Raw genomic sequence first — 57,671 nt, forward strand, 5'->3', positions numbered from 1 at the left:
ACGCCCATCCCTTCTTGGCCAAATGCTTGGTGATGGCCGCGGTCAAGGTCGTCTTGCCATGATCGATATGACCAATCGTTCCCACATTCACGTGCGGCTTCTTGCGCTCAAACTTCTTCTTGGCCATCTCAACTCTCCAGAATAGGATTACCCCCGCAACCGGACCGACCGGCGGCGGGGTTTTCTTTCGGTATATTCGGTATCTCTTGTAGGGGCGGACCTAATGTGCCCGCCTTCTTTTATCTTTAATAAATCTTTAAAAGACAGCCTGGACCTGCCAAAAAATTCCAGCCCCGTTAAGTATGGAGCCCACGACCGGGATCGAACCGGTGAACCTCATCCTTACCAAGGATGTGCTCTACCAACTGAGCTACGTGGGCCCGACGTTGGAGCGGGAAACGGGACTCGAACCCGCAACCCTCAGCTTGGAAGGCTGATGCTCTGGCCATTGAGCTATTCCCGCCTTTAATCAAGTGATCAGCCAGTGGCGTTCGAGAACATTAACCCTAAAACTCTTCAAACCTTCAACTTTGAACCTTGAACCTTGAACTATAACTGGTGGAGAGGGGAGGATTCGAACCTCCGTAGGCTACGCCAACGGGTTTACAGCCCGTCCCCTTTGGCCACTCGGGTACCTCTCCGAATAAAAAAAATTGCCTCACTGGAGCTGGCGATGGGACTCGAACCCGCAACCCCCTGATTACAAATCAGGCGCTCTACCGTTGAGCTACGCCAGCCTCGCGCCCAATTTATCTAGGCCAGAACTGCCCAAATTTTAACTTTAAAAGTATATGAGAGGATGGTTAGAATGTCAATATTTTTTCTAAACGTATCTCGTCTGAACACTCGCTCATCTCGCCCACTTACCCGGAAACTCTCCTACCCTGCCCTGCCCCTCATACCGCCGCCATAGGGGAACTATTAATTATACGACAATTCACCTATCGGTCAAGCCCCCGGTTAATCGTCTTCAAACTATTTTAGTTGCGAATAAATGCTGGCCAGAGCGATGGGAATCAGAATCCAACCCAGAATTTGTTGCAGATAAAAATAAAACCAGACAATAAAACGGCGGCCCTTGGAGTCCCAATGGGCTGCCAGTCCCAGTTCGATCGGTAAAAATCGGTCCAGGCTCAGGAATAATCTTAGCATCATGGCTTCAATGGATCTGGCCTTTGCAGGCATCTTGCTTGGCGTCAGATATTCGGGGTCGAAGGTGAACGCGCCCAGAATGATCAAAGCCAGACTGACGAAAAAAACTCGGAACGGCGCCCGTCCATAGCCCGCTATCTGGCCCCAAAAAAACCATTCCAGCCACCGGCGAGGATCCCACCATGACATCTTCTCCGCCAGTTCCCGATCATGCATCCGGATAAAAACTTCCTTCGCCCAGGAGTCTCGACCGATATTTTTAAAGAAAGTCTCCATTTGCATATAGCTTTGACTATTGAAGGGGCTGGCTTCCACAAAGCTTTTAATAGCTTCGAAATCCTTTGGTTGATAATCAATATTATTGGGCTTATCAATGCTGATGCCGGTATAAGTGAGATTACCTAAATATACTTGCCGGAAATTCTTTTTCTTATCAATTTCGGGCCACGTGACCCTCTCGAAATCTATAGTCTGGAAAACGCTATCACGAAAGTCAGCCAGTGTGGTTAGGTCGACACCACGGAAACTTGCCGGGCCCTTTACCTCCATGTGGCTGGCGTCCAGATCATCGATTTTGGCATTGCAGATTTTGAGATCACGCTGTACCAGCGTGCCTTTTAGGTTTAGTTTGGGAATATAAATATTTTTTTCCGAGCCTTCTTTGCCATCTATTGACCTGCCATTAATTTCCAAGTCATAGAAATTTCCATAAGACATATCGACATTGCAATGGATTCTGGCCTCGTCGAAAAAGGTTTGAAGTGCAACCTTCATTTTATGAAAACTTACTTTCTGCCCTTCATTGTGAAATTCAGCCTTGGTAGCCCGGAAGTTTCCGCCAATTTCTGCGAACTCAAAAAGCACCGGCCCATGAAATTTGGCTTCCCGCAAAAACAGGGTATTCCCCACTTTCATGCCTCTGAAATCCGCCGGTTCCTGCGGGTTAAGAAACTCCAGGCCATTGCCGCTAAATTGAAAGCCAATCTGCGCTACCACAAAATTTACCGGTCCATGAAATTTAGCTCCTTTAAAGATGGCATTCAGATTCACTTTTAAGCTGTTAAAGTAAGCTGTTTCCCGGTCATGAAAAAACTCCGTGTTATTGGCATAAAGTTCTCTGCCAATCTGGGCCAGTCCAAAATTTGCCGGCCCATGGAACTTCGCCGAGATAAAATAGGCGTTGGCGCCCACGGACATGGCATAAAAATCGGCAGGGCCTTTTTCATCCCGAAACTGTGCCCCTTCGCCATGGAAATGTTCATTAATTTTGGCGTCGCGCCACACGCTCTCCCGCTCAAATATGGTTTGTTCGCAAATAACATCGCCGTCAAATTTCGTCGCTTTAAAATTGGCGCTCCCTAAAAAATGCGAGCCTCTAAAAGAGAGGTCTTTTTTGAAATGACTTTTCTGGAAGCTTACCGGGTCCTTAAAAACGCAGTGTGACAGACAAATTTGCTGTTCTATTTCAGCATATTCCACCGTTATGGGGCCATCTATGCTGGCATTGGCAATCTGCACCCCATGCCAGGAAATCGATGAATTTTTAAACCCGCCGGTGACCAATTTCTTGAGGAAGCCGGCACTGAGCCGGCATTGCTGCGGGTCACCAAACCGCTTTCTGAGGTCGGCCTCTTCCCCGTGCTCAACCTGGCTCAGAACCCACTTTTCTTGCTGCGTAAGACGATCCGTTCCGGCGTTAGCCGCATAACTAATAATCTGAGTCTGGACCGACAAAAAGGGCCAGAGCAGGAACAAAATTCCCAATATCCTAAAAATCCGCATATTGTTATGGCCAGACAATCTTTTCATGGGGACCCAAACAGACACGATACGCCACCCGTCAGATAAATTTTCTTAAGATTATAATTTACTTGACATTATTATAAAAACATTTATTTTCAATCTATTCTCTAAGGATTGAGGAGTATTGACATGAAAAAATTGGCTCTGTTCATTATCCTGATCGTCTGTGCCATTAGTTTTTCGGTGCCAACCTGGAGTAAAAACGGCAAGGAGGATGGAGATCCCCCCGTGGTAAAGACCAATAAGGCCGACCAAGTGATCTCCAGGAAAGATGGAGACCCGCCCGTGGTGAAAACCAGCAAGGGTCTTAAAACTACTCAAGATATTTACGATGGCGACCCACCCGCCCCGCCCAAGTGATTGGATTATAAGCAACAATTAGTCCGCGGGCGAAGCTGGTGAACGACTGCAAGGGTGGAGTCTCTGACTTCGCCCTTTTCTCTTTTCGTGCCCGCATAACCAGCTGAACTGTATTTGACCCAGGAGTCCTTCCGGCCCACGGCCATCCGGCCGATGCGTTAATCTTGCCCCCTGTCCGCAACCCTTGAGTCTCAAGCGCGGATCCTTATGTCATTACGCTTCATCTTTCCCTCTTTATCCTTTTCGCCTTTTTACCTAAATTTCTTTAGCCTTTTTCTCGTATCTTTTTAGCGAATCTCCCCCTCCGCCCCCCTTCTGGTCACCCTTGTTGAGGCCTGGGCGGCTCGCCTCAGTTGTTCCAGGCCCAGGTTCAGTGAACTTCTGCTTCCTTGACCTCTCTCCGAAGATGGTTAACTTCCCATACAGGCGAACTTAATTCCCATTCAAAAAGTGTGCTCCCTCATATCATACCTTGTTTGGAGGAACCATGGCGAAAATGCGTGCTGTCCAGGTCCCACACCCCAACGGCCCCCTTGAACTCGTTGAACGGGACCTGCCCGAGCCCTCACCCGGGTCGGTGCGGATCAAGGTCCAGGCCTGCGGCATCTGCCACTCCGACGCGATGACCAAAGAGGGGACCTTTCCGGGGATCAGCTATCCCCGGGTCCCAGGCCATGAAGTCGCGGGTATCATCGATGCCGTGGGTCCCGGCGTCCTCGGCTGGGAAGCCGGGCAGCGAGTCGGGGTCGGCTGGCATGGCGGGCACTGCGGCTACTGCGATTCTTGCCGCCGGGGTGACTTCTGGGCCTGCCTAAATACCCCCCTGGTCCCCGGCGTCTCCTACGATGGCGGTTATGCCGACTACATGGTTGCCCCCGCGGGAGCCCTCGCCCTGATCCCCTCTGAGCTAACACCTGTGGAGGCCGGACCTCTCATGTGCGCCGGTATCACCACATTCAATGCCCTGCGCCACAGCGGCGCCCGGCCCGGCGATGTCGTGGCGGTCCTGGGGATTGGCGGGCTCGGCCACCTCGGCGTGCAATTCGCCGCCAAAATGGGTTTCAAGACCATTGCCATCGCCCGCGGCCAGGACAAGGAGCCTTTGGCCAGGCAACTTGGCGCCTGGCGGTATATTGATAGCCAGTCCCAGGATGTCGCGGCGGAATTGGGCAAATTGGGCGGAGCCAAAGTTATTCTGGCCACCGTCACTAGCAGCAAGGCCATGGCTGCCACCGTTGGCGGTTTAGGCGTCAACGGCAAGCTGCTGATCCTTGGTGCGTCCAGCGACCCGCTTGAGGTGTCTCCCCTGGCGCTTCTCATGCGGCGCCAGAGCATCGCGGGGTGGTTCTCCGGGACGTCCATCGATTCTCAGGACACCATGGCTTTCAGCGTGTTAACGGGAGTCCGCTCCATGAGTGAGGTGTACCCGTTAGAGCGCGCCGCCGAGGCTTATGAGCGCATGATGAGCGGCAAGGCCAGGTTTCGCGTGGTCCTGACCACCGAACCTCAGACCCCTTAACCCGACGGCGGCAAGGCGATAATCGGAGAGAAGTTTCTTTGCGTTTCTTACAGCGTCGCCCTCTGTTCGGGGGTAAAAGGCGGCTCCAGGAGGTCCGGCACTTCCTGATAGCAGCGAAACAGATCGATGATAAAGTGCAGCCGCTCAGGAAGATCGGCCCAATCGCTGGCGCCGGTGTCCCGCAGGCTGTCGGGGGTCGGGTCGAGTCGGGCCAACAGAGCCTGCAGCTCAGGGTTGGCGATCTTCTCCAACGATGGCGGGAATTGGGCACTGAGGTCTCGGCCCAACCGCAGGCGCACCCCATGGGGCAAAGTGAGGGTCATCAGATGCTCGCTAATAATCCGGCGTACCTGTTGACGGACCGCGGCTAAAAGGATCTCGCCGGATTGCATCAACGGCGTCAGTCGATCGAATAGCCGTCTGAGGAAGCTTCCAACTAATGCGGCCAGCCCGCCGCGATCGGAGAAGACTGTTTGCAGGAGGCGATCCAAAAATTCTCGGGGATCCACCAGGGACGCGTCAAGGGCGGCGGCAATTTCCGGCTGCAAACGCGTCTGCTCATGGAAGCCGATGTCGATGTTGGCCAGCAGCAAGAGTTCGGCCCGCCTTTTAGGATCGCTCTCAAAGAAAGACCGGTAGTAGCTTCGAAAAGCCTGTTTCAAGCAGCCCTGGCCGTCAGGGGGGTCGCCGGAGCGCAAAGGGGCGCAAAAGCCTTCGATCGTCTGGTCTTCGAATGTCTGGTCTGCCAGGCACATTTCCTCGAAGCGGGCGAATTCCCGGCCGATTTCCGCAAAAACCTTGAGATTGCCTCGGGCCACGGCCTCGCTGGCCCGGTTAAGGGCCGCGGCGGGATGCACCGCGTCCCAGACCAGGGCCTGGAGTTCCAGGGTTGGACGCCTTGCCCCGAGCTGCTTAAGGGCTCCGGCGACCTTATCCACCGCGGCGCTGACTTCTTGTACCTGAGGCAAACCGACCTTTACTGCCTGACTTAAGTCCTCCTGGAGGATGGTCTGCCCGGCCTGCTTCGAGGCCCAGGTGGCGAAAGTGCACCAGTTGGCGCTGGGGCCGGTGCGCGCTGCCAGGGTGGCCGATAACTCATGGTAGCACTGGGTGATGTGCAGGTTGCGCAGGACGGGATCGCTCTGAGCAGCGATACTCTCTACCTCGGGGACGGTGACGATGGCTGCCGGAGGCGTCATGGAATATCTCCCCAGGAAAATCAATTTTAATTTAAGGATAGTTTAATTAATTACAAGGTCCGACTACATTTCCCGCCATCTTTCTCATCTTCTCTGGCCTCCCCCTTCGCATCCCCTTCCTCTCAGTTCAGGTTTCCAGCTTGTGTGACCATATTTTGTGCAGCCCCACCAGCCCTGTTTTTACGGTTGCTTGGCCTTATGGCTGATACTTTGCATAGCTTAGAGGAATTCGGCGACTTTTCTTATAAACAACACCGGTTTTAAACGGCCCGCCGGCGACCTTAATTTTGCTTTCCACCGGCAGCACCGGCTCCCTTTCATTGACAGAGCCTCCCCAGGGTGGCATATTTCTTAACCAAGGAGCACCTTATGGACCCGAAATGCGCCGCTCTTTTACGCCAACTGCCCCAGGTGGACGACCTGCTGCGCCACCCTGAACTGGCCGCCGCGGTGGCCGCCCTGCCCCGGGCCCTGGCCGCCGCGGTGGTCCGCCGGGTCCTGGCGGACCAGCGGCACCTGATTAGTAGCACTCCCCCGGACGCCTTGCCGGCGGACCTCAATGGCACCCGCCTGCTCCAAGAACTTAAAGCCTCCCTGGCCGCCGCGGCCACACCCGCCCTGCGCCGGGTGATCAACGCCACCGGGGTGATTATCCATACCAACCTGGGCCGCTCGCCCCTGGGGGAGGCCTGTCTGGAGCAGTTGCTGGAAGTGGCCTGCCGCTACAACACCTTGGAATACGACCTGGCCCGGGGCGCCCGGGGGTCCCGCCAGGATCACCTGGAAGGCCTCCTCCAGGAACTGACCGGCGCCGAGGGCGTCCTGGTGGTCAACAATTGTGCCGCCGCGGTGCTCCTGGCCCTCAACACCCTGGCCACGGGCAAAGAGGTGATCATCTCCCGGGGCCAACTGGTGGAGATCGGCGGCTCCTTCCGCATGCCCGAGATCATGGCTGCCAGCGGCGCCATCCTTCGGGAGGTTGGCACCACCAATAAAACGCACCTCAGGGATTTCGAGAACGCCATTACCTCGGAAACCGCCATGCTCCTCAAAGTCCATCCCAGCAACTTCCGCATCATGGGCTTCACCCACGAAGTGCCCTTGGCCGAGATGGTGACCTTGGGCCGCCGCTATGACTTGCTGGTGGTTGAAGACCTGGGCAGCGGCTGTTTGGTGGATTTGAGCAAATACGGATTGGAGAAGGAACCCACGGTGCAGGAGACCCTAAAAACCGGGGCCGACCTGGTGCTGTTTTCCGGCGACAAGCTCTTGGGCGGCCCCCAGGCCGGCCTGGCTTTGGGCAACCGGGAAGTGGTGGAAACCTTGCGAACCAACCCCCTGACCCGGGCCCTGCGTCCCGACAAAATGACCCTGGCCGCGCTGGAAGCCACGCTGCGCCTCTACTTGGAGGAGCCCCAGGCCGTGGCGGGCATTCCCACATTGCGCATGTTGACCCGGCCGGTCGCGGAACTCCACCACCAGGCCCAGTCCTTGACCAGGAAGATGAAACGCCGTTTCGGGGAAAGCCTCCAGGTGCGCGTGGTCGAGAGCGTTGGGCGGGCCGGGGGCGGGACTCTGCCCCATACTCCCCTCCCCAGCCGAGCCTTGGCCCTTGCCGTTGCCTCCCTGTCCGCTCAAGACCTGGAACTCCGCCTGCGCCGGGCCAGCACGCCGGTCATCGCCCGGGTGGAACACGGGCTGGTGCTGCTGGACCTGCGCACCTTGCTGCCGGGGGATCAGGAGACCATCTTGGCCGTCCTTAAAGAGGTGCTGTCTGAATATACGTAATGACTTAAAAAATTACACATAAGTGCTCTCTGCGTTCTCTGCGCCTTTGCGGTGAAAAAAAATAATTAGCCGCAGAGACGCAGAGGGCGCAGAGATCAATATGTCAAAGTATTTATGACGCTATTGTATAATAAGAAGAGCAAGGGCGGGAACCGGTGTGGTCCCGCCCTTTTCATATTTTCTAATGCATAGTTAAACGGTGATGGGTTCTGGGGGATATTAATTTCTGGATGGGTCACCAGCCACGGGGCCGTAAGGTGGTTCACCTCGCTCTGAAACCTCTAATTACTGAACTTTGTCCGAGGCGGCCATTCCCTTGCCGGCTGACCCAGCCTTCCGGTAACATCTTCATTGCTTTTAAGGATACCTCGACTACCGGAATCGGCTCTGCCCGACGCACCCAAATCGCCTGAGCCTGTCGCGATACCCGAAACTTTGGACCCTGTGCTTTGTTGACGCCATTCCCACTTCCGGGCTCCTGCGGGGGGAGCCGACGGAGATCCGGTTTTCTTGTGCCCAGGCAGGCCTGGGACAAAGGTGGGCGCGGCTCTAACTTTGCCGGTCTACTTCACTGAATCTTTGAGTTGTTTTCCCGGCTTAAATTTTACCACTTTGGTGGCAGGAATCTTGATGGGGCTACCAGTCTGAGGATTCCGGCCTTCCCGGGCCTTGCGCTCCGTTACCATGAACGTGCCGAAACCTGCCAAAGCCAAGCGGCCCTGGGCTTTAAGAGCCTCTGAAACAATCCTGATCAGGCTGTTGATGGCTTTTTCCGCATCCACCTTCCTTACCTGAGCCTCTGCAGCCACTTGTGCGATCAATTCTGCCTTGGTCATAATTGCTCTCCCTTTCTCCTGAGTTGCGGTTGGCTAACTAATTCCTAACGACACGCCTGGAATTCGGAAAAATGGGTTACCCCGACGCCCATCCCCCCCTTTAAGTTGTTTATCTTCCCCTGATGGGGGGGTTGCGATTTATTACCAAAACCCCGCTCCATATGAGGTTGCAGATTCCCTTTGATAGCACAAAATCCCGGAGGTTGACAATAAAAAATGTGAAAAAATCCCTGGTTTATTATTACATTTCTCAAAAGTTTCCCTTTCCGACAAAAACTGTAATGTGCCCACTGTTCCTACGGATTAGCCCTATAATTATATAACTATCTTATATATATATACTTATTCATAATTACCAGTAATACTGGGGGGGCCTGGCCTCATGCTTTCAGCCCAAGTTGCGCCGGCAATAATAATCAGCCTTTCAATAACCGGGTGGAGAAAAAAGGGCGGGGCGCGTCGAGGTGCGAGCTATCTGGTTACCTGGCGCAACAAGATGAAGTCCAGGGCCCCGAAAGCAAGGTGGGGAGTGATGACGGCCAATAGAGGGGGCAGGGTGCCCGCCTGGCCGAATGAGGCGCAGAAGCCGAAAAATAGCCAGTATCCGAACATAAGCCCCAGACCCCCGGCCACCATGGAGGTAATGTGCGTCTGCTCATGGCGTAAGGCCAGCCCCAGACCCAAAATTACCAGGATCAGCGGCGTCACCGACAGGGAAAACCGGCTGTACAAGTCTACCAGGTAAGGAGTTGATTTATAGCCATCCCTCTCCAGGCGATTTACATAACGATAGAGCTCATACACATCCATTTCGGTGACTTTCTTTTCGAGTTCGGCAAAGTCCTTGGGCTGTTCCGTAAGCGCCAGGTCCCGTTCCTGAAACTTCTCTCCGGTGACCGTGCCGGTGGCGTCAAAATTTTGAACATAACCCTGGTAGAACCGCCAATGGTCGCCCTGCCATCTGGCCCGGGCCGCCGCCACGACCTGCACCAGGTGAAATTGGCGGTCGAAGAGATAAATTTTTACCCCTTCCATGGTCTCGGTATCTTTCCGGAACATGACAATGTTATAAATGGCCTGATCGCCCTTGTACCAGAAGTGTTCCATGGTGATCAGGTTGCGGGGCGGCTTCTTGTCCACTTGGGTCTGCCAAAAGAGGTTGAGTTGGCTCTGACTCCAAGGTATCAGATAGAGATTCAAGGCCAGCAGAAGGAGCGCCACGGCGCCGGAGTAGATCAGGGTCGGCCTGACCAAAGCGAGGATGTTCACGCCCGAGGTCCTGATTGCCATGGTTTCGTGGGACCGGGACATGAGACCGAAGGTAAGCATGACGCCCAGCAATACCGCGGCGGGGAGCACCTGGCCGATGGCAAAAGGCAGCTTGAGCACGAAGTAGGCCAGGAGTTCACTCGCTCCTAATTGGGCCCGGACCAGACGGTCGATCTTTTCGAAGAAGTCTACGATGATGAACAGTGACACGAAGGTCAACAAGCTCAAAGCCGTGAGCTTGAGGAATTCCCGGGCCACATAATTTTCCAGGATGGGAGAGCGGAACAACACGGGAGAATTCATCTATCCTATATACCAGAAATAGGGGAAAAAGGGGAAAGGGGTAAAAGGGAATGCAAAAAGCAGGGGACCGGTTCTGTTAATGGATTTTGGACAGGGGGCGCGTCTTTTCCAACCACAGGGCCTTGAAAACGGGAAGGCTTTTCCCTTTTCGCCTCTTCCCCTTTTCCCCTTTTCCCCCCAAGTTATTTATGCGCTTAGGCTTCCATCTTTCCATCGCCGGATCTATGCGGCGGGCAGTTTCCCAGGCCCAAGTCCTGGGCTGCCAGGCCCTCCAGATCTTTATCCAGAACCCCCGGGGGTGGAAATGGCGCGTGGTGGCTCCTCAGGAGATTATAGATTTTACGCGGGCCCGGCGGCTGGCCGGGTTGGGGCCGCTGGTAGTGCATCTCGGCTACCTGCCCAACCTGGCAACGCGCGACCCGGCGCTCTATGCCCTATCCACCGAGCGTCTTGTCCGGGAATTGGCCCTGGCCCGGGATTTGGCGGCCGATTATCTGGTGGTGCATCCCGGCCACGGCCCTTTGGGCGAGACCAGCTTCCACCGGGTGGCCCAAGCCCTGGCCCAGGCGGTGTCTCAGGTGCCGCCGCCGCCTCTGGTGCTCCTGGAAAATACTGCCGGTCAGGGCCCAGGAACTGGGCTGGCGCTTTCAGCACCTGGACCGGATCATCACCATAAGCGGCGTGCCATTGGGCCTGTGCCTGGACACGGCCCACGCCTGGGGCGCAGGTTATGACCTGGCCAATCCCCACGGCGTCGCCCGGCTGCTGGCGGATATCGCGGCGGGGCCGGGACTTAAGGCGCTGAAGATCATGCATCTCAATGACTCCCGAGCCCCCTGCAATGCCCATAGGGACCGCCACTGGCACCTGGGCCGGGGGGCCATCGGGCTCACGGGGCTGCGTCACTTTCTGGCCCACCCCTGGCTCAAACCCGAGGCCGCCATCATGGAGACGCCCAAGCAGCACCAGGGCCACGAATGGGTCAACCTTCTGGTGGCCCGGAGTTTGGTTCCCGGGATGCTGCTGCTTGAAGCTGGCTAAACCTGACATCGAGTTGCGTCACAGAGTTATTTGCCGTAATTCCTTATAGTTCCCCCCTTTGTCAAAGGGGGGTTAGGGGGGATTTGGATTTTTAGAGCATTCCCCCTTACGGAACCTACGGAAAAAAACTTTTGGCACTTGATAGAAGGAACGATATTTTGCTCCCGGCTCTTGACCACTCTTGCCAACGTCCCCTGAACCTCTTATTATTATTTAGGATATAGTTTTCCTGCGCGAAGGAGAATCGTCATGCCCACGTATGAATACGTCTGCGCTAAGTGCGGGGAACAGTTTATGCGCATCATGAGCCTCAAGGAATTCGAGGCCGGCAAGATCACCTGCCCCAAATGCAACTCCGGCGAAGTGAAGCAGCAGATGAGCTCGTTTACTTGCCAGACTTCCCGGAAAAGTTAAAAAACTAATCGGCCTATTCCGGCGAATCCCCGAACATCAGGCGCTGGGGCATATTCACCAGGCTAGCCTGGTCGCCCCGGTAAGTGATAATCAAGACCCGGTCGAACACCTCCTCCGGCCACCTGGGCGGCTCCGGCCGGACTCCCAGGGCCGCGGCCAACCGGGAAATATACTCAAAATCCCAACAGATGAGCACGGTTTTTTTCTGGTACCTGGGGTTGGTAAGGACCTCCTGGGCCAAAGGGCCATACTCCCATTTGGCAAAGTGGGCATCGGTGAGGACGCGCAAACGTTTGGACAGGGGATCGAGGGTCTCCAAGGAAAAATGACTGAGGTCTCCCGGGATAATTTTGGTGGCAAACAGGGCCGCGGGCAGGCCTTGGTAAACTAACTCCGGAGTTTGGGTAAAAAAGGGCACTAAGGCCATGGCCCGTTCCTGGCCCTTCAGGGACAGATTGACCGCACTCTTCTCCCGAGGCTTTTCGGCATGGCGGATGATGAGCACCTGGGCCGGTTGGGCCAGGGCCACCGCGGCTAACCCCAGGATAATCAGTCCCAACAGCCCCCACAGGACATATCGCTTCATAGCGCTTCTCCTGACTGGAATGCTTCGAGCCCCCTCAAACTTCTTCCGAATTCTCCGGTTAGGGGGAGGAAACCAGGCCGGCCGCTTAAGCCCCCTCCCCACTATCTTCCCTAGGCCAATTTCTTCAGCAGCCAGGCCATATTGTCCGCCAGGTCGGTGATGGTCTTGAGACCCTCCGCGTCTGCGGCCGCGTCCCCGGGGTTGAGGCCATAGGCAATAGGCCAGTAGCTAGACCCCGGCGTAAACATGCCCGTGATGCAGAACCAAAGCTGCAACTGGGCATAGGTGAAGTTGACCCCGGCCCGTCTGGCCACCACAATGGGGCTCCCAACTTTCCGGGCAAAGGGGTTGTCTCCCATGCGAGCTACAAAGCCGGCGCGGTCCAAGAGGGCCATGAGGTTGGGGGTGGCCGAGCCGAAATAGACCGGGGAGCCCACAATGAGCCCGTCTGCCGCGGCCATGGCCTCATAGATGGGCATAAACCCGTCTTCCTGGGCGCAACGGTTTTTGTCTTTGGCGCATTTCATACAGGCCCGGCACGGCGAGATCTGCTTGTCATGCAACGACAGATATTCGACTCCGATGCCATGCCCTTCCAACACCTTCAGCGCCTCTTGGAGCAATAGCCGAGTATTCCCCTGAGGGCGCGGCGAACCGGATATGGCCAGCACTTTCATGGCTTCTGCCTCCTAAGTGATTCTCACAGCATATCCCAGGCCTCTCATGATAAGCATGATAAGGAAAAAGTGTTCTCTATCCTGCCTCTCTTAATTTGGTTTCTGAGACGGATTGGCAACCGGATAAACCTTTTAATATCTTTACCCCCACCTTACCACGAGAAAATTAAGGCGAAGTGAAAAAAATACTTGCCCAAGGAGAAACGGCAGGATATCTTGTGAGTGAACAATCACTCGCTTAAGAGGAAATCAAAGAGGTTGCTTTGAATGAAGGCGATCCTAGTCAGAATGCATCTCATTTAATGACCCTTATTGAATAATGAATAAATGCGACCCAAAGAAAAGACCAGAGAACTGATCGCCCGCGCCGCCCTGCGCCTCTTTGTGGACAAGGGCATTGACGGCACCACCATCCGGGATATCGCCGGCGCCGCCGGGATTGCCGAGGGCACCCTTTACCGGCACTATTCCGGCAAAGACGCCCTGGCCTGGGACCTGTTCAGTCAAAACTATACCGCCTTTGCCCTGGAACTTGAACGCCTTCAGGCAAGTCAGCCCACCATGCGGGCCAAGGTGGACGCCATGGTCCGGCAATTTTGCACCTTTTTCGACCAGGACCCCGTCCTGTTCACCTACCTCCTTTTGGCGCAGCACGGGCACTTGCAGAAGGTGACCTCCGAGATGCCCAACCCGGTGGAGGTGTTGCGGGGAGTCCTGGCCGCCGGGATGGCCGGAGGGGAGATTCCCATGGGGGACTCCAATGTGGCTGCGGCCATGGTCCTGGGGATCGTTTTGCAGATCGCAGTCTTTAAAATTTACCAGCGCCTCACCCAGAGCCTTACCAGTCTGGCGGATGTCATGCTGGCGGCCTGCTGGCGGGTTTTGTCCGGGTAACCTTCTGAACAGGAAACCTTTACCCTTGAACCTTGCGGTTCCAAACAACCCACGGCGGCATCATCCCCTTGATTTTTCCTCATTCTTAAGGTACTTTTTATAAACTATATTTGTTATGAGGTATCCATGTCCGAAGACGTAAAAGCCAGGATCAAAGCGGCGGCCTCTGATGGCAAGATTGCCTGCGCCGCGGCCTTCCGTTTGGCCGATGAATTAGGCCTCTCCCGGAAGGACCTGGGGCAGTTGCTCAACGAGCTCAAGATTAAAATCATCCAGTGCCAATTGGGTTGTTTTTGATATGGCCCACCTGTTCGGTCCGGTTCCGTCTCGCCGTCTGGGACGGTCTTTAGGGGTCGATCTCATCCCCCCCAAGACCTGTCCTTATGACTGTATTTATTGCGAGGTGGGGGCTACCACCCATCAGACCGGCAAGCGTTTCTCTTATCAAGCTGAGACCATCATCAGTGAGTTGGAGGATTACCTTGAGGATTTGCCTCAACCGCCTGATATAATCACCCTGGCGGGCTCCGGCGAACCCACCCTGAACTTGGGATTGGGCCGCATCATTCGCGTCATCAAAGAGATGAGCCAAATTCCCGTGGCCGTACTGACCAACGGCGCCCTGCTCTATCTGCCCGAGGTGCGCCACGAGTTAGCCGCCGCGGATATCGTCCTCCCCTCCCTGGACTCAGCCTGCGAGGAGACCTACCGGCTTATTAACCGGCCGTTACCGGGGCTTTCCCTGGAGTCGCTCCTTGAAGGCCTGACGTCCTTCCGCCAGGGGTACCGGGGCCGGATCTGGCTGGAAGTCATGCTGCTAAAAGGCCTCAACGATACCGACGAGGAACTGTCCCTGCTGCGCCGGACCTTAACGGAAATCGCGCCGGATAAGATTCAACTCAACACCGCGGTGCGTCCGGTGGTAGAGTCAGCCGCGCGGCCTTTAAATAAGACCGAGATGGCAGCCGCCGCCGCTTTCCTAAAAGGGCCGGTGGAGGTCATCGCCTCCTTCAACCGGGCGGCTAGTGCGGAACTGCCCTGCCAGGATGAAGACTTGGTGGAAATGCTCTCCCGGCGTCCCATGACCGCGGCGGATATCGCCAAGGCCTTGGGTCAGCCTTTGGTACAGGTAGTGGCCCGCCTGAAATGCCTTAAGGACTCGGGCCGTATTTCCTATGACCGTTATCATGACCAGGAATTTTTTCGACATCTAACTTAAACGACTTTCTCTCATGCCGTCCAGGCATTGATGAATTTCTTGAACCGAGCTGTCCGCAATTCGGGGGATACGAATTATGCACGGCAAATTCGATGTGGGGCTGGATATCGGCTCTGTGAGCGTCAATCTGGTGATCATGAATCCGGAAGGCGCGGTGGTCAAGGATGAATACCGCCGCCATCTGGGAGCGCCATCTCGCACCGCTTTAAATCTTCTGGAAAATCTCGGCCCGGAGTTTCCCCTGGAGCAGTGCCGCTTGGCGGCCTGCACCGGCATGGGCGGCAAACGCCTGGCCGATCTCCTGGGCTGCCAGTTTGTCAATGAAGTCATCGCCCAAGGCCGGGGCACCCACCACTTTGCTCCGCAGGCCCGCACCATCATCGACATGGGGGGCGAAGACGCCAAGATAATCATGGTGAATGAGCAAGACGGCCATTTGTTTATCGAGGATTTCGCCATGAACACCATGTGCGCCGCAGGCACCGGCTCCTTTCTGGACCAGCAGGCGCACCGCTTGGGCTACACCATCGAGCAGTTCAGCGAGTTGGCCTTGAAGTCCACCACCCCGCCCCGCGTGGCCGGGCGCTGCAGCGTCTTTGCCAAGACCGACATGATCCACCTTCAGCAGGGGGCTACCCCGGATTTTGAGATCATCGCCGGGCTCTGCCAGGCCATGGCCCGCAACCTCAAGAGCAACATCGCCAAGGGCAAAAATTTTGCTCCACCGATTGCCTTTCAGGGTGGCGTAGCCCACAACCTGGGCGTGCGCCAGGCCTTCCGCCAGGTATTCGGCTTAGACGATGCCGGCCTCATCATCCCGCCGCACTTCTGTTCGCTGGGGGCCGTGGGCGCGGTGCTGGTGGCTCGGGAGAACCTGCCCGCGGCTTTCCACCTGGACCTGAACCCCCTACGTGAACATCTCCTCAAAGACGATGATCAATCCCGGCGCCTGCCGCCTCTGGAACCGCCTGAGCTTTTAGGCCCGGAGGCCTACCAGATAATCGACCTGCCTGCGGATGGCTCGGTGGTGGAAGCCTATCTGGGCATCGACGTGGGCTCCATCAGCACCAACGTGGTGGTCATCGACTCCGAGATGCGGGTCTTAGCCCGGGAGTACCTCATGACCGCGGGCCGGCCGCTTGAGGCCATCACCGAGGGGCTGCGCCGGGTAGGCGCTAACATCGGCGGCCGGATTAAGATCATGGGTGCGGCCACCACCGGTTCGGGCCGCTACCTCACCGGCGACTTCATCGGGGCCGACGTGGTGCGCAATGAAATCACCGCCCAGGCCACTGCCGCCGCGGCCATCGACCCCACCGTGGACACCATCTTCGAGATCGGCGGCCAGGACTCCAAGTTCATCAGTTTAAGCCACGGCGCCATCGTGGACTTCATGATGAACAAGGTCTGCGCCGCGGGCACCGGGTCTTACCTCGAAGAGCAGGCCGAAAAGCTGGGAATTTCCATCAAAGGCGAATTCGGCGACCTGGCCCTGGCCGGCAAAACCCCGGTGCGCATGGGCGAGCGCTGCACCGTGTTCATGGAATCCGACCTGGTGCATCACCAGCAGCGGGGCGCGGCCAAGGAAGACCTGGTGGCCGGGCTGTCCTACTCCATTGTCCAGAATTATCTCAATAAAGTGGCGGAAGACCGGCCCATCGGCAACAACATCTTTTACCAGGGGGCCACTGCCGCCAACCGGGGCATTGTCGCGGCCTTCCAGCAAGTCTGCGGCAAAAAGATCACTGTGCCGCCCCACCACGACGTCACCGGCGCCATCGGCGCGGCGCTTTTAGCCATGCGGGAACGCGACTGGACCGAGTCCAAATTCAAGGGCTTCGACCTGGCCGACCGCACCTATGAGATTACTTCCTTTGAATGTAACGGCTGCCCCAATAGCTGCGAAATTCGCCAGGTCAAGATCGAAGGCGAAAAGCCCCTGTTCTACGGCAGCCGCTGCGAAAAATACGAAGTGGGCAAAGCCGAAAAACAGGTTGATCTGGTCGACCTGCTCCTGGAGCGGGAAAACCTGCTGTACGGCGAAGAGCCCCCCAAAGAAGGCCCCCGGGGTCCCATCGGCATCCCCCGGACCATGTTCTTCCAGGAACTCATGCCCTTCTTCCGGGCCTTCTTCGAAGACCTGGGCTTCACCGTGGTCTACTCGCCCAAGACCAACAAGAAGGTGATCAACCAGGGAGTGGAAGCCCTGGCCGCGGAACCCTGCTACCCGGTTAAGGTGGCCCACGGCCATATCCTGGACCTGCTCAAGGCCGGGGTCAAGCGCATCTTCCTGCCCAGCATCATCGACCTGCCGCACCCTCACCCCGAAATCGGCAGCGGCGTGGTCTGTCCCATGGCCCAATCCCTGACCTATACCGTGCCCACCGCCATTGAGTTCGCCGAGTTTGGGGCCAAGCTGTTGTCCCCGGTGCTCTACTTCGGACGCGGCCCCCGCCGCCTGCGTCAGGGTTTGCGGGATTTGGGCAAGGAACTGGGAATCAGCGGCTTTAAGGTGAACCGGGCCATGCTCAAGGCCCAGGCGGCCCAGCAGACCTATTATGACCGCCTCAGCGCCCGGGGCCGGGAGATCCTGGCTTCCCTGCCGCCCGATGGCCTGCTCATGGTCCTCATCGGCCGGCCCTACAATGCCCTGGACCCCGGCATGAACCTCAACCTGCACCGCAAACTGCGGCAGTTGGGGGTGCTGGCCCTGCCCATGGACTTTTTGCCCGTGGATCAGGTGGACCACCTGGATGAAATCAAGCCCATGTACTGGCGCTTCGGCCAAAAGATCCTGGGCGTGGCCGAACTCATCCGCCAGGATCCCCGGCTCTACGGCATCTATATCACCAACTTCGGCTGCGGCCCGGACTCCTTTATTCAGCACTTTTTCCGGGACCAGATGCGGGGCAAACCCTACCTGGAGATCGAGATCGACGAGCACTCCTCCGACGTAGGGGCCATCACCCGCCTGGAAGCCTTCCTGGACAGCCTGAAGAACGTCACGGTTGAACCGGCGCCAACCCGGGTGTCGCCCTACCGTTACCGGGTCACGGGTAATCTCAAGCGCAAGATTTTTCTCCCCCCCATGACCGACCAGGCCTTGGCCCTGGTGGCGGCGTTCCAGGCCTGCGGCGGCGAGGCCGAGGCCCTGCCGCCCTCGGACGAAGAGACCCTGGAACTGGGCCGCCGTCTAACCAGCGGCAAGGAATGTTACCCCCTGATTCTCACGACCGGGGACCTGGCCAAACTGACACAGCGCCCGGACTTCGAACCGGACAAAAGCGCCTTTTTCATGCCCGCAGCCGACGGCCCCTGCCGTTTCGGCCAGTACCACCGCTTCCACCGCATGGTGCTGGATGATCTGGGCTATCCCCAGATGCCGGTCTACTCCCCGGATCAGAACGAAAACATGTATAAGGAAGTAGGCCTGGTGGGCAGCGATTTCTCCCGGGTGGCCTGGAACGGTATGGTGGCCATCGATCTCTTGGAGAAAAAGCTCCGGGAGACCCGGCCCTATGAATGCGTCCCCGGCGAGGCAGACCGGGTCTATGAGCACTATCTCGACCGGGTCTTTCAGGCCCTGCGGACCCGGGGCGACGTACCCGGAGCCCTTAAGGAGGCCCGGCGGGTTTTCGACGACGTCTCGGTGAGCATCAACGGCGGCAAGCCGGTGGTCGGGGTGGTTGGCGAAATCTACACCCGGGCCAACAAGTTTTCCAATGAAAACGCGGTGCGGGAGATCGAGTCCCTGGGAGGCGAGGTCTGGATGCCGCCCATCGGCGAGTGGCTCCTCTACGTCACCCACTCCTCCAAGCATGATGCCTGGGTCAACCGGCACTTCCGCGAACTCCTCACGGTCTGCATAGAAGAGCGGGTCCAGAAAAAGGACGAACATCGCCTGGAACAAATCTTTCACGGCAGCATCAAAAACCTGACGGAACCCACCATCCCCGAGACCCTGGAGATGGCCAAAGATTATCTCCATCCGTCGTTTGAAGGCGAAGCCATCTTGAGCATCGGCAAGTCCCACGACTTCGTGAACAAGGGCGCCTGCGGCCTGGTGAACATCATGCCCTTCACCTGCATGCCGGGCACCGTGGTCAACTCCCTGTTCAAACTCTTTAGGGAGCGCCACGACAACATCCCCTTCCTCAACCTGGCTTACGACGGCCAGGAGCAGACCCACACCCGAACCCGACTGGAGGCCTTCATGTACCAGGTGCGCCAGTTCAAGTCCCGGAAAGGGTAGGGAAAAATCCAGGGCGGGCACTGCCCGCCGTATAAAAAGGATACCTTTTGTAGGGGCGGACCTGCGTGTCCGCCCCTGGTTTGCATACTTAATTCCTCGTTCCCAAGCTCCAGCTTGGGAACGTTATTACGTCCTCGTTCCCAAGTTGTACTTGGGAACGTCATTTTCCGCCCAAGCTCCGCTTGGGCACCTTACTCTAAGGGCAACCCGGCCTCATAGCAGGTCTTTTCACCTGTCTTTTCTGATCACTGATCACTGATAACTGATAACTGTCTTTCACCCCGCCATCCTTCTGACTGAAATCACTTCTTTGAGACGCTTGAGCGCGCCGAAAACCTTTTCCAGGTGCACCTGGTCCGCCACCTGAATGGTGAACCGGGCAATGCCTTTATTTTCCGCGGTGGTCTCCACCGACGCCTTGGTGACATTGACGTCGGCCGCCTTCATGGCGCTGGTGATATCAGCCAGGAGTCCCGGCTTATCAACCGTAACAACTTGAATTTTAACGGGATAGAGCTTCTTGGAATTGCCGCCCCCGTCCCATTCCGCCGGGATGTGCCGGAAGGTCTCAGTACTGGCCAGGTAGGGACAGTCGGCCCGATGGATGGTCACCCCTTGCCCCCGGGTGATGTACCCCATGATAGCGTCTCCGGGGATGGGCTGGCAACAGTTGGCCAGCCGCATCATGAGATCGTCCAGATCCTTGATCTTCAGCCCCGCGGGTTCTTCCTTGCCCCGCCGCGCCGGCGCCTCGGCGACCACCTCCTCTTCCGCCGCGGGCGCGGCCAACCGGCCCAGCCGGTTGGTCACCTGCCCCGGAGAGACCTTACCATGGCCGATGGCGGCTAAAAGATCATCCACCCCCACGAAGGAAAATTCCTGGACCACCTTTTTCAGGTCATCCCCATCCTTGATCAGCTTCTGGAGGCTGGTGCCGGCCTTCCGCAGTTCCCGTTCCAGCAGCTCCTTGCCCAGGGTGATGGACTGCTCCCGTTCCGCCACCTTAAGATACTGCCGGATCTTGTGGCGGGCCTTGGTGGTCTTGACGAACTGCAGCCAATCCCGGCTGGGGTGGTGGTGGGGTGAGGTAATGATTTCCGCCGTGTCCCCGTTCACGAGTTCGGTGCGCAAAGGCACCATGCGGCCGTTCACCTTGGCGCCGGAGCAGCGGTCGCCCACCTGGGAATGGATGGCATAGGCGAAATCCACCGGGGTGGCGCCCCGGGGTAGTTCCTTGACTTCGCCGGTGGGGGTAAAGACGTAAACCTCATCCGGGTAAAGCTCCAGGCGCACTCCCTCCAGAAGTTCCCGGGGATTCTTCAAATCCTTCTGGAGGTCCACCATCTGTTTGAGCCAGGTGAAGCGCTGGGCCTCTTCTTTGTGGAAAGCCCGCCGCTCCTTATAGCTCCAGTGGGCCGCAATCCCTTCTTCAGCCACCCGGTGCATCTCCCGGGTGCGAATCTGGATTTCCAGGCGTTCGCCGCCCTGGCCGATCACCGTGGTGTGGATGGACTGGTACATGTTGGCCTTGGGCATGCCGATATAGTCTTTGAGCCGCCCCGGCACCGGCCGGAAGATGGCATGAATGACTCCCAGGGTTTCGTAGCAGTCATGGACTGACTCCACCACGATGCGGAAGGCCAGAAGATCATAGAGTTCATCCAGGGTGATTTGTTGCGCCTGGAGCTTGCGGTAGATGCTATAGAAATTTTTAACCCGGCCGCTCACCTCGCCCTTAATGTGGTGCTCCGCCATTTTATCCTTGAGGAACTGGCACATCTCCTGGTTGTATTTCTCTAAGACGCCCTTCTTGCGGAAGAGCCCTTCCTGGATCTGCTGATAAGCTTCCGGCTCCAGATAAAAAAAAGACAGATCTTCCAGGTCAGCCTTGAGGCGGAACATGCCCAGACGGCCGGCCAGAGGGGCGTAGATCTCCAGGGTCTCCCGGGCGATGCGCTTTTGCTTGGCGGGCTCCATGAACCCTAAGGTCCGCATGTTGTGCAACCGGTCGGCCAGCTTCACCAGCAGGACCCGGATGTCGTGGGACATGGACAGGATCATCTTGCGGATATATTCCGCCTGCTGGGTCTGCTTATCGCCAAAGACCAACTGGCCGATCTTGGTGACCCCGTTGACGACATCCGCGACTTCTTCACCGAAGTAGTCTTCCAGATCATCCAGGCTGGCCGCGGAGTCCTCCACGGTGTCGTGCAGCAGGCCGGAGGAGACGGTAACGGGCCCCATGCCCATCTTGGCCAAAAGATAGGCCACTTCCAGGGGATGACTCAGATACGGCTCACCGGATAGGCGCAATTGTCCCTCATGGGCCTTGGCCGAGAAGATATAGGCCTTCTCGATCAGGTCGGTATCCGACTCGGGGTGATTCTTGTGCACCTCCTCCACGATGTCCTGGAGGCGGATGATCCGGTTAGTCATGCAACTCCTGAGCCCTCTCGTAGGGCGGGCGTCCCGCCCGCCATTGGCCGCATTTTTACGCCCTCGTTCCCAAGCTCCAGCTTTACACCCTCACCCTCTCGTTCCCAAGTTGCACTTGGGAACGCCATTCTCCGCCCAAGCTCTACTTGGGCACCACTCGTAGGGGCGGGGTCTCCCCGCCCCTGCTCCGTTAAATCTAACCGCCCAGCTCCTGAATCCGCTTCTCCAAATAACCCGGCAGCTCGTTACACCTCGTTCCCAAGTTGTACTTGGGAACGTCATATCCCGCCCAAGCTCTGCTTGGGCACCACTTCTCCTCCGGCTGTTTAACCCCCCAGCTCGTTAATCCGCTTCTCCAAATAACCCGCCAACTCATTCAAGGCGATTAATTGCATCTCATTGGAACCCCTTTCCTTGACCTCGGCCTGGCCTTTGTCCATGGTCTTGGGCCCCACCACCACCCTCAGGGGAATCCCCAGCAAATCACAGTCCTTGAACTTCACCCCCGGGCGCTCATCCCGGTCGTCCAGCAACACTTCAATGCCGGCTTCTTCCAGTTGCTTATGCAACGCCAGGACGTATTCCCGGACTGCGCTATTTTTAAAAAAATCGATGGGGACCAAATCCACCTGAAACGGGGCCAGGGCCATGGGGAAGATGATGCCGTTATCGTCGTGGCCCTGCTCGATGGCCGCGGCCACGATCCGACTCACCCCGATGCCGTAGCAGCCCATGTAAATGTAGTGCTCCTGGCCGTCCTGGTCCAGGAAGGTGGCCTTTAGAGACTTGGAGTATTTCAGGCCCAACTTGAAGATATGGCCCACTTCGATACCCTTAAGAAGCGTCAGCGCCCCCCGGCAGCGGGGGCAGGGGTCCTGGTCCGTAATCGACCGCAAATCCGCCGCCTCGGTGATCTTGAAGTCCCGGCCCGGATGGACGTTTAAGAGGTGGTAGCTATCCCGGTTGGCCCCGGTGATCATGGCGCTCATTTGGGCCACCGCCTGGTCGGCGTAGATGGGCAGCTTGAGCTGCACCGGGCCGGCAAAACCCACCTCGGCCCCGGTCAGTTCCTGGACCTTAATAATCCCCGCCAGGATTAAATCGGTCACCCCCAGGAGGTTTTTTACCTTGACTTCATTGACTTCATGGTCGCCCCGGATCAGGACCGCCACCGCCCCGTTTTCTGTCTCATAAATCAGGGTCTTGACGATCTCGGAGGGCGTCACCTTGAGAAACGCCGCCACTTCCTCCACGGTGCGCACCTTGGGGGTATGCACCAATTCCGGCTCGTCGCCCACCGGCGGTCCAACCTCACCCGCCTCCAGGGCCACTTCCGCCTTCTCCAGGTTGGCGGCGTAAGCGCATTGCGTACAGGAGGCTATAAAGTCTTCGCCGGTGTCGGCCAGGACCATGAATTCATGGGAAAAACTGCCGCCGATGGGGCCGGAGTCGGCTTCCACCACCTTGAAGTTAAGCCCGCAGCGGCTAAAGATGCGGTTGTAGGCCTCGTACATCCGCTGGTAGCAGGCTTCGGCCCCGGCTTCGTCCACGTCGAAACTGTAGGCGTCCTTCATGATAAACTCCCGCCCCCGGATCAGTCCGAAGCGGGGCCGGATTTCGTCGCGAAACTTCACCTGGATCTGGTAAAGATTAAGCGGCAGTTGCCGGTAGGAGTGGACTTCTTTGCGCACCAGGTCGGTAATGATCTCTTCGTGGGTGGGACCGAAGCAATAATCCCGCTCATGGCGGTCCATAAAGCGCAGCAATTCCTTGCCGTAGACGTCCCAGCGCCCGGATTCCTGCCACAACTCTGAGGGCTGCACCGCGGGCAAAAGCACCTCCTGAGCCCCGGCCCGGTTCATCTCCTCCCGGACGATGCGCTCCACTTTGCGGAGCACGCGCAAGCCCAGGGGCAAATAATTATAAATCCCCGAGGCCAGTTTGCGGATCATCCCGGCCCGAAGCAGCAGCCGGTGTGAGACCGCTTCAGCCTCGGCCGGATTTTCTTTTAAAGTCGGTATCAGCGTGCGGGAAAAGAGCATAGTCACCCCAAGTAAACATATTTTATCATATTAATCTTACGATACTTACTAAGTTTCCCACAACCCAATTTCCTACAGCAGTCAGTGATCAGGAGGTCGCGGTCATCTCAGTCAGTCATGATCCTGGGGCTCATCCGTAAGTCATGAAAAGATTTGGTGGCACAGGCTTTCCAGCCTGTGCCGGTACGCCGTTTCTCGTTCCCAAGCTCCAGCTTGGGAAACGTCACTCTTGGCCCAAGCTCTGCTTGGGCACCACTCCCTCTCTCCCCCTTAAGGGAAGCTGAGGGTGAGGGCTGAGTAAGGAAAAACCCTTGGCAAGGAAGGAAAACCTGACGTGGAAAAACTCTATCTGATCCCTTCGGTCGGATTAAGTTACCGGGTAATCGAAGCCTTGTGCCGCTTTGGCGGCTTTTCTCTGCAACTTCTCGAAAACCAAGCGGGCCTCTGGCAGCACAAAGGCCTCTGGCAGCGGCAAACCGGCGGCTTCCAGCCGGAAGTAAGCGGTCCATGATGGCCCCCAGGCGAGGTTAAACGACATAAAGCGTAGCAAGTTCCATCTGTTGCGGTTAATCGTTTCGGAATTATCCGGTACATGGAACAAAAAAGGGCAGAAAGAGGGTTTCACAAGGGTGCTAAGCCTCTAAAAAGGACCCTAAAACACGAAAAAAATGGAAAAAAAGAGGTCAGTAATGCCTGGTTTAGGACTTATCAGGAGGCCCTGGAGTCCTTCCGGTTATCGGGAACAGCGGGGATGTATTGACTTAACCTATTGATGATAGAGATGAAATTAAGGTCTTGCGAAATATTCGGACCACGGCCGCCGCAAAATGGAGGGCGGCACTGCCTGCCGTCCCTTTTTCTCGAGAATCGGGGCAGTTTGACAAATGCAGAGTTGGATAAAAACGCCGCCTGGCCTACGTCTTTTGTCGTAGGGCGGGCGTCTCGCCCGCCGGCAAAAGACTGCGCTGGCATACAGGGTGCGCACCGCGCACCATGCCTTTTCCTGGTTAGGGCTGAACCGCGGGGCGCAGGCTGCTGGCCCTCGGGCCGGAAGGGCAGAGCTGCTCCCGGGAAATCCGAAAAGCCGCGTCCATGAGGACTTCCAGGTTGACCACGTCCTCTTTGTTATAGGTGAGGAGCAAATCCAGGGCGCCCTTGTCCCCCCGCTGGTAGCGCTGCCACAGGAGCACCGCCATGTAGCCGTCCATGCCGTCCACCTCATTGGGGCGGTGGATGCCGAACCGGGGCTCGATGCGCTTCAGTCCGCCCTTATACCCCAGGCGGGCCATGAGAAACCGCAGATCCACGTGGGCCGCGGGCAGGGGCAAATCGGGGAAGGAGGCGCGCAAGACCGGCAGGTCGAACTGGGTGCCGTTGAAGGTGACCAAAAGATCGAACTCCGACAGCACTTGGGGAAATTCATGCAAATTGTAACCCTGCACGAACTGGCGCATATTCTGCCCGTCGTACAGGCCCACCACGGTTACCAGCAACCCCGGCCAAACTTTGCCGGTGGTTTCGATGTCGAGATACGCGGTGCGGGGGCGGAACTGGTGAAAGAGGCGCCAGTGTTCCCCGGCCTGGAGTCGGGTGGCGAAATAGGCGGGATCTTCCAGGTGATCGAAAGACCCTTGGAGTTCGGTTTTCAACGCGTCAAACCGCGGCCGGGAGAGGCCGCGGACGCGTTTGGCGGCCAAAAAATCCTCCCAGGTGGACAGTCCTTGCCGCCAGAAGTGGCCCTCAAAGCGGGGCCCCACCCCGGGCAGATGAATGAAAGTACGCTTTAACATTTGTATAATATATCACCGCGCCCGGGGTTTGTCACCCTGGCGGCGGGAGCTTGCCAAATGCACGCCAGATATACCAACGGTTTGCGTAGGGTGCGTCTCACGCACCATCTTTTCCAGGCTCATTGCACGAAATTACCTGACGTAGGGTGCGCACCGCGCCTCATCTTTGGCGGGCATTGCCCGCCCTACTCATCTGGACAACCAACGGCGGCCCCCCATTTTGCATGGTTTCGGGTGATCCAAGGACTCATAAATTACTACTTACTGATTACTGCTCACTGATTACTGATTACTCTTCTTATTCCTCTTTTAATATCGCCGCCAGGCGCGGCTGCATAGCCCGCCAGGCAGGGTAGGCCGCGGCGGCCAGACCCAGGCCCACTACGAGGCAGAAGGTCTGGATATAGATGCCGGGGACCATATGCAGTTGGATGGTCCAACCGAAGGCCTGCTTGTTGATCACGAAGATGAGCAAAAGCGACAGCACCGAGCCGCACCCGGCCCCGAGCCCAAAGCTCAAGAAGCTGGCCAGGCCCGATTCAACCAGTACCATGCCCAATATTTGCCGGTGGGAGGCGCCTATGGCCTGGAGCAGGGCCAACTCCCGCTCCCGCTCCATGACGAGCACCAAAAAGGTGGTGATGATGCCGAAGACCGCCACCACTACCGCCACCCCTTCCAGGGCGTAGGTCAGGGCAAAGGTCTCGTCGAAGATTTTCAGGATGCCGCCTCTAAGCTCCCGATGAGACAGACTCAGGAGATGGTAGCGGTGGCCGTAGCGTTCCTGAAGCCGGGCCTGAACCTGGGGGATCTTGGCGGGGTCCTTAAGATATAGACGCACCGCGTTCAGATGAGTGTCAGGCCAAAAGCGCCGAAATTGGGAAATATCCATCCAGACGCTGGGGCCGTCGGTGCGGTAGTCGTAAAAAACTCCCGCGATAGTAAGCTTTTGCGGACCGCTTGGCGTCGGCAAATCGATGACGCCGCCTTCGTGCAGACGAAAGGCCTCAGCCAGAGGTTCCGAGATGACGACCATCCCTGCGGTTTCCGGTTTACTGTTTTCTGTTTCCGGTCTTCTTATTTCATAATTCGACCTTGATTTACCAAAATCCTCTTTCCCTAACCCCTGACCCCTGGCCTCTAACCCCTGCCCCTCCCCCCCAACTTCCATCATAATCTCCGCCGTATCTCCCCGGCGGAACCAGAGGCCGCCATGCCGGGCCAGGACTTCGAAGCTGCCGCCGATGACCAGGATATAACGATCTTTAAAAGGGATGCGGACGCAGCGGTAGAGGTAAATATCTTTGATGTCGGGATCCTGTTTCAGCTCCGGCAGGATCTCCGGCGGCAGGTATTGGTCATAGGCCGCGGTGGAGAAGACCGCGGGTCCGAAAAAGATGTCGCCGCTGATGGCCCGGCTTATCCAGTCGTTCACGGTCTGGCGGAAAGAGCCGATCATCACCGTCACCGCGATGAGCATGCCCAGGGCGCACGCCAGGGCCGCGATGGAAACCGCGCTGCGGCTCAAGGACCCGGCCAGATAACGGCAACCCAAATCGCCCGCGGGACCGAAGATTTTACGAAAGACGGGCTGCAAACCCAGCCCCAACATGCGTGCCGCCAGAGGCGTCAAGAGGGCGAAGCCCAGAAGAATGAGGAACGCCGCAACGAATCCCGGCCAAGGAGGGCCGGCGCCCAGTTTCCAGGAGGCCCCTGCCCCTGCCAGAACCAGGGCTACGCAACCCCATACAAAGATGGCCCCGGCCCGGCTCTCGATTTTTTCTTCCAGTTCCTCCCGGTGCCATACAGCCCTTACCTGCGTCCGGGCCGCTTCCCGGGCCGGCAGCAGGGCCGCCGCGAGGGTGGCGATGACGGCCAGACCCCAGGCCTGGAGCATGAGCCCACCCCGGACCCAGACCTCATGGGCCACCACCGGCATGTAAAGGGACGAGAGGTTCTGAGTCATTACCCCCAAGACGCCCCTGGCCAGGCCGACTCCGAGGATGAGGCCTAAAAGCCCGCCTACCAGGCCGCTGGCCAGGCCCTCGGCCAAAAACAGCAGCAACACCTGACCCGGCGTCATGCCCAGGGTCCGCAGCAGGCCGATTTCCCGGCGACGGCGCACCACCGACAGAGTAACGGACTGGTAAATGAGGAACATGCCCACAAACAGGGCAATGGCGCTCAGTACCGCCAGATTGAGGCGGTAGGAGGCCACCAGGCCCTCGGCGCGGCTGCCCTGGGCCGCGGGCCGCACCACCTCAACCCCCGGAGGCAGCGCTTTTTGAAGGGCTGTTTGGACATCAGCGTCTGGCCCAGCCCCGATCACATCGATATAGTCGAGGCCTCCCGCCCGATCCAGGAGTTCCTGGGCCGGCCCCATATCCATGAGCAGCACCGCGCCATCAAAGGGATAAAGGCCGCTCTTTGCATCGAAGATGCCGACTATCTTAAGGTCATGCCGCCGGGGGCCTACCATCACCGGCAGAGTATCGCCGGGTTTAACGTTTAAACGCGACGCCAGGGGCCGGCCCACCAGGGCCGAACCGGGCCGGGTAAAAAATTCACTCCAGACCGCGTCGCTGAGACCATGATCATGGGAGAATTCGTAATCCCGGAAAGGCCGCTCGGAGAAAGGATCGATTCCCAGAAGGAGGACTGGGCCTTGGTTATGGCCGGCGAGGTCCAGGACAGATTCTACCGCCGGGGCCGCAGCCTCGACCATTGGGAGCTGCCGCACCGTGACGAACAACGATTCGTCCAGGGGGGAGCCGGGCGTCTGGATGCGCCACTGGGCTTTGCCGGTCACCGCAGTGACGCCGTTTTGAAAACTTTGCAAGGCGCTGGCCGCGGCCAGGGATATGCTCAGATAGACCGCGGTCCCCAGGGCAATACCCAGGATACCCAGGATGGTGCGTCCGGGATACTGGGCCAGGTGGCTTAAAGAGATGCGGAAGAGCCACGGTTTCATGGCAGTAAGCGACCATCCTGCAACCGCACCACCCTGTCCGCTGCCTGCCCAGCCTCCGGGGCATGGCTCACCACGATGATGGTCTTGCGCCATTGGCTATGCAGGTACGAGAAAAGTTCAAGGATCTGGGCGGCGGTAACTGAATCCAGGTTCCCGGTAGGCTCATCGGCCAGAATGACCGCGGGTTGGTTGATCAGGGCCCGGGCAATGGCGGCCCTCTGCATCTCGCCGCCCGATACCTGGTGCGGCTTGTGGTCACGGCGGGCGCTTAACCCCACCTCCCCCAACCACCGGGCCGCTTCCTGCTGGGCCTGGTGATAAGCGCTCCCTTGGAGGACCCGGGGGAGGGCGACATTCTCTTCCAGGGTCAGGAGAGGCAGCAGGTTAAAGGACTGAAAAACCACCCCTATGCGGTCGCGCCTAAACCGGGTCAGTTCGGGCTCCTGGAGGGTCGCCAGGTCGCGGCCCTCCAGAAATACCCGGCCACTGCTGGGAGGTTCCAGGCCGCCAATGATGTGCAAAAGGGTGCTCTTGCCGCAGCCGCTCTTGCCGGTTATGGCAACGAATTCCCCTGAGTTGATCTGCAGGTTAAGGTTATGGAGGGCCTGAATCGCTTCGGGCCCCCGGTAATAAACCTTGCTCACCTGCTCTAATTTGATCACTCTGGTCTCCGATACTATGCCAATGAATTTATTATACCTGCCGCACCCGGGAATTTAAAGTTCGTCCCGCCTAGTGCCGATACGTTGGCAAGGGTGAGGTAGGGACGCAGGTTGAGCGGCAATGGCTGCTGTGGCCAATCGACTTTAGTGTTCCCCCTTTAGCTTGGTCCCGGGGGGAGGAATCGTTATTTCTCTTTTGAGTCCTGCCGAAGTGACGCGTTATGCCGGCCAGATGGCCTTGGATGGCTGGGGACGGGACGTCCAGGAACGCCTGAAATCCACCCAGGTGCTCATTGCCGGGGCTGGCGGCCTGGCGTCGGCCACTGCCCTTTATCTCATGGCCGGAGGCATTGGTGCCATTCGGCTGGTGGATGAATCCCGGGTGAGCCTCGCCGACCTGAACCACCAAGTGCTCTTCCGGGAACGAGACCTGGGCAAGGCTAAAGCCACCGTGGCCGCACACCGTCTCAAAGAGGTCAATTCTTTCGTCACGGTGGAAAGCCATGTGAAGGAGCTTTCGGAACACAACGCCTTTCGGCTGTCGGCAGGCTGCAACGTGCTCATTGACGCTAGCAATAACGACAGGGTAGGTCCCCTCCTGAATCTGGTAGCAGTCCGGGAGCAGATTCCCCTGGTCCATGCCTGGGTGGGGGAGGAGACCGGCTGTTTGACCACCTTCTGGCCAGGCCGCGGCCCCTGTTTCGCCTGCACTTTAATGGAGACCCCCGCCGCCCCCCGCCCTGCCCTGTTGGGCCCTTTGCCAGGCATTATGGGGTCCCTGCAAGCCCTTGAGATCCTGCGTATCTTGGGATGGATGGGGCCGGCGCTTCTGGGCCGGGTTCTCATTTTTAAAGGCAACCAGTTCAAGTTTACGGAAAAAACCATCCGATCCAATCCACAATGCGCGGTTTGTTCTCCCTGCGCGTCTTGAGCATTTTCTGCGTCGGACTATTTTCATCGGCTGCTCATCGAGAAGCCAATTTAGGGTTATCTCCCTCTTTTTTTTCTTGGCTTCCACATCAGCCTGGGAGTGCAGAACCTATTTTCTTTTTTATTTCAGGATAATACTCATTAGTAACCTATTCTCCGGGCAAGAAAATATTTTTAAAGTTTTCCCCCGGAATGCTCGAAAAGAGAAATAAATGACTCACGAGGTCAGTAATGAAGTTGAACCAGGCCCCAGGAAGCGCATCGCTTATGGGAGGCTGGCACCTGCGACAAACAAGCCGAGGGGATCAATGACGCTCTGCTATAAAGTTAGGCTGTTGAAAATCGCAAAGGGACTCTTAAAAATGGGGGAATAAAAAACTTTTAAGGACGTAAACCGGCAGTCAGGATACTCACGATATGATAAACGCCTCACAAAATCACTTTGATTTTAATTTACCAGAGGCAGGATTGTCGCGCTTGTGCGCTTGATCAATCGGCAAACTGGTCAAGACCTGTAAAATTACAGAAAGGAGAGTCATGGATAAGATAAGCTTCTCTCATAACTTAATGCTCACCATCGATCAAATTTCTCAGCTTACCGGGGTCCGCAAATCTACCCTCCGGTACTGGGAAAAATCCTTTGATGATTTTTTGAAACCCGCCCGTACTCAATCCAATCGGCGGGAGTATACCATGGAGGATCTGGACCGAATTAAGGCCATTAAGAACCTCCTGGAACAAGAACACCTGACGGCCTATGGGGTGCGCATGCGCCTGCACGAGCTCTTTCCCTCAAAAAAAGGAGAGAGTGACGCGGGCCGCAAAGTCAAGCCCAAAGCCGTCAAGAGAGGCCCAGCGTCCTCAAGGACAGGGAATGATACGTCCGTCTAATTGCTGGGCCAGGTGGTTCGCGGAGGGGGTGAAACCAAAGACTTCCTGCCAGACCCGGGGGCTTTCCATGCAGAGATAGAGGAACGCCTCCGGAGCCGCCTGGGAGAGCCACTCCCGCATGCGGGCATACATTTCGACGCGCATATTTTTGAAATACCGCAATTTGCCGTCGGGCGCGAGGACCATCTCTTGGGCGGCTATGCGGCTTTGGGGGAAACGTTGGAGTATGAGCTGGCGTAGCGGCGGTAAAAAGCGCAATCCTCCCAGACTGATCCAGGCGATGGCTTGAGAAGGGACCATCGCACCGATTGCTTCAACGGTTTGTCGGTATGCCTCCTCCCACCCCGGGAAATAGATGAGGGGGTCGAAGTGAAAGGCTACCCGGAATCCCGCCGCGGCGGCCCGGCTGGCTGCATTGAGTCGCATTTTCAGGGAAGCGGCCAACTTCTCTTCTCCGGAAATAATTTCCGGCGGATTGAGGGACCAAGCGAAAATGACCTGGGGATTGGGGCCTAAGGAGAGGAGATGATCCAGATGAGGCCACTTGCTTTTGATCTCTAGGACGGCCTGCCGCTGGCCTGCCAGTCGGGGAATCAGGCGCTCATTGAGTCCCATGAGGTCGTCCAGGGCCAAGCTGTCACCAAATTCTCCTGTGCCCAAACGCCACACCTGTTCCGGACTTTCGGCCCACCGGGTTTCGAGTTCAGCGAACAAATCTTCGACGTTGACGAAGATGGTAATGGCCGGGATGTTGATATAGCCCTGGAGTACGCAGTACGTGCAGTCCATGGGGCAGTTGAGGGTGACCTGGAGCACCTGGTAGCCACAGCAGACATAATCCTTGGTCCCGGGACAAGGCCGCCAGAATGGCCCTTTTTGAACTGCCAGAAGCAGGGTGGTCTTAGCTTCGGGCAGCCATGCGGCCCCATTGCGCGCCGAAGCCTTAAGGGCGTCCCGGTCTTGGATCACATCCACCGGCACCCTCGGCAGCTTCGCCAAAATCCGCCGGGTCATGGGATAATCCCGGGCTTCTTTTTCAATCAGAATTCGGCATATTCGCTTGGCCAATGGCATATCATCAAATAATTAAGGGAAGGGGATAAGGGCTTTTTCACAAGTGCCTTTACCCCTTCCACCTTAATTTTTCATAATTCTTTTCTGCAGACCCAGTTAAAAACAGCTCTTTTTTCAATCATTTGCTAATGGTTGTTTTTCGTAATCGGAAATCAATGAATGAAGATCGTTACCAGTAATTTCTTTAAGCCTTGGAATACAATTAAAACTAAAATATTGCTTGGGATTCACATCAGGCCATATTTTATAATATTCCTTTTGAACCTCCTTAATTCCCTTTTCCATAATTTGTGATATTCTAAACGCATAACCTCTTTGGCATAATATTTTTTTATTTTCTTCCCCGCCATAAATAGTTATTAGCATTCTATATTCTCCATGTTCTACCCATTTAATATTTTCTTCCATAGTTGCACATAATTTAGAATATAATTGTACTGGAAGAATGCCATTATTTTTGTAGTTCGGATCACTCAATATCAAATTTTGAAAATATTTAGTAATTTCGACAGTTAAATTGCCATACTTATCATTTTGAAACTCAGTCAGTTTCTCAGAAAAATAATAATCTGAATAAAGTAAATTACTTGGGAAAACGACGAAGGCTTTAAAACTGCCTGGTATTAATACCTTTCTAATTGACGATGTAGATGAGCATAAATAGGCAACCATACGACCAACCCTTTCAGGCTTCTTGCCAGAATTATAAACTTCTATATATGGTTGAATACCAATACCAGTATAATTAGTAGAAATAGTTAAATCATTCTTTATCATAAAATATAATTCTGATCTACCAAATATTGAGCCAATATCAGAAGATATAAATGTTAACAATAATATAGTTATAGTTAACATCGCAATTATAATATTTTTTATTTTAGAACCATTATTCATATTATTGAATTTTAGATAATATTTTTCTTAGACAATATATTAATATTGATAAAATAATGTCTTTATTCTAACATCTCCATAGAGTCTTGAAATGGTGCAAAACTTTAACCATTGCTGTTTTTCTCAATTATCTGCACTTTCATCGGTTTTTTACATCTTTGGACTCCCCTGTATTTCATCCTCAATTTGGGGCGGACACGCATGTCCGCCCCTACTGAAAATATACTCACAAAGATTTCGACCGGGCCGCCTCGCCCTTTTTTTCCTTGATCATGGCGTGGGCCGCGGCCATGCGGGCGATGGGGATGCGCATGGGCGAGCAGGAGACATAGTTCAAGCCGATGCGGTGGCAGAATTCCACCGCCTGGGGCTGGCCGCCGTGTTCGCCGCAGATGCCGATCTTGAGATCCGGGCGAACCTTGCGGCCTTCGCTGACCGCAAGCTGCATGAGCCAGCCCACCCCCAATTCATCCAGGATTTCAAAGGGGTTGTGGCGCAAGATGCCCTCGGTGTTGTAAATCGGGAGGAACTTGTTTTCCGCGTCTTCCCGGGAGAAGGAGAAGGTGCCCTGGGTGAGGTCGTTGGTGCCGAAGGAGAAGAACTCGGCGCTTTCCGCCAGCCTGGCGGCCCGGACGCAGGCTCGGGCGATTTCCACCATGGTGCCGAATTTGTATTTAATCTTGACGTTGTAGCGCTTTTCCACTTCCTGATGGATTTTTTGCACCCGCGGCTGCACCCACACCAGTTCCTGCTTGGTGCAGACGTTTGGGATCATGATCTCCGGGCGGACGTCGATTTTGTCTCGCAGGGCAATGGCAGCGGCTTCGAAGATCGCTTGGATCTGCATGTCATAGATTTCCGGGAAGGAGATGCCGCAGCGCACACCCCGGTTGCCCAGCATGGGGTTGTATTCGTGGAGCACCCGGACTCGGCGCAGCACCTTTTCTTTATCCCTCAGCAGTTTCTGATCCAGGCCCTTGACCTTGACTTCGCCAAACTCCCGGGCCACCGCCTCAATGGAGGGAACGAATTTATGCAGCTCCGGGTCCAGCATGGAAACGGTGCCGGGCAACTGCTCCAGGGCGTTGATGATGGCGCTGAATTCTTTGAGCCGGTTGACTTCGTTGAGGAGCTCTTCAACACTGGGCAGGAATTCGTGCAGGGGCGGGTCCAGCAGCCGGATGGTGACGGGCAATCCTTCCATGGCGCGGAAAATTTGCACGAAATCATCGCGCTGCATGGGCATGAGCTTGTCGGCCCAGCGCTTCCGTTCCTCCGGAGAGTCCGCCAGGATCAGGTTGCGCATCTGCGGCAGACGGTCCCCTTCGTTGAACATGCGCTCGGTGCGGCAGAGGCCAATGCCCTTGGCGCCGTGATGCCTGGCCTTGGCGGCCATGTCCGGGGTGTCGGCGTTGGCCCACACCTCGATTTTGGCCTGCTTGTCGGCCCACTCCATCAGTTTGGCCAGGTCATCGGGAAGCTCCGGGTCCAACATGGGCACCGTGCCCAGGAAGAACTGCCCGTTAGTGCCGTCAATGGTGATGATGTCACCTTCCTTGATGACCACGCTGCCCACCCGGGCCTCTTTCAGCTCATAATTGATGTCCAACCCCTCCACGCCGGAGACGCAGGGTTTGCCCATGCCCCGGGCCACCACCGCGGCGTGGGAGGTCTTGCCGCCCCGGCTGGTGAGGATGCCCTGGGCCGCAAAGAAGCCGTGAATGTCTTCCGGCTTGGTCTCGATGCGGGTAAGGATGATCTTCTCCCCTTCATTGCCCAGACGCTCGGCCCGGTCGGCGTCGAACACCACCTTGCCGATGGCCGCGCCCGGAGAGGCTGAGATGCCCGTAGCCAGAGCCTCATGCTTGAAATCCGGGTCGATGCGGCGGTGCAGGAACTGCTCCAGCATGTCCGGCTCGATCCTGAGTAGAGCCTCCTCCTCGGAGATCAGACCTTCCTTGACCATATCCACCGACGTCTTGACCAGGGCCCAGGCGTTCATCTTGCCGTTGCGGGTCTGGAGCATGTAGAGCTTGCCCTGCTCGATGGTGAACTCAAAGTCCTGGACTTCCCGGTAGTGTTTTTCCAGGATATTGTGCATCCTTTCCAGGTCCTTAAAGACCGCGGGCATGTCCGTGCGCAGTTCTTTCAGGGGCCGGGGCGTGCGGATGCCCGCCACCACATCTTCGCCCTGGGCGTTGATCAGGTAGTCGCCGTAGAGCTTGTTCTCGCCGGTACCCGGGTCCCGGGTGAAGCCGACGCCGGTGGCGCTATCGTTCCCCATGTTCCCGAAGACCATGGTGCAAATGTTTACCGCAGTTCCGTAAGCCAGTTCCTTGGTGATGTTGAACTGGCGGCGGTAGTCCACGGCCCGTTTGCCCATCCAGGACTTGAAAACGCCCTCCATGGACAGGAAGAGATGTGCCCAGGGGTCCTGAGGAAAGGGTTTGCCGGTAAGGCGCTCGATAACATCCTTAAATTTCTGGACTACCTCCGCCAGGGCTTCCGCACTGAGCTCGGTATCCACGTGGGCGTGATACTGCTCTTTGACTGCGTCAAAAATCTTATCAAATTCAGCGTCAGGGATTCCCAGGCCAATCTTGCCAAAAAGCTGTAGAAAGCGGCGGTAGGCGTCGTTGACGAAGCGTTCATTCTTGGTCAGGGCGATCATGCCTTTGGCGGTCTCGTCATTTAGCCCCAGGTTGAGGATGGTGTCCATCATGCCCGGCATGGAGAGGGCGGAACCGGAGCGCACCGAGACCAATAAGGGTTTGGCGGGGTCGCCGAACCCCTTGCCGGTCTTCTTCTCCAGGGCCTCCATGTATTCATGGACTTCATCCATGAGGCCCACAGGAAATTTATCCCCCTCTTCCAAAAATTCAATATTGGCTTCGGTAGTGATGACGAACCCCGGCGGGACCGGCAGACCGATCTGGGTCATGGTACACAGGCCAGCGCCCTTGCCTCCTAAAAACTTTTTATTGGTCCCATCGCCTTCCTCGAAGGCATAGCAATAGCGTTTTTTCGCTGTCTTGGCCATGTCGCCTATCTCCTTATCGATCTGGTTTCCGATTTTGTCCGATTTTTCCAAGCATATGACTTTTCATACCTGGTCTTGTGAAAAATTTCAAAAAGAAAATTCATCTTGGTTCCGATGGTGAGTCAAACCGGGAGAGGTGGGTCGCTACCAACTGGGTCACCCATCCCGACGGAATCTTTCCCCAGAGTTATGGAAAATAGCAGGATATCTGCTATAATGCAAGACATTGGAATTAAACCATCTCAGGGTAAGGTGGCAACGCCTCCGGCAAAAATTGGCTCAACTCCCCGAAGGGCCGTCGGTTGTGGGGGATCGCCTTTTATCAACGCTGCGCCAATAAAGGATGACAAGCATGCTTCCGGTGAAATTTGACTTTAAGGTGAATGAAGACAGGAGAGGAACGAATTTTGAGGGCGTCGAAGCCGGACATGCGGACCCTGAAGGGGCTTTTAATCTTCATCTGCGGGTTGCCCGGGATCATCTAATTCTGAGCGTCTGGCCGGTGCGGGGAGAGTTGGCGCAGGTGACCGACCACCTGGCGCAGATTATGGGTCCCCCCAAGGCTACACCATCGGTTTGTGGTTTCGGCGACTGCCAGGATGACGATAAAGATTCTCCCCAGCAGACGACCCTGTGGGAATTCGACCCCGCAGTCCGGCCGGAAGTTTTGCTGAAAGTACGGGGATTTTTGGGCTTGACAGCAACAGCATAAAAAGTGCAGGTATTCAACATAGCATGGGATCTATTCCGGTTTCACCGAACCCGGGATCGGGTAGCGCAGGGTTTGTTCTTTAAGGAGCCTCTGATTGTAAGCCGTAAGTGCATCTTCAAGCTTCAGGATGCCCACCACCACCTTATCACGGGGGGGCAAGACCACGGGGAGGGAGGAAAAGTTCTTATTTTCCAGAAGATGGAACGCAGTTTCAAAATCGTCTTCAGGATGGATGGTCACAACTTCTGAGGTTTTCAGATCCCGGGCCTTCAAGGTCTCGGTGGCCTGTTCCCGATGCCCCAAAACCTGCCGCAAATCCCACAGGGTCAGCACCCCACTCAATTCTTCCTGCTCATCTAATATCACAAAAAACGGGTAGGGGCTTGCCTCAGCCCGGCGCAGGATTTCCGGTAACGGGGTGTCATCGCGGATGAGCTCCATTTTCTTGGAGGCATAATCTTTCACCTGCATGGATTGGAGCACGTGGACGGCGCGTCCCTGAAAAATCTTGACCCCTCGGCGCAGAAGCTTCATTTCGTAGGTGGAATAGCCATAAAGGGATTTGACCACGATAAAACTGGCAATACAGCTCACCATGGCGGGCACGATTATCCCATGGCTGTTACTCAACTCGAAGATGATCAGGGTGGCGGTGATAGGCCCCAAGGTGGTGCCGCTGACCAGGGCTCCCATACCCACCAGGGCATAATCCGAGGGAACCAGGTTAAGGCCGGGGACAAGATGATTGGCCACCAGGGACAGGCTCGTTCCCAGCATCGCGCCCAAGAAGAGGTTGGGCCCCATAATGCCGCCGCTCATGCCGGAACCCAGGCAGACCACCGTGGCCAGAAATTTCGTGATCATCAGGAAGGCTGCGCTCGTAAGGGCGAATTTGCCGGTCAGGCTCAAGTTGATACTGTCATAGCCCACCCCCAGGACATAGGGCGAGGATACGGCCAGGCCTCCCAGGATCAGGCCACCCAGGGCCGGCTTGAGCCATTCCGGCAGGGGTATGCGGCGAAACAGGCTATCTGTCCCATAGACGGCCCGGGTAAAAGCAATTGCAACCAGGCCGGCCAGCACCCCTAGGATCAGGTAAATCACCAATTCGAAGTTGTTATGAAAAATAAAAGGGGCCACCTGAAAGGTGGGAAAATCACCCAAAAACTGGCGCGAAATCAACACAGCCACGATGGCGGCGATGACGATATGGCCTAAATAGACGATCTCCAGATCCGCCAGGATGACTTCGATGGTGAACAGAGCGCCGGAGATGGGGGTGTTGAAGGTGGCGGCGAAGCCCGCGGCCACGCCGCAGGCCAGACAAATCCTGCCTTTGCCCGCACTGAAACTGAAGAGCCGGGTCATGGCCGAGCCGATGGCGGCGCCGATCCCCACCACCGGACCTTCACGGCCCACCGAGCCGCCACTGGCGATGGTCAGGCCGGTGACCCAGGCTTTGAGCAGGGCTTTGGAGGGGAGGATGTGGCCTTGCCGCAAGGCCGCGGCCTCGATTACTTCAGGGACCCCGGGCCCCCGCGCGTCTGGGGCCCAATAGGCGATCACCGGCCCCACCGCCAGGCCGCCCAGGGTGGGAATCAGAATTCTGAGCCACCAGGGAGTGGCCAGCACCCGGGCCATGAAATGCCCTTGTCCCGGCCAGATCCCCCACTGCCCCACTTCGATGAGGGCCAGAAACCCGAGAGCTCCCACCCCGGCCAAGGCCCCGATAAGAATGGCCAGGAGCAAAAAGAGAAACTCATTGGTCTGGCGGCTCAGGTTCATGGGCAGCGGTAGGCAGCCTCGGATGGATTCAGCTCTGCTCTTCCAACTCCACCTTAAGGGAGAAGAAATCCAGCAGATCTTTCAAAGTGACGATCCCCACCAAACGCCCATGCTCTACCACCAGCATGCGGCTGACCCCGGTCTGAGTCATTAGGCCCAAGGCCTTGATGGCATCGGTGTCGGGAGAAATAGTGTTTTCCGGAGAACATTGGCTAGCCGCTTCCCGGATGGTTTCCCGGCTCCAGGCCTCCCGGGGAATCTCCTTCACCTGCCGGGTGGTGATGCAGCCCACCAGCTTGTCCCCCGACATGACCGGAAACATTTTATAGTGATGCTTATAGATGTAGTCCTCCACGAGATGCTCGACGGTGATGGAATCCTGGACCGCCACCGGGTTGGTATTCATGAAGCGGCTCACCTTCTCGCCTTCCAGGGCCTTGCGCACCAAAAGCTGCTGGTAGGACATCTGGGCGGCGTTGCGCAAAAACATGCCGATGAGAAACATCCACACCCCGCCGATGACGTTGCCATAGATGAACTGGAGGATGCCGAAGACGATGAGGCCGATGCCGAAGGCGGAGCCGATGGTTGAGGAGACCCGGGTGGCCCACCGCAAGTTGCCTTTGGTTCCCCACAGGATGGACCGCAATACCCTGCCGCCGTCCAGGGGGAAGGCCGGCAGGAGGTTGAAGGCCGCCAGGATGACATTGATGTAAGCAATATAATAGATAACCCCGTTGATGGGGGTGTCCCAACCGGCGGACACTCCTGTGCGGTAGATCAGATAAAATATTACCGCGAGGGCGAAACTGGAGATTGGTCCAACGATTGCCATGGAGAATTCGGCCTTGGCCGTGGGGGGTTCATCGCCCATTTCCGCCACCCCGCCAAAGATGAACAGGGTAATCCCTTTCATGGGCATGCCGAACTTGCGGGCTACTATCGAGTGGCAGAACTCATGGGCTACGATGGAGGCGAAGAGGCCCAGGGCCCCCACCACCCCCATAATCCAGTAGGTTTCCCGTTCCAGACCCGGGTAAAGGTAGGGAAAGAGTCCTGCCGCCAGAGACCAGGTTATGAGCACCGCGATGATAGTCCAGCTCAAGTCGATATTGACCTCGAACCCGAGGAGCTTGAACAATTTTATACGTTTACCGAACATCGTTACCTCCTATTGAAATTACTTACCTGAAGATCGCCACACGTTCCCTAATGATTGCAATTCTTCTTGATAAGCTTAAGGAACTTTTTGCAAAGAGGCCAGGGGGATACATATATAACCCATTAATAATCCCACCAAAATATTTCTGATGCCTTCGCTGAAAGGTAAGGCTCTGATGCTGAGGAGTCAACACGCTTTTTCACAGGACGTGCCACGCAAATAGAGAACCTCATATCAATATTTTTTCATTTTATTTACATATCATCCTGCGATTAAGGTTGCGTCGCCGAGAACCATGGTTAACATACGTTTAATTCGGCACCGGCCCGAAGGCGATTTGCTCGTAGAGAATCAAACATAATTGACTATTGATAAAAAGCAACCAATTTATCAGAGATGGGAGGTCTGGAGATGACGTATTCCGCCAAAAAGTTAAGATTGATAGTGGTGCCGCTGTTTCTCGGGGTCAGCCTCGTCTTGGGCATGGGGTCCATCTGGGGGTCCAAAGATGCCAAAGCCGACAAGCCCAAAGAGCAAGAATCCAGCTACGCGCCGGTAAAAATCACCGAACCCTTTGCCACGACCATGGCCCGGATGAAGGGGGAGAAAGATAAGATCGCGGCCCGGCACAAGGACCTCCTGGAGAAGCGTTACGATATGAGCGACCGACCCGCCAAAGGGGTCACCACGACCCGGGGCAAGCCCATCCAGGAGGGCGTGCGCGCTAAGCTCCCTCCGGGTATGACCTGGGAAAAACTGGCAGCCATGAGCCCGGAGGATATCAAGGAAAAGGGCGTATGGCCCGGGGGATTTTTGCCTCTGCCCCATCCTCACCAGGAAGAGGGTGGGATGGTCTTCCCCAAATCCACCATTGACGAGATCAAAAAACAGGAAGGCCGGGACCTGACCCGGTTTGATCTGGATTACGACTTACCGGACCACTTCCTGCCGGAATTCCCGCCCGCTATCTTTCTTACCACCCGGCCCGACCTGGGGGATGTGTCCCAAGGGAAGCTGGTCACCAACATGAACTTCTATGAGCTGTTCAATGGCATCCTCAACCCCAAGCAAATCGAGGGCTTGCGGCTCTTGGTGACACCCTTTATGCAGCAGCAGTTCAACCAGACGGAAGACCGGCGCTCCGAGCAGCCCAGCCGGGGTGTGGCCTGCTTCGACTGCCATGTTAACGGCCACACCAACGCTTCCACCCACCTAGCGGGGGACGTTCGGCCCCAGCAATTCCGCCACCGCATCGACACCCCGCCCCTCAGGGGTGTGAATATCCAGCGTCTCTTCGGCTCTCAGCGGGCCTTAAAGACGGTGGAGGATTTCACCGAGTTTGAGCAGCGGGCGGCCTACTTCGACGGCGACCCGGTGATTGCCACCAAGAAGGGGGTGAACATCCTGGAACGAGGCAGCCAGGTGCACGACATGGCGGAATTTCAGGAAATTTTAGACTTCCCGCCAGCCCCAAAACTGGACATTTTCGGCCGCCTGGACCCAAAAAAGGCCACGGCAGAGGAAATGAAAGGCCAGGAGATTTTCTTCGGCAAGGCCCAGTGCGCCTTCTGCCATCAGCCCCCGTACTATACCGATAACCTGATGCACAACCTTAAGACCGAGCGCTTCTTCAAGCCCCAGATGATCAACGGCCGCATGGCGAACATGGACGGCCCCATCAAGACCTTTCCATTACGGGGCATCAAGGAATCGCCCACGTATCTGCACGACGGCCGTCTTCTGACCCTGGAGGATACGGTGGAATTTTTCAACCTGGTGCAAGGCCTGAAACTGACCGACCAGGAAAAGAAGTCTCTGGTAGCATTTATGCGGGTTTTATAAGCGGTTGCAACGTGGACGCCTGTCCCTGAGCGGCACGGGCGTCCACATCAGGCCGGAGTAACCTAATCCCGGACTTGATTTTCGGTTTCACAATGGGAACGCCGAATCCTATACACCAGATAACCCGCCGACCCCAGACCGATAACGGCCGCCACCAGGAGCACTAGATAAGCATGTACCTGGGGCATAATCTTGTGCCACTCATCCCCCACCACGTAGCCCACCGTCAAGAAGGTGGCCACCCAGACTAAGCCCCCGGAGTAGGCAAAGGGGGCAAAATGCCGGTACTCCAGACCGGAAATCCCGGCGCTCAACGCGGCCAGATGCCGGACCCCCGGGAGGAAGTAGCCTCCAAACAGGCTCCATTTGCCATATTTCTCAAACCATTGATGGGCCTGGGCTAATCTCTCCGGGGTGATGTGCAGGTATTTCCCATACCTCGCCAATAACGGCAGGCCGAGGGTGCGCCCCACCACATAGGACACCGTGATGCCGCAGATGCTGCCCAGGAAGGCCGTCAGGAGGGTGGGAACCGGATGGAAATACCCCTTGAAGACTAGATAGCCCACAAAGGCCAGAATGGTTTCATCCGGGATGGGTAGGCCGAAAATCCCCAGCACGAGCGAAGAGAATATCCCCAGGTAGCCGTAAGTCTGGATCAAGTGAAGATGGGCGGATAACATGCGGTTCCCTGTTGCTTCACGGGATAATCCCCGGAAGCTCATTGAGATTCAGGACTTAACATAACCATTCTCCGGCAGAATGCCAGGTTGTGCATCTGGAAAGAGAAGAGGAGGGGGAGGAGAAAGAACCCGGAGCTTTAGCTGCCGCCGCCGCGCTTCATGAGAGCCTCCAATTCCTTGGCGGCAGGTTCCTGGCCCCCGAAACTGAGGGAGACGGTATGATTAAATCATAAGTTTAGCTAAATTAGGAGGAAGTTGGGTACCCATAGCAATGCCATCTTTTGTTACCGCTAACCCTACAGCGAAACCTACTACCATATTACTTGCAAAAACACTTGAACCTATCCTAATTTCCCACGGTGTTATTTGGCAATCTGGAAGGTTTAAACTAATATTTATTAAAGTTCTTTCATTTGAGTTATAGGCATATAATGGCTTTCCGTCAATTAATATTTGGAACCCATCTAATGTAGGCAAAAATTCAATGTCAGGAGCTGGCTTATCCCCTAAAATTTCAAGCTTTGCATATTCTCCACCCAAGTCAATAACTGATAGGCGGCCACTTGCGTCTTGAACAACTGCCCTAGTACCCCATAATAAAGGAATTTCTACATTTATAAAAGTTTGACTTCCCATTTTAAGATCCATTTTTATCTCCAATTATATTTCTAAGTGCATCATGTCTTTCTACAAAGTCATCATACTCTGGTTTGCCTGTTTCGATAAATATTATTTTAATCTCTGGTTTCTCTAACGGGTTACCATCAATTGCTATGTTGGATAATATTAATTCTTCTGCAGTTTCATCGGCTGGTTTTATGTCAACAACGGCTGATAATGTTCTCCCTTCAGTTGTTTTTGTTTTCAAATGGCAGGTGGCATGAACAAGACCCCTAACCCCCTGTACAAATCTTGCTTTCGATATTCCCAAAATTGTCATTTCTTTATTTAATGGTAATCCTTCTTCAATTAAGCTACTCCAGAATGGCAATAAAAATTGAGCCATTAATTTTCCGGTTGGTGTTTCTACATCTAAATATTCTAATGCTTCCTCTATGCTTTTAACTCTAACTAATTTTACTTCATTAGATTCTAAATCTCCGCGAGAATGATAATGACAGACATCATTACTTATCAACAATGCCCCATCTTCTTTTAACGAAATACGTAATGCAATCATCCATATAATTAAATCCCGCATTTCATCACTTTTAATATCTGGAGGATGTGGACATTCATGCAAGCATGCTCTGCGATGAGCTTTTACATAATCTTCCAGCGTAGGAACCTCAACTATTACATTGACACCCAATGCCCCAATAAGTGCAATTAAATCAGGCGGTTTAACTAATTCAGCAAATTCAATATGATCAAAATGAACGCCATATGTTTCAAGAATTACACAAGCATTTTTTATCCTATTTACCTCCTCTTCTTTCTTGATTAATTGATACCTATTAAATTCTAGCAGAGCTGTCTCTGGAATAACAACAACATAGTTTCTCTCTGCGCAAACCTTAAATAGTTCCTGTAATCTTTTAGAAAGTTTATCCTTAATTAATTGCACATTATGTAATATATCTGAATTAAGAATTATCTTCATAAAATTTGTTTTTAAATTGCTTTATTTATCTTTCAACAGCACCTCCAACTCCTTGGCGGCTTGTTCCTGGCCCCGGGCCTGGTAGATGCCCAAGAGTAGAGCGGCGTTAAGCCGGGCTTCTTTCTGGTCGCCCCTGGCGAGGGCCACCAGCGTCAGATCTTTGAGCGCGGCGGCGATGCCGTCGGTGTCCTGAAGGCGGCGGAAGTCCCCCAGGGCTTGCTTCAGATACAGGGTGGCCCGGTCGTAGTCCTTCAAGTCCAGGAAGGTCCGGCCCAGGCGCTCCTCGCGCATTGCTTGGCCCCGCTGGTCTTTGGCGCCTTCGTCGGCCTTGAGGGCTTGATGGTAATAATTCAAGGCCAGCATATAATCTTTATGTACGCGGGCCACGTCTCCCAAATGGGTCAGGGACAAGGCCAAAAGCGGTCCTGGGGGAAGCTGCCGGGCATTTTCCAGGGCCTCCAGGTAGGAGGTTTCGGCCTCCCGCAAGCGGCCCTGGGATTGGTAAGCCAGGCCCAGATTGTTCAAGGTCTCACAGAGGCCGGCAGGGGCTTGCAGCTCCCGATTGACGGCCAGGGCTTCCTGAAAGTAGGTGACGGCCTGCTGCAGGTCTCCCTGTTCCTGGGCGATGACCCCCAAGTTGTTCAGGTTAGAGGCGATGCCTTCGCGGCGGTCGATGAGGCGGTTGTAAGTGAGGGCTTGCTCAAACTTATTTTTAGCCAGTTCCCAGCGGCTCTGGCGGTAATACGCATATCCTGCTTCATTAAGGGCAAGGGCCTGATCCCGCAGATCGACCGAGGTCTTGGCTGGGCCGCCGCAGCCCACCGCGATTACCAGCACCAACAGCCAAGTCCACCGTTTACCCACGGCTAATCCTTTCCCGGTTCCGCATCCATCCGGATGGTGTGCTCCTGGGGTTGGGGCACGTAACGGCGCAGCAGCCAGGACTTCTGAAACGCCTTGGTGGTGATGCCGAAGTCGCTGAGTGACGTCTCTCCCTGGGTAATCAATCCTGGCAGGCCCTGCCCGGCCCGATCCAGATTCACCACGAAGCGCTCCAATCTTTTGGAAATATCAGGCAGGCGGGCCGCGGCTTCCTTTACATCCGCCGTGATTTTGTTGAAGTTGGCAAAGGAGCTTTGCATCTCCGCCATGGCCTTGACGGCCTGGTCCCTAAAGGCCTGGTCATGCACCAAAGTGCCAAACAGGCCTTTGCCTTTGGCTACGTCTTGGGCAAATTTTCGCACTTGCTTCATGGTCTCAGCGGTATCCTGGTACAACGTGTCCTTATTCACCAATTGCCCCAGGCTGCCCTTCCCCTGGTTGATCTTGGTGAAAATTTCCTTAAAAGAAGTGATGATCTGGCCAAATTCACTGTCCGGCTTCGACATACCCTCGGTGAGGGTCACCAGGTTGTTGAGAACTTTTTGCAGGTCTTGCAAGCTGGGCGCCGCCTGGGCCACAATCTGGGTGATATCCAGCGGCTCTATGGACGGTATGATGCCTTCCGCAGGAACAGGCGGGTTTTTGGGGTGGCCGGGAGTCAGGTCCAGGCTCTTTTCCCCCAGCAGACCCATAAAGCCGATGGTGGCCGTGGAGTCCTGGCGAATCCGGTCACTATATTTTTTAGTCACCTGGAAGGTGACGACGATGTTGCCTTCAGGGTTGATGATGGTATTGAGGACGTTGCCCACCGTGACCCCGGCCAGATGGACTTCGGAGCCGGTCTTGAGGCCGCTGACATTCTTAAAGATGGCCCGGTACTGGACGTATTCCTGAAAAAGACCTTCTTGTTGAGCCACAATCACCACCATAACCAAGAGGGCCGCCAGTGAAGCCACAACAAAGAGGCCGACGATGGTTTCGTACTTACGCGCAATCATGTGGTCGTCTCCTCCTGGGGCACCCGATGGAGAAAGCGCAGGACCTCGGGATGGGAGGATTGGAGAAATTCCTCATAGGTCCCTTGAAAGGCCCACTGGCCCTGGAAGAGGAGGACCAACCGGTCGGCCACCAACTGGGTCAGGCGCAGGTCATGGGTGACCACGATGGAGGTAACCTGCAAGACCCGCTGGAGGCGGCGGATCAGGTGGCCGATCTCGTCGGCGGTGATGGGGTCCAGCCCGGAGGTGGGCTCGTCATAGATGACGATCCGGGGATCCAGGGCCAGGGTGCGGGCCAGGGCGGCTCGCCGCTGCATGCCGCCGGACAGGGCGGTGGGGTCCAAAGCCTCCACCCCCGCCAGCCCCACCTGGGACAGTTTTTCCGCCACCCGGCGCTCGATATCCGCCTTTTCCCAATCGGTGTGCTGCACCATAGGAAAGGCCACGTTTTCCCCCACGGTCATGGAATCGTATAGGGCCGAACCCTGAAAGAGATAACCGGTCTGCAGACGCAGATCGCGCCAATCGGCATCAGTGGCAAAATCAGTGATTTCTGTACCTTCCACGTTAATGTTGCCGGCATCCGGCCGATTAAGCCCAACTAGCATGCTGGTCAACACGGTCTTGCCCGAACCACTGCGGCCTAAAACCACCTGGGTCGCTCCCGGAAAAACCTCCAAATCCACCCCGGTAAGTACGACCCTGTCCCCAAAGGACTTGTTAATCCCCCGAAAGGAAATCAGGGGAACATTCGGTTCCGATTTCATGGCCGGAGGCTCCTGCCCCTTAAGGCCAGATGAGGAGGGTAAGTTTGGTAAGGAAGACATCGGCTATCAGAATCAGCAAAATAGAGGCCACCACCGAGGTTTTGGTGGCTTGGCCCACGCCAAAGGTCCCGTGCTCCGTATTAAAACCATGAAAACAAGATACTGTTCCAATGATGAGGCCGAAGATGGCGGTCTTGCCGATACCCGGCAGCACATCCTTGAGAGTCAGATATTTAACGGTCAGGGTATAGTAATACGTGGCGCTTATGCCTACCTGGGTCACACCGATGATCATGCCCCCCAAGATACCGATGAGATTGGCGGCCACGGTCAACAGCGGCAAGACCAACATGCAGGCCACAATCCGGGTAACCACCAGGTATTTTATAGGGTTGACCGCGGAAACGGTGAGGGCGTCGATCTGATTCGTCACCCGCATGGAGCCAAGTTCCGCACCCATGCCGGCGCCGCCCCGAGAGGCTAACATGATGCCGGCGAGCAGGGGACCCAGGCCGCGCACGAAGGTGAAGCAAACACTGGTGGCAATGTAATTGGCGGCGCCAAACATTTTTAAGACCGTAATACCCTGCATGGCCAGAACCAACCCCACGGCAAAGGAGGCTACCGCCACCAGGGAGAAGGATCTCACTCCCAGATGGTACATCTGGGCGATCACCTCCCGCACAAACCAGGGCGGGTGAGCCAAGCTGCGGCAGGAATCGAGCCAGAAAAGAAATAATTCCCCCATGTAATCGACGAAGGCCATCGTTTGATGGCCGGCCCGGTAGAACAAGCCTTCTTTCACCAGTTGCACCCCATGAAAACATCACCGGAGTAAAAGACGTGGGGAAAACCTGATTACGATTACCGCGCCATGGTTTCAAACTGGTCAAAACTACCTAAAAATCAGGATAGTGTCAAGAAAAAGCCCCCAGAATCCGGCCGGTTATTCGACGGTTCCCCCCTGGAGAGCGCTGATTGGTCACAATTTCGTAAGTTAATGTTAGCAATTTATTGCAAAATATACGAAAATGGAATATACGAGCATATAGCGCTTGCCAAAAGTTTTTTCCTCTAATTCTCCTCTCCCCTTGTGGGAGAGGGTAGGGTGAGGGGTTAATAAGAAAAAACTTTTGGCAATGAGCCTAAACTAGCGTGCGATATATTAGTTGTGGCCGATAATGAGGTAACTTATGAACGACCTTAACCTCCTCTACGAGATTACTGAAACTTTGGGCGCCCTGGGTCCCCTACCCCGGAGCCTGCAACAGGTGCTTCAACTCCTGGCTCAGAATATGGGCATGCGCCGGGGCACCGTCACCATCCTTAATCCGGAAACCTCGGAGCTGCAAATCGAGGTGGCCCACGGCCTCACTGCGGAAGCCCGGCGGCGGGGACGTTACAAGCTGGGGGAAGGGATCACCGGCCGGGTGGTGGAGACCGGCGAGCCCGCTATAGTGCCCCGGGTGAGTCAGGAACCGCTGTTCTTGAACCGGACCCGGTCCAGGGGCGCCCGGGAAAAGGACGAACTTTCCTTCTTGTGCGTGCCCATCAAGATCAACTATAAAACCATCGGCGCCCTGTCCGTGGATAAACTCCACCGGGACCTGGACCTGGACCGGGACCTGAGGCTGCTGACCATCATCGCTTCCATCATCGCCCAGACGGTAAATAACCTGCTGCTCATCGACCGGGAGAAGGAACGCCTCCAGAACGAGAATCTGAAGCTCAAAGGGCAACTGCAAGAACGCTACCAGATGGGCAACATCATCGGCACTTCCGGGCGCATGCGCCAGGTGTTCGAGATGATCGAACGGGTGGCCAAGAGCAACGCCACCATCCTGATCCGGGGCGAATCCGGCACCGGCAAAGAGATGGTAGCCTCGGCCCTGCACTACAATTCCCTACGGACCGAAAAGCCCTTTATCAAAGTGAACCTGGCGGCCCTGCCGGAAACCCTGGTGGAGAGCGAGCTCTTCGGGCATGAACGGGGGGCCTTTACCGGGGCCATGCAGCGCAAGCAGGGGCGCTTCGAACTGGCCCAGGGGGGGACGATTTTTCTGGATGAGATCGGCGACCTCAGTCCCAACGTGCAGCTCAAACTGCTCCGGGTCATCCAGGAGCGGGAGTACACCCGCCTGGGCGGGACAGTCACCTTAAAGGCCGACATCCGCCTCCTGGCCGCCACCCACCGGGATCTGGAGCAGGCCGTGTCCACCGGCGTCTTCCGGGAAGACCTCTACTACCGCCTCAACGTCTTTCCCATCTACCTGCCCCCCTTGCGGGAGCGCATGGCCGACATTCCGCTTCTGTCAGAGCACTTCCTGAACAAGTTTGCCGAAGAGCACGGCAAACCGGTGAAGCGCCTGTCGGCCCCGACCCTGGACCTCTTGATGCAATATCCCTGGCCCGGCAATGTCCGGGAACTGGAAAATATCATCGAACGGGCGGTGCTGGTGTGCGATGAGGAGACCATCTTGAGCGTTCATCTGCCTTCCACCCTGCAACGTCAGGAGCCCGGGGGAGACCGCCGGGGTCTGTCAGCCCAAGTGGAAAACCTGGAACGGGAGCTCATTACCGAGGCCTTGCGCCAGACCCGGGGCAACCAGAGTCAGGCGGCCCAGATCCTGGATACCAGCCTGCGGATCCTGGGATACAAGATCAAGCACTACTCCATCGAATCCAAGCGTTTCCGGGCGGCTTGACGGAGCATTCTTCATAACGTTTAAGAGGGTGGGCCCAGGCCCCCCCTTTTTCTTTCTTGAAACCTGATCTAAGGCGCATTAATAGTGGATACAGCAGTTATTGGGAGGCGGGATGCGCTGCGCTTTCCCGCCCTACGAAGGAATCAGTGGGCAGTGCCCACCCTACATTTTTATTATCTTCTTCCTGTCATGCTGAGCGCAGCGAAGCATCTCGTGTTGTAAGATTCTTCGGTCGCTTCGCTCCCTCAGAATGAAATAAGAGATAATTTTCACCAGGGCCTCGGCCTTGAGTGAACAGCATTGGATTTAGGGGGATTTAAAAATCAGCCAGCGGCATAAATTGATGGCAAACGCTATATTATCTCAGTTTAGATCGCCCATAAATAGGGGCCGCCCCGCTATTACCATAGCACCGCCACATTTTTAGGAGCCAAAACCAGGTGTTGATTCTTGAAATTTTATCACTTGAAATACACCATTCAATGTATTAATATAATTCTATGACTTCCAGGAAGCCAGAGCCTTCATTAAACGCTTGCCTACCCAAGCCTCCGTTGGGGGAAAGGGAACTCTTGACCGCGAAGCAGGCGGGAGAATTGGTGGCGATCTTTAAGACGCTGGCCAATGATACCCGCCTCAGGATACTGCACGCCCTGGTGAGGTCAGGAGAAATGTGCGTGTCGGAAATGTCGGACCTTCTGGCTATGAAACCCCAGGCCATCTCCAATCAGCTCACCCGCTTGGCGGATCGAGGTATTTTGGGATATCGGCGAAATGGCAACAACATCTATTATCGGATTGTGGATCCGTGCGTCATCGAACTCCTGGACCATGGCTTCTGTCTTAGTGAAGATGCCAAAGCGAGAACCAGATGAATTTATCCAGAGAAAAAGAGCCGGCTTTTAAGGAAGCCTTGACGTATTTGCAAGAGGCCATGGCCGCGGAGAAATGCCGGGCCTGCGGCTGCTTTCAGCAGCTTGTCGTGGCGCTGGAACAGGCTTTTCCGGCGGAGGCAGGCCCACAGGAACTCCGGGAAACGGTGAAAGCCGCGCAGCTATGTCTGGTGGAGCGCCAATATGACTGTCTGGGGTGCGAAGTCTGCATCCCGCCTCTGGTGGTTAACGCATTAACCCGGGCTTTGGGCGAGGCCGTGGCCGACCTTGAGGTCTGCCCAACGGAAAAGGTGGAAGAACGCCGGGGGTGGCCGCCTCTGGCCGGTGCCTATCAGGTACTGCGCTATCAGGCTCCGGTGGCCGTATGCTGCCTCACGGCTGAGGACTTGGCGGCGGCGGTGGTTCGGAAGGCCGGGCCGGAAATCGCCATTGTCGGGACTTTGCACACCGAAAACTTGGGCATCGAGCGCCTTATTCAGAATGTTCTGGGCAACCCCCACCTACGTTTTGTGATTGTCTGCGGCCCCGACTCCAAGCAAGCCGTGGGGCACTATCCGGGGCAATCGCTGGTGGCATTAGCCCGGCAGGGGCTGGATGAGCGCAGGCGCATCGTGGGAGCGCAGGGACGGCGGCCAGTTTTGAAAAACATCAGCCCCGAAGCCGTGGCCCACTTCCTGGAAGTGGTGGAGGTGGTTGACCTTATCAGGGAAACCGAGGCCGGAAAGGTGATTGCGGCGGCGGAGCGGTGCGCCGCCCGGAATCCGGGGACTGCCAGCCCCTTTGCCGCCAGTCCCATCGTGGCGCCGATCCCCGGCTACCTGCCCTTCCGGATGGTGAGCGACCCGGCCGGTTACTTCGTGATTTATGTGGACCGGAGCCGAGGGATGCTTTCCCTGGAGCATTACCTCAATGACGGTGTGCTGGATACGGTGATTGAGGGCGCCAGCGCCGCGGAGCTTTATATTCCGGCGATTGACCGGGGATTAATCTCGCGCCTGGACCACGCCGCCTATCTGGGGCGGGAACTGGCCCGGGCCGAGGAGAGTCTGCGCTCCGGTGAACCATTCATCCAGGATGCCGCGCCTGAATTAGCTGCGCCCCTCACCCTGGATAGCGTCGCTTGCGGGCCTGCCTGCCATGAGGCCAGAGCCTGAGGGACCTGAGAAGCAGCCGGTCGGCTGCGCACCAAGCCAAAACCAAGACCCAAATCCCTTCCATGAGGAGCCGATAAATGCAAGACTGTTCCAAGTCTTTGATAGTTGCCGCGGTTACCGCATTGGCACTCGCTTTTTTACTGGTTTTCAGCCCCGGCCTCCAGGCGGGCGAGGCTGCCGCGTCACCCCAGGCTATCTTGAGCGTCGATGAGTTCATGAAGAATACGGACCGCTACAGAGGAAAAGTGAGCCTGGAAGGGGTGGTAAGCGCCGTAACCCCGGAGCAGCAGGCGATTTCCCTCATTGATAGCGGTGAATTCCAGACCTGCGGCGTCACCACTTGCGCCCAACTGACCTTGCCGGTGCAATGGCGCGGCCCATTGCCCGCGGTAGGTGACCAGGTAAGTATCGAAGGGCAGGCCCAGGAGATCAAAGGCAAGCTCATGTTTGTGGCTGATAAGCTGAAGAAGGTGACCCGTCCATGACCGCGTTTGGGCAGAAATTGCGGCGCTTTCTTCTGCCTCTGGGGATTTTTCTGGGGGTGGCGGCGGCACACTATGTATGGTCAGGCTTGTTTCCGGAAGTTAACCCTGCCCAGGCCCGGTGGGCGTCCCTGCCGGGATCCGATGACTCCTGGCTGAATCGCTATCTGGAGACCCAGGGCTACTGGCTGGGTTACTCCTATGCCCTATCCCTGGCCTTTACCGCCGCGGCCCTGCGCCGTTATCGGGAAGAGCGCTTCTGCTCCGCCAAAACCCTGGCTTTCGGCGGGGTGACCCTCTCGGGCTTCCTGGCCCTGGCGGGGTGCTTTTTGGTGGGGTGCTGCGGCTCCCCCATGCTGGTGGTTTACCTGAGCCTGTTCGGTGCCGGGTTTCTCCCCCTGGCCAAGCCTCTGGTGGCCGTGGTCACCACACTCTCCATAGCCGGCGCTTGGTGGTGGATGACCCGCCGCAAACCTGCCTCGCCCGCTGCGGCCTCTGTAGGAGGACCGTCCTGCAATTGCGCTGGTTTTCGGTGTGATTCCAATTCACATTGATCTTTCCTTGGAAATTAGCGTCCATTAGCATAGGAGTAAAGGCCTCCACCATTTCGATGAAGGACCGCTATAAGGAGGGGATTTTTGAAGTGGCGAGCGCCCCCGTTTTGATGAAATTCTCCCGCACAATTTCGGTTTTGCCTGCCATTCCACCTCAGCCCAAATCCCCTGAAATCCGGATCATACCTCAGAACAGGAGATCTTGAAGCTCCCGCTCGGGCAGATTCTTAACAAACTTGTCGGTATTTTTTTTGATAAATTGACAAAAATGTAAGTACCTTGACATTTAAGTTTTTGATATTACTTAATTTCTACATTGGTATAATAGTTGCTTTTAGGAGTCTAAATTACCGTTCAGGAGGAAGACCGTGCATTGCCAAACCTGCCAAACCGCAGAGGATGTTTTCAAAGTTGTCCGGGATAAAGAAGTAAGCTTTATCCAGATCTGGTTTACCGACATCCTGGGAGTATTAAAAAGCTTTTCCATTCGCCCTTCCGAGTTGGAAGAGGCCATGTCCGAGGGTATGGGGTTTGACGGGTCCTCCATTGAGGGATTTTCCCGCATTGAAGAAAGCGACATGATCGCCAAGCCGGACCCCACCACCTTCCAGATCCTGCCCTGGCGTCCCGATGAGAAGCCCGTGGCCCGGATGTTTTGCGACATCCTGCAACCCGATGGCACTCCTTATCCGGGCGATCCCCGTTATGCCTTGAAACGCATGCTGGCCAAGGCCGCAGAGAAAGGCTACACCAGTTACCTGGGCCCGGAACTGGAGTTTTTCTATTTCGCTAACAACACTTGCACCGAAGTCCTGGACCAGGGCGGCTATTTTGATGCCCCGCCTCTGGATATGGCCAACGACTTAAGAAGGCACACCATCTTCGGTCTGGAGAGCATGGGCGTACGCATCGAATATAGCCACCATGAAGTGGCTGCTTCCCAGCACGAAATCGACATGCGCTACGACGAAGCCATGCTCATGGCCGACAAGACCATGACCATGAAGGCCACCGTGAAGGCCATCGCCATGATCAACGGGGTCTATGCCACGTTCATGCCTAAGCCCATCTTCGGCATCAACGGCAGCGGCATGCACACTCACCAGTCCCTGTTTACGGGCAAGAAAAACTCCTTCCACGACGCCAATGACCAATATAACCTCTCGGCCATCGGCAAAAGCTATATCGCGGGCCTCTTGAAACACGCCCGGGAGATCACCGGCATCTGCAGCCAGTGGGTCAATTCCTACAAGCGCCTGGTGCCCGGTTACGAAGCTCCGGTGTACGTAGCCTGGTCCCGCCGCAACCGTTCCGCCCTGGTGCGGGTGCCCATGTACAAGCCCGGCAAAGAAGGCGCCACCCGGTGCGAATACCGCGCCCCCGACCCGGCCTGCAACCCCTACCTGGCCTTTGCGGTGATGCTGGCCGCCGGTCTCAAGGGCATCGAGGAGAATTACAAGCTGGCTGATCCGGTGGAAGTGGATATCTACCACCTTTCCCAGGCCGAACGTGAAAAATATGGGATTCAGGAATTGCCCGGCAGCCTTAACGAGGCCATCCAGGAAGTGGAAAAGAGCGCCGTGGTCAAGGAAGCCCTGGGCGATCATATCTTCACCAAGTTCCTGGAAAACAAAAAGATCGAATGGGATGCGTATCGGATGCATGTGAGCAACTTCGAGATCGAGCGTTATCTCCCGATCTTGTAAGCTAAGCGCCGTTTCACCACTCGGCTGAAGCTCATAGCGTTCGGCTCATCCGGTAAGGCTGTGGGGAGGGGGTTTCCTCCCCCCGGCCTTTTTATGCGCTTTTTTAGCATGTATACAAAATTGCTACATTTGTTTACATCGCCCACAAAATTGAAAGGAGTACTGGCATGGAGGGGGCCCTTAACTCTGGCGATACCGCCTGGCTTTTGGTGTGCTGCTCTTTGGTCCTGCTGATGACCCCGGCCCTGGCCCTCTTTTACGGAGGGATGGTGCGCCGGAAAAACCTGCTTTCCACCCTGACCCTGAGCTACATCTTCATGGCCCTGGCCGGGGTCCAGTGGGTCCTGTACGGCTACTCCCTGGCCTTCGGCGCGGACATCGGCGGCTTGATCGGGGGATTAAACTTTTTGGGCTTTAACGGCGTGGGGGCTATCCCCAACCCGGACTATGCCAAGACCATTCCGCACGGACTCTTCGCTTCCTTCCAGATGATGTTCGCGGTGATCACCCCGGCCCTGATCACCGGAGCGTTCGTGGAACGGGTGCGTTTTAAATCCTTTTTGATCTTCAGCCTCATCTGGATGACCCTGGTTTATGATCCCCTGGCTCACTGGGTCTGGGGCAAAGGCGGCTGGCTGCTCGCCCTGGGTACGCTGGATTTCGCCGGGGGCACTGTGGTGCACATCGCGGCAGGTTATTCGGCTCTGGCCTTTGCCATGGTTATCGGTCCCCGCAAAGGCTTCGGCAAGATCCCCATGGAACCCCATAACATCCCCCTCACCGTCCTGGGAGCAGGCCTTTTGTGGGTAGGCTGGTTCGGATTCAACGCCGGCAGCGCTCTGGCAGCCAACGGCGTGGCGGTCAATGCCCTGCTCACCACCAACACCTCGGCGGCCACCGCGGGCTTGGTGTGGATGGTCCTGGGCTGGCTGGACGGCCGCCCCAGCACCCTGGGGATCGCCACCGGCATGGTGGTGGGCCTGGCCGCGGTAACCCCGGCCTCGGGCTTCGTCTCCCCCATGGCGGCCATGCTCATCGGCGCGGTGGCGGCGGTCATCTGTTATTACGCTATCCGCTTCCGGCAGAACCGCAACCTGGACGAGTCCATGGACGTTTGGGCCTGCCACGGCATGGCCAGCACCTGGGGCATGATTGCCACCGGGTTGTTTGCCACGGTGGAGATGAACAGCGCCGGCGCCAACGGCCTGTTTTACGGCAATCCCAAGCAGTTGGGGATTCAGTTCCTGGCCGTGGTGGTGACCATGGTCTTCACCTTCGGGGTCACCTACGTGATCGCCAAGGTTCTGGACATGAGCATCGGGCTCAGAGTGACGACCATGGAAGAAGAAGTGGGCCTGGACATCAGCGCCCATGGCGAACGCGCCTACTCCCATATTGGATAATTGCCATGCTGAAGAAAATCGAAGCCATCATTCGGGAAGACAAGCTCACCGACGTCAAGGAGGCCCTGCGGGAGATCGGCATCGTGGGCCTGAATGTCTTTGAAATCCGCGGCCACGGCCGCCAGGGAGGCATCACCCTGGTGGGCCGTTCCGGCAGTTATCAGGTGGACATGCTCACCAAGATTCAGCTTAATATCATTTTGAGCGAACACAACCTGGAGGAGACCATCGAGACCATTCTCGATGCTGCCGGAACCGGCGAAACCGGGGATGGGCTCATCTTCGTGTTTCCGGTGGAGGAAGCCATCCGCATCCGCACCCGGGAGCGCGGTCACGAGGCGGTGATGTACCCCGGGGATATCGACGAAAGAAAGCATCCCAGGAAAACTTAGGCGCAGGGGAAAAACCTCATTGATCCTTGTGCGGATTGTCTTAATTTGTTGCAAGGATCAGAGCCGAATGGCATAATATTAGTTTAGGATAAATTTTGTTTAAAGGCCGCGGGGCTCTTGCCTGGTTACACCTTGCCAGGCAGGGCTTCAGCCGGCCTTTTTGAGGCCTAGCGTCTATGGCAACAGAAGTGGTAATCTACGCCTGTCAGCAAGCCGTCCCGAACCCGGACTTCTTGAGAACCCAGTGGGGCAAGGAAAATATCCGTCTCCAGATCCTCCCCGAACCCTGCAGCAGCAAGATCGAAGCCTTCCAATTGCTCCGGACCCTGGCCGCCCCCGCGGACCTGGTATGGGTCATCGGCTGTGCTGAAGACCTCTGCCGCTACAACGAGGGCAGCCACCGTTTGGGAACCCGCATCGCCTACACCCAGCGTTACCTGGAAGAGATCGGTCTGGAAGCCGACCGGGTGGGGCGCTCGGTTGTGGTCCCCGGGGATGCTCCGGGCCTGGCCGCGGCGGTAGCCGAAATTAAGGCAAAGGCCGAGGCCTTGGGACCAAGTCCGTTGAAAAAGCAGGGGTAAAAGGCGAAAAGGGAAAAACCTCGATTTCATTATCCATTTTCGCCGCAATAACCAGAGTTAAAAAAGGATAAGACGATAATTCGGCATAAGGAAATTATCCCCATCTTTTTCCCCCTTTTCGCCTTTTCGCCTTTTCCCCTTTTCGCCCTTTCTTTAAGGAATTTGCGGTTGTTTTAGGAGGAACGAGTGCCAGCCAAATACCATATACCTATACGCGGGGTGCCGCCCCGCTTCTCGCCCCCGGCCAAGACCACGATCATCGATTGGAACGAAGGGTGCTTGCGGTGCGAGCGCTGCGTCAAGCAGATCTGCCCGGTTGACGCTTACAAGAAACGGGATTTTGACCGCCGGCAGTTTGTGGACACCATCGACGAGATGTGCCGGAGCTGCTACCGCTGCGTCCAGGGCTGCCCCCGGGAGCTGGTCTTCAAGGCCTTAAACCCCCAGTACCACCACTTGGGCGATGACTACTACACCCCGGAGATCATCGGCACCACCTGGTACCAGGCGGAAACGGGCAAGATTCCGGTTTCCGGCGCCGGCTATGGCGGCGTCTTTGCGGGCGAAGGCTTCGACTCCCTGTGGACCGACATGTCGGAAATCGTTCGGCCTACCCGGGACGGCATTCATGGCCGGGAATACATCAGCACTTCCATCGACCTGGGCCGCAAGCCCATGTTTCTGATTTTCGACGAGCAGCAGGAACTGCTTTTCGAGCCGGCCCCGTTGATGGAACTGCCTCTGCCCGTGGTCCTGGCGGAACCAAAGGCGGGAGCTGACCCGGAACGCCTGCGCCAGATTCTCGCGAAAGCGGCCCAGGCCCTGGGGACCGTGGTGATCCTGGAACGGAAAGCTATCGCACCCGAGTTGCTGGATTCGGCCGTTTCTCTGGTGCCGCTGTACCCCGCCACTCATCTCGACCTGGATGACCCGCTCCTGGCTGATGTACGCGCCGTGGAGCTTACCGACCACCCGGGGGTCATCAAACAGATGGAGGCCGTTAAGGCCCGTTATCCCCTGGTGATTGTCTGGATCAAAGTGCCCGCCGATCACCTGGCCGCGGACCGGGTGGCGGCCCTGACCGCGGCGGGAGCCGGGGTCATCCACCTGGCGGGCACCGAAAAAGCCCGGGGGCTGGGAAACGACGCCGAACTGCATCTTAAGGACCTGATCCGCCGTTGTCACCTGAAGCTGGTGGAGAAGCAGCTCAGGGACGCGGTCACATTGCTGGCCAGCGGCGGCATCGCTTTGGCCGAACATGTGGCCAAGGCCATCATCTGCGGCGCTGACGGCATCATCGCCGATGTTCCTTTGCTCCTGTC

The 57,671-nt window shown here is 56.3% G+C and carries 49 protein-coding genes and 4 tRNA genes (1 of these 53 running past the window's edge); 25 read left to right on the forward strand and 28 right to left on the reverse strand.

What is annotated here, in order from left to right:
* The 6 genes from WC600_14225 to WC600_14250 all read right to left on the reverse strand — a co-directional run.
* Positions 1 to 127: GTP-binding protein (locus WC600_14225; protein MFA4903889.1), on the reverse strand; the 127-nt coding region annotated here is incomplete at its 3' end.
* Positions 128 to 303: 176 nt separating this feature from the next.
* Positions 304 to 380 (reverse strand) — tRNA-Thr (locus WC600_14230).
* A 7-nt stretch (positions 381 to 387) separates the two neighbouring features.
* Positions 388 to 463, reverse strand: a tRNA-Gly gene (locus tag WC600_14235).
* A 93-nt stretch (positions 464 to 556) separates the two neighbouring features.
* Positions 557 to 641: transfer RNA gene (locus tag WC600_14240), tRNA-Tyr, on the reverse strand.
* Positions 642 to 662: 21 nt separating this feature from the next.
* Positions 663 to 737 (reverse strand) — tRNA-Thr (locus WC600_14245).
* 238 nt (positions 738 to 975) lie between these two features.
* Positions 976 to 2,907, reverse strand: a complete 1,932-nt coding sequence (locus WC600_14250) for a pentapeptide repeat-containing protein (protein MFA4903890.1) — start codon at positions 2,905 to 2,907, stop codon at positions 976 to 978.
* 177 nt (positions 2,908 to 3,084) lie between these two features.
* On the opposite strand from WC600_14250, the gene WC600_14255 reads away from it, so the two are divergent.
* Both WC600_14255 and WC600_14260 read left to right on the forward strand, forming a co-directional pair.
* Entirely contained in the window at positions 3,085 to 3,315 is a 231-nt protein-coding gene (locus WC600_14255; protein MFA4903891.1) for a hypothetical protein, read from the forward strand.
* A 487-nt stretch (positions 3,316 to 3,802) separates the two neighbouring features.
* Complete coding sequence (locus WC600_14260) at positions 3,803 to 4,834, forward strand: alcohol dehydrogenase (protein ID MFA4903892.1); 1,032 nt, start codon at positions 3,803 to 3,805, stop codon at positions 4,832 to 4,834.
* Positions 4,835 to 4,881: 47 nt separating this feature from the next.
* On the opposite strand, the gene WC600_14265 is transcribed toward WC600_14260, so the two are convergent.
* Positions 4,882 to 6,033 (reverse strand): hypothetical protein, encoded by a 1,152-nt coding sequence (locus WC600_14265; GenBank protein MFA4903893.1) that lies wholly within the window; start codon positions 6,031 to 6,033, stop codon positions 4,882 to 4,884.
* Positions 6,034 to 6,402: 369 nt separating this feature from the next.
* Here WC600_14265 and selA point away from each other — a divergent pair, with 369 nt between their 5' ends.
* Positions 6,403 to 7,821, forward strand: a complete 1,419-nt coding sequence (selA, locus tag WC600_14270) for an L-seryl-tRNA(Sec) selenium transferase (GenBank protein MFA4903894.1) — start codon at positions 6,403 to 6,405, stop codon at positions 7,819 to 7,821.
* A gap of 563 nt (positions 7,822 to 8,384) precedes the next feature.
* On the opposite strand, the gene WC600_14275 is transcribed toward selA, so the two are convergent.
* Both WC600_14275 and lptG read right to left on the reverse strand, forming a co-directional pair.
* On the reverse strand, positions 8,385 to 8,657 hold the full coding sequence (locus WC600_14275; GenBank protein ID MFA4903895.1) for an HU family DNA-binding protein: 273 nt from the start codon (positions 8,655 to 8,657) through the stop codon (positions 8,385 to 8,387).
* 471 nt (positions 8,658 to 9,128) lie between these two features.
* On the reverse strand, positions 9,129 to 10,229 hold the full coding sequence (gene lptG, locus WC600_14280) for an LPS export ABC transporter permease LptG (GenBank protein ID MFA4903896.1): 1,101 nt from the start codon (positions 10,227 to 10,229) through the stop codon (positions 9,129 to 9,131).
* A gap of 188 nt (positions 10,230 to 10,417) precedes the next feature.
* On the opposite strand from lptG, the gene WC600_14285 reads away from it, so the two are divergent.
* From WC600_14285 to WC600_14295, 3 genes are all read left to right on the forward strand, one after another.
* Positions 10,418 to 10,963 carry a TIM barrel protein gene (locus WC600_14285; protein ID MFA4903897.1) on the forward strand — a complete coding sequence of 182 codons (546 nt, stop codon included), beginning with the start codon at positions 10,418 to 10,420 and terminating at the stop codon, positions 10,961 to 10,963.
* Complete coding sequence (locus WC600_14290) at positions 10,917 to 11,270, forward strand: TIM barrel protein (protein MFA4903898.1); 354 nt, start codon at positions 10,917 to 10,919, stop codon at positions 11,268 to 11,270. Before WC600_14285 ends, WC600_14290 begins: the two co-directional genes overlap by 47 nt.
* Before the next feature lie 249 nt (positions 11,271 to 11,519).
* Positions 11,520 to 11,684: a zinc ribbon domain-containing protein gene (locus WC600_14295; GenBank protein MFA4903899.1), complete on the forward strand. Its 165-nt coding sequence runs from the start codon at positions 11,520 to 11,522 to the stop codon at positions 11,682 to 11,684.
* Between the two features lie 13 nt (positions 11,685 to 11,697).
* Here the strand turns inward: WC600_14295 and WC600_14300 are convergent, their stop codons facing one another.
* Together WC600_14300 and WC600_14305 are read right to left on the reverse strand one after the other, a co-directional pair.
* The gene (locus tag WC600_14300) at positions 11,698 to 12,270 is read right to left on the reverse strand and encodes a hypothetical protein (protein MFA4903900.1); all 573 of its coding nucleotides are present in this window, start codon (positions 12,268 to 12,270) and stop codon (positions 11,698 to 11,700) included.
* Between the two features lie 110 nt (positions 12,271 to 12,380).
* Positions 12,381 to 12,947 carry a flavodoxin family protein gene (locus tag WC600_14305; protein MFA4903901.1) on the reverse strand — a complete coding sequence of 189 codons (567 nt, stop codon included), beginning with the start codon at positions 12,945 to 12,947 and terminating at the stop codon, positions 12,381 to 12,383.
* Positions 12,948 to 13,274: 327 nt separating this feature from the next.
* On the opposite strand from WC600_14305, the gene WC600_14310 reads away from it, so the two are divergent.
* The 4 genes from WC600_14310 (at position 13,275) to WC600_14325 (ending at position 19,312) form a co-directional block, all read left to right on the forward strand.
* Positions 13,275 to 13,841 (forward strand): TetR/AcrR family transcriptional regulator, encoded by a 567-nt coding sequence (locus WC600_14310; GenBank protein MFA4903902.1) that lies wholly within the window; start codon positions 13,275 to 13,277, stop codon positions 13,839 to 13,841.
* Positions 13,842 to 13,967: 126 nt separating this feature from the next.
* Positions 13,968 to 14,138: a hypothetical protein gene (locus WC600_14315; GenBank protein ID MFA4903903.1), complete on the forward strand. Its 171-nt coding sequence runs from the start codon at positions 13,968 to 13,970 to the stop codon at positions 14,136 to 14,138.
* A 1-nt stretch (position 14,139) separates the two neighbouring features.
* Positions 14,140 to 15,060 (forward strand): radical SAM protein, encoded by a 921-nt coding sequence (locus WC600_14320; protein MFA4903904.1) that lies wholly within the window; start codon positions 14,140 to 14,142, stop codon positions 15,058 to 15,060.
* 76 nt (positions 15,061 to 15,136) lie between these two features.
* Positions 15,137 to 19,312: an acyl-CoA dehydratase activase gene (locus WC600_14325; protein MFA4903905.1), complete on the forward strand. Its 4,176-nt coding sequence runs from the start codon at positions 15,137 to 15,139 to the stop codon at positions 19,310 to 19,312.
* Positions 19,313 to 19,588: 276 nt separating this feature from the next.
* Here WC600_14325 and WC600_14330 read toward each other — a convergent pair whose 3' ends face one another.
* Both WC600_14330 and WC600_14335 read right to left on the reverse strand, forming a co-directional pair.
* Positions 19,589 to 21,748 carry a bifunctional (p)ppGpp synthetase/guanosine-3',5'-bis(diphosphate) 3'-pyrophosphohydrolase gene (locus tag WC600_14330; protein MFA4903906.1) on the reverse strand — a complete coding sequence of 720 codons (2,160 nt, stop codon included), beginning with the start codon at positions 21,746 to 21,748 and terminating at the stop codon, positions 19,589 to 19,591.
* A gap of 326 nt (positions 21,749 to 22,074) precedes the next feature.
* On the reverse strand, positions 22,075 to 23,790 hold the full coding sequence (locus WC600_14335; protein MFA4903907.1) for a proline--tRNA ligase: 1,716 nt from the start codon (positions 23,788 to 23,790) through the stop codon (positions 22,075 to 22,077).
* Positions 23,791 to 24,124: 334 nt separating this feature from the next.
* Between WC600_14335 and WC600_14340 the strand changes: the two genes are divergently transcribed.
* Positions 24,125 to 24,301, forward strand: coding sequence for a hypothetical protein (locus WC600_14340; GenBank protein MFA4903908.1), 177 nt, complete (start codon positions 24,125 to 24,127; stop codon positions 24,299 to 24,301).
* Positions 24,302 to 24,797: 496 nt separating this feature from the next.
* Here the strand turns inward: WC600_14340 and WC600_14345 are convergent, their stop codons facing one another.
* The 3 genes from WC600_14345 to WC600_14355 all read right to left on the reverse strand — a co-directional run bounded on the left by WC600_14345 (position 24,798) and on the right by WC600_14355 (position 29,213).
* Positions 24,798 to 25,580, reverse strand: a complete 783-nt coding sequence (locus WC600_14345; protein ID MFA4903909.1) for a ribonuclease H-like domain-containing protein — start codon at positions 25,578 to 25,580, stop codon at positions 24,798 to 24,800.
* A gap of 298 nt (positions 25,581 to 25,878) precedes the next feature.
* Entirely contained in the window at positions 25,879 to 28,551 is a 2,673-nt protein-coding gene (locus WC600_14350) for an FtsX-like permease family protein (protein MFA4903910.1), read from the reverse strand.
* Complete coding sequence (locus WC600_14355; GenBank protein ID MFA4903911.1) at positions 28,548 to 29,213, reverse strand: ABC transporter ATP-binding protein; 666 nt, start codon at positions 29,211 to 29,213, stop codon at positions 28,548 to 28,550. The genes WC600_14350 and WC600_14355 overlap by 4 nt, the downstream gene beginning before the upstream one ends.
* Positions 29,214 to 29,409: 196 nt before the next feature.
* Here WC600_14355 and WC600_14360 point away from each other — a divergent pair, with 196 nt between their 5' ends.
* Positions 29,410 to 30,144 carry a HesA/MoeB/ThiF family protein gene (locus WC600_14360; protein ID MFA4903912.1) on the forward strand — a complete coding sequence of 245 codons (735 nt, stop codon included), beginning with the start codon at positions 29,410 to 29,412 and terminating at the stop codon, positions 30,142 to 30,144.
* 536 nt (positions 30,145 to 30,680) lie between these two features.
* The gene (locus WC600_14365; GenBank protein ID MFA4903913.1) at positions 30,681 to 31,034 is read left to right on the forward strand and encodes a MerR family transcriptional regulator; all 354 of its coding nucleotides are present in this window, start codon (positions 30,681 to 30,683) and stop codon (positions 31,032 to 31,034) included.
* Here WC600_14365 and WC600_14370 read toward each other — a convergent pair.
* The 3 genes from WC600_14370 to ppdK form a co-directional block, all read right to left on the reverse strand.
* Positions 31,005 to 32,102 (reverse strand): spore photoproduct lyase family protein, encoded by a 1,098-nt coding sequence (locus tag WC600_14370; protein ID MFA4903914.1) that lies wholly within the window; start codon positions 32,100 to 32,102, stop codon positions 31,005 to 31,007. The genes WC600_14365 and WC600_14370 overlap by 30 nt on opposite strands.
* 120 nt (positions 32,103 to 32,222) lie before the next feature.
* The gene (locus WC600_14375; GenBank protein MFA4903915.1) at positions 32,223 to 33,005 is read right to left on the reverse strand and encodes a hypothetical protein; all 783 of its coding nucleotides are present in this window, start codon (positions 33,003 to 33,005) and stop codon (positions 32,223 to 32,225) included.
* A 226-nt stretch (positions 33,006 to 33,231) separates the two neighbouring features.
* Positions 33,232 to 36,045: a pyruvate, phosphate dikinase gene (gene ppdK / locus WC600_14380; protein ID MFA4903916.1), complete on the reverse strand. Its 2,814-nt coding sequence runs from the start codon at positions 36,043 to 36,045 to the stop codon at positions 33,232 to 33,234.
* Positions 36,046 to 36,397: 352 nt separating this feature from the next.
* Between ppdK and WC600_14385 the strand changes: the two genes are divergently transcribed.
* On the forward strand, positions 36,398 to 36,757 hold the full coding sequence (locus tag WC600_14385; GenBank protein MFA4903917.1) for a hypothetical protein: 360 nt from the start codon (positions 36,398 to 36,400) through the stop codon (positions 36,755 to 36,757).
* 30 nt (positions 36,758 to 36,787) lie between these two features.
* Here WC600_14385 and WC600_14390 read toward each other — a convergent pair whose 3' ends face one another.
* Both WC600_14390 and WC600_14395 read right to left on the reverse strand, forming a co-directional pair.
* The gene (locus tag WC600_14390; GenBank protein ID MFA4903918.1) at positions 36,788 to 38,542 is read right to left on the reverse strand and encodes a chloride channel protein; all 1,755 of its coding nucleotides are present in this window, start codon (positions 38,540 to 38,542) and stop codon (positions 36,788 to 36,790) included.
* A 28-nt stretch (positions 38,543 to 38,570) separates the two neighbouring features.
* Positions 38,571 to 39,704, reverse strand: coding sequence for a site-2 protease family protein (locus tag WC600_14395; protein ID MFA4903919.1), 1,134 nt, complete (start codon positions 39,702 to 39,704; stop codon positions 38,571 to 38,573).
* A gap of 411 nt (positions 39,705 to 40,115) precedes the next feature.
* Between WC600_14395 and WC600_14400 the strand changes: the two genes are divergently transcribed.
* Positions 40,116 to 41,546, forward strand: coding sequence for a cytochrome B6 (locus WC600_14400; GenBank protein ID MFA4903920.1), 1,431 nt, complete (start codon positions 40,116 to 40,118; stop codon positions 41,544 to 41,546).
* A gap of 62 nt (positions 41,547 to 41,608) precedes the next feature.
* Here the strand turns inward: WC600_14400 and WC600_14405 are convergent, their stop codons facing one another.
* The 7 genes from WC600_14405 to WC600_14435 all read right to left on the reverse strand — a co-directional run bounded on the left by WC600_14405 (position 41,609) and on the right by WC600_14435 (position 47,284).
* Entirely contained in the window at positions 41,609 to 42,229 is a 621-nt protein-coding gene (locus tag WC600_14405; protein ID MFA4903921.1) for a DedA family protein, read from the reverse strand.
* A gap of 222 nt (positions 42,230 to 42,451) precedes the next feature.
* On the reverse strand, positions 42,452 to 42,877 hold the full coding sequence (locus WC600_14410) for a hypothetical protein (GenBank protein MFA4903922.1): 426 nt from the start codon (positions 42,875 to 42,877) through the stop codon (positions 42,452 to 42,454).
* A complete protein-coding gene (locus WC600_14415) occupies positions 42,867 to 43,832 on the reverse strand; it encodes a hypothetical protein (protein ID MFA4903923.1) in 966 nt (321 codons plus the stop codon). The genes WC600_14410 and WC600_14415 overlap by 11 nt, the downstream gene beginning before the upstream one ends.
* 21 nt (positions 43,833 to 43,853) lie before the next feature.
* Positions 43,854 to 44,696 (reverse strand): tetratricopeptide repeat protein, encoded by an 843-nt coding sequence (locus WC600_14420; protein MFA4903924.1) that lies wholly within the window; start codon positions 44,694 to 44,696, stop codon positions 43,854 to 43,856.
* Between the two features lie 2 nt (positions 44,697 to 44,698).
* On the reverse strand, positions 44,699 to 45,712 hold the full coding sequence (locus WC600_14425) for an MlaD family protein (GenBank protein ID MFA4903925.1): 1,014 nt from the start codon (positions 45,710 to 45,712) through the stop codon (positions 44,699 to 44,701).
* Positions 45,709 to 46,479: an ATP-binding cassette domain-containing protein gene (locus WC600_14430; GenBank protein ID MFA4903926.1), complete on the reverse strand. Its 771-nt coding sequence runs from the start codon at positions 46,477 to 46,479 to the stop codon at positions 45,709 to 45,711. Before WC600_14430 ends, WC600_14425 begins: the two co-directional genes overlap by 4 nt.
* Positions 46,480 to 46,498: 19 nt before the next feature.
* A complete protein-coding gene (locus WC600_14435; protein MFA4903927.1) occupies positions 46,499 to 47,284 on the reverse strand; it encodes an ABC transporter permease in 786 nt (261 codons plus the stop codon).
* A 388-nt stretch (positions 47,285 to 47,672) separates the two neighbouring features.
* Between WC600_14435 and WC600_14440 the strand changes: the two genes are divergently transcribed.
* The 10 genes from WC600_14440 to WC600_14485 form a co-directional block, all read left to right on the forward strand.
* Positions 47,673 to 49,184: a sigma 54-interacting transcriptional regulator gene (locus WC600_14440; protein ID MFA4903928.1), complete on the forward strand. Its 1,512-nt coding sequence runs from the start codon at positions 47,673 to 47,675 to the stop codon at positions 49,182 to 49,184.
* A gap of 572 nt (positions 49,185 to 49,756) precedes the next feature.
* Entirely contained in the window at positions 49,757 to 50,059 is a 303-nt protein-coding gene (locus WC600_14445; protein ID MFA4903929.1) for a metalloregulator ArsR/SmtB family transcription factor, read from the forward strand.
* Positions 50,056 to 51,231, forward strand: a complete 1,176-nt coding sequence (locus WC600_14450) for a DUF4346 domain-containing protein (protein ID MFA4903930.1) — start codon at positions 50,056 to 50,058, stop codon at positions 51,229 to 51,231. Before WC600_14445 ends, WC600_14450 begins: the two co-directional genes overlap by 4 nt.
* A 77-nt stretch (positions 51,232 to 51,308) precedes the next feature.
* On the forward strand, positions 51,309 to 51,716 hold the full coding sequence (locus tag WC600_14455) for a hypothetical protein (protein ID MFA4903931.1): 408 nt from the start codon (positions 51,309 to 51,311) through the stop codon (positions 51,714 to 51,716).
* On the forward strand, positions 51,713 to 52,267 hold the full coding sequence (locus WC600_14460; GenBank protein ID MFA4903932.1) for a hypothetical protein: 555 nt from the start codon (positions 51,713 to 51,715) through the stop codon (positions 52,265 to 52,267). Before WC600_14455 ends, WC600_14460 begins: the two co-directional genes overlap by 4 nt.
* A 368-nt stretch (positions 52,268 to 52,635) precedes the next feature.
* Positions 52,636 to 53,973, forward strand: a complete 1,338-nt coding sequence (locus tag WC600_14465; GenBank protein MFA4903933.1) for a glutamine synthetase family protein — start codon at positions 52,636 to 52,638, stop codon at positions 53,971 to 53,973.
* Positions 53,974 to 54,140: 167 nt separating this feature from the next.
* On the forward strand, positions 54,141 to 55,376 hold the full coding sequence (locus WC600_14470; protein MFA4903934.1) for an ammonium transporter: 1,236 nt from the start codon (positions 54,141 to 54,143) through the stop codon (positions 55,374 to 55,376).
* Positions 55,377 to 55,381: 5 nt separating this feature from the next.
* Positions 55,382 to 55,768: a P-II family nitrogen regulator gene (locus WC600_14475; GenBank protein ID MFA4903935.1), complete on the forward strand. Its 387-nt coding sequence runs from the start codon at positions 55,382 to 55,384 to the stop codon at positions 55,766 to 55,768.
* Between the two features lie 176 nt (positions 55,769 to 55,944).
* Positions 55,945 to 56,349, forward strand: a complete 405-nt coding sequence (locus WC600_14480) for a hydrogenase iron-sulfur subunit (protein MFA4903936.1) — start codon at positions 55,945 to 55,947, stop codon at positions 56,347 to 56,349.
* A gap of 186 nt (positions 56,350 to 56,535) precedes the next feature.
* Positions 56,536 to 57,671: the 5' portion of a glutamate synthase-related protein gene (locus tag WC600_14485; protein ID MFA4903937.1), read on the forward strand. 283 nt of this gene lie beyond the right edge of the window; the window shows 1,136 of its 1,419 coding nt (coding positions 1-1,136); its start codon is at positions 56,536 to 56,538; its stop codon lies beyond the right edge, outside the window.

The sequence above is a fragment of the Desulfobaccales bacterium genome, from assembly GCA_041648175.1.
GTDB lineage: Bacteria > Desulfobacterota > Desulfobaccia > Desulfobaccales > 0-14-0-80-60-11 > 0-14-0-80-60-11.

What these genes read in the sequence shown, in the direction of transcription:
- WC600_14325 (MFA4903905.1), top strand. Translation starts at nt 15,137, where the DNA reads ATGCACGGCAAATTCGATGTGGGGCTGGATATCGGCTCTGTGAGCGTC.
- WC600_14330 (MFA4903906.1), bottom strand. Translation starts at nt 21,748, where the DNA reads ATGACTAACCGGATCATCCGCCTCCAGGACATCGTGGAGGAGGTGCAC.
- WC600_14455 (MFA4903931.1), top strand. Translation starts at nt 51,309, where the DNA reads ATGCAAGACTGTTCCAAGTCTTTGATAGTTGCCGCGGTTACCGCATTG.
- WC600_14375 (MFA4903915.1), bottom strand. Translation starts at nt 33,005, where the DNA reads ATGAATAATGGTTCTAAAATAAAAAATATTATAATTGCGATGTTAACT.
- WC600_14390 (MFA4903918.1), bottom strand. Translation starts at nt 38,542, where the DNA reads ATGAACCTGAGCCGCCAGACCAATGAGTTTCTCTTTTTGCTCCTGGCC.
- WC600_14395 (MFA4903919.1), bottom strand. Translation starts at nt 39,704, where the DNA reads ATGTTCGGTAAACGTATAAAATTGTTCAAGCTCCTCGGGTTCGAGGTC.
- WC600_14460 (MFA4903932.1), top strand. Translation starts at nt 51,713, where the DNA reads ATGACCGCGTTTGGGCAGAAATTGCGGCGCTTTCTTCTGCCTCTGGGG.
- WC600_14305 (MFA4903901.1), bottom strand. Translation starts at nt 12,947, where the DNA reads ATGAAAGTGCTGGCCATATCCGGTTCGCCGCGCCCTCAGGGGAATACT.
- WC600_14440 (MFA4903928.1), top strand. Translation starts at nt 47,673, where the DNA reads ATGAACGACCTTAACCTCCTCTACGAGATTACTGAAACTTTGGGCGCC.
- WC600_14345 (MFA4903909.1), bottom strand. Translation starts at nt 25,580, where the DNA reads ATGTTAAAGCGTACTTTCATTCATCTGCCCGGGGTGGGGCCCCGCTTT.
- WC600_14470 (MFA4903934.1), top strand. Translation starts at nt 54,141, where the DNA reads ATGGAGGGGGCCCTTAACTCTGGCGATACCGCCTGGCTTTTGGTGTGC.
- WC600_14480 (MFA4903936.1), top strand. Translation starts at nt 55,945, where the DNA reads ATGGCAACAGAAGTGGTAATCTACGCCTGTCAGCAAGCCGTCCCGAAC.
- WC600_14405 (MFA4903921.1), bottom strand. Translation starts at nt 42,229, where the DNA reads ATGTTATCCGCCCATCTTCACTTGATCCAGACTTACGGCTACCTGGGG.
- WC600_14300 (MFA4903900.1), bottom strand. Translation starts at nt 12,270, where the DNA reads ATGAAGCGATATGTCCTGTGGGGGCTGTTGGGACTGATTATCCTGGGG.
- WC600_14260 (MFA4903892.1), top strand. Translation starts at nt 3,803, where the DNA reads ATGGCGAAAATGCGTGCTGTCCAGGTCCCACACCCCAACGGCCCCCTT.
- WC600_14385 (MFA4903917.1), top strand. Translation starts at nt 36,398, where the DNA reads ATGCTTCCGGTGAAATTTGACTTTAAGGTGAATGAAGACAGGAGAGGA.
- WC600_14350 (MFA4903910.1), bottom strand. Translation starts at nt 28,551, where the DNA reads ATGAAACCGTGGCTCTTCCGCATCTCTTTAAGCCACCTGGCCCAGTAT.
- WC600_14315 (MFA4903903.1), top strand. Translation starts at nt 13,968, where the DNA reads ATGTCCGAAGACGTAAAAGCCAGGATCAAAGCGGCGGCCTCTGATGGC.
- WC600_14410 (MFA4903922.1), bottom strand. Translation starts at nt 42,877, where the DNA reads ATGGATCTTAAAATGGGAAGTCAAACTTTTATAAATGTAGAAATTCCT.
- WC600_14475 (MFA4903935.1), top strand. Translation starts at nt 55,382, where the DNA reads ATGCTGAAGAAAATCGAAGCCATCATTCGGGAAGACAAGCTCACCGAC.
- WC600_14310 (MFA4903902.1), top strand. Translation starts at nt 13,275, where the DNA reads ATGCGACCCAAAGAAAAGACCAGAGAACTGATCGCCCGCGCCGCCCTG.
- WC600_14415 (MFA4903923.1), bottom strand. Translation starts at nt 43,832, where the DNA reads ATGAAGATAATTCTTAATTCAGATATATTACATAATGTGCAATTAATT.
- WC600_14285 (MFA4903897.1), top strand. Translation starts at nt 10,418, where the DNA reads ATGCGCTTAGGCTTCCATCTTTCCATCGCCGGATCTATGCGGCGGGCA.
- ppdK (MFA4903916.1), bottom strand. Translation starts at nt 36,045, where the DNA reads ATGGCCAAGACAGCGAAAAAACGCTATTGCTATGCCTTCGAGGAAGGC.
- selA (MFA4903894.1), top strand. Translation starts at nt 6,403, where the DNA reads ATGGACCCGAAATGCGCCGCTCTTTTACGCCAACTGCCCCAGGTGGAC.
- WC600_14255 (MFA4903891.1), top strand. Translation starts at nt 3,085, where the DNA reads ATGAAAAAATTGGCTCTGTTCATTATCCTGATCGTCTGTGCCATTAGT.
- WC600_14265 (MFA4903893.1), bottom strand. Translation starts at nt 6,033, where the DNA reads ATGACGCCTCCGGCAGCCATCGTCACCGTCCCCGAGGTAGAGAGTATC.
- lptG (MFA4903896.1), bottom strand. Translation starts at nt 10,229, where the DNA reads ATGAATTCTCCCGTGTTGTTCCGCTCTCCCATCCTGGAAAATTATGTG.
- WC600_14275 (MFA4903895.1), bottom strand. Translation starts at nt 8,657, where the DNA reads ATGACCAAGGCAGAATTGATCGCACAAGTGGCTGCAGAGGCTCAGGTA.
- WC600_14400 (MFA4903920.1), top strand. Translation starts at nt 40,116, where the DNA reads ATGACGTATTCCGCCAAAAAGTTAAGATTGATAGTGGTGCCGCTGTTT.
- WC600_14430 (MFA4903926.1), bottom strand. Translation starts at nt 46,479, where the DNA reads ATGAAATCGGAACCGAATGTTCCCCTGATTTCCTTTCGGGGGATTAAC.
- WC600_14320 (MFA4903904.1), top strand. Translation starts at nt 14,140, where the DNA reads ATGGCCCACCTGTTCGGTCCGGTTCCGTCTCGCCGTCTGGGACGGTCT.
- WC600_14365 (MFA4903913.1), top strand. Translation starts at nt 30,681, where the DNA reads ATGGATAAGATAAGCTTCTCTCATAACTTAATGCTCACCATCGATCAA.
- WC600_14335 (MFA4903907.1), bottom strand. Translation starts at nt 23,790, where the DNA reads ATGCTCTTTTCCCGCACGCTGATACCGACTTTAAAAGAAAATCCGGCC.
- WC600_14450 (MFA4903930.1), top strand. Translation starts at nt 50,056, where the DNA reads ATGAATTTATCCAGAGAAAAAGAGCCGGCTTTTAAGGAAGCCTTGACG.
- WC600_14425 (MFA4903925.1), bottom strand. Translation starts at nt 45,712, where the DNA reads ATGATTGCGCGTAAGTACGAAACCATCGTCGGCCTCTTTGTTGTGGCT.
- WC600_14295 (MFA4903899.1), top strand. Translation starts at nt 11,520, where the DNA reads ATGCCCACGTATGAATACGTCTGCGCTAAGTGCGGGGAACAGTTTATG.